Below are 41,256 nucleotides of genomic sequence, written 5' to 3'. Positions count from 1 at the left end.
GGCTGCCGGAGCCGGCGTCGGGGCGGGGGCCGGCGCGGCGGCTGCGGGAGCCGGCGCGGCTGCGGCCGGGGCGGGCGCGGTGGCAGCCTGGCCGGCGGGCTCCAGCATCACCAGCACGGTGCCTTCGGCGACGTTGTCGCCAATCTTGATCCTGACTTCCTTGACAGTGCCGCCCTGGGGCGAAGGCACGTCCATCGTGGCCTTGTCCGATTCCAGCGTCACCAGCGCGTCTTCCGCGTTGATGGTGTCGCCCGGTTTCACGTGCACTTCGATGACGGGAACGGCGTCGTAATCGCCGATATCCGGCACCTTGATTTCAATCGCTTGACTCATTCAGTGTCTCCTGGGCAGGCCGGCGCGCACGACAAACACGAGCGTGTGAGGTTACCCTCACCGCCGCGATCTGTCACGCCGCCGCGCCGCAAGGCGCCGGACATCAGCCCGGCGCCCGCGCACGCGGCATTGCCGCTCCTGCGGGGGTTCGTGCAGCCGGTCTGCTTAGACCGACATCGGGTTCGGCTTGTTGGGGTCGAGGTTGTACTTCTTGATGGCTTCGGCCACCTTGTCACGACCGATGGCACCTTCGTCGGCCAGCGCCTTCAGTGCAGCCAACGTCACCCAGTGACGATCGACCTCAAAGAAATGACGCAGTTTTTCGCGGGTGTCCGAGCGGCCGAAACCGTCGGTGCCCAGCACCACGAAGCGACGCGGCACGAAGGGACGGATCTGGTCGGCGAAGGCGCGCACGTAGTCGGTCGAGGCGATCACCGGGCCACGCACGGACTTGAGGCTCTTGGTCACGTGCGATTCGCGTTGCGTCTCGGTCGGGTGCAGCAGGTTCCAGCGCTCCACGTCGTGGCCTTCGCGGGCCAGTTCGGTAAAGCTCGGGCAGCCCCACAGGTCCGACTCCACGCCCCAGTCCTTCTTGAGCAGGTCGGCGGCGGCGATCACCTCACGGAAGATCGTGCCCGAACCCAGCAGCTGCACGCGCGGCGCATTGCTGTTTTCCACGCCCTTCTTGAACTGGTACATGCCCTTGACGATGTCGCCCTCTACGCCAGCCGGCATTTCCGGATGTTCGTAGTTCTCGTTCATCACCGTCAGGTAGTAGTACACGTCTTCCTGCTCGGCGTACATGCGGCGCAGGCCGTCCTGCATGACCACCGCCAGCTCGTACTGGAAGGTCGGGTCATACGAGATGCAGTTCGGGATCGCGGCGTGGAACACGTGCGAGTGGCCGTCTTCGTGCTGCAGGCCTTCGCCGTTGAGCGTGGTGCGGCCCGAGGTGCCGCCCAGCAGGAAACCGCGCGAGCGCATGTCGGCAGCCGCCCAGCACAGATCGCCGATACGCTGGATGCCGAACATCGAGTAATAGATGTAGAACGGGATCATCTGGATGCCATGCGTCGAGTACGACGTGGCGGCGGCGATCCAGTCGCACATGGCGCCGGCTTCATTGATGCCTTCCTGCAGCACCTGGCCAGTCTGCGATTCCTTGTAGAACATCAGCTGGTCGTGGTCTTCCGGCACGTACTTCTGGCCTTGCTGGTTCCAGATGCCGATCTGGCGGAACAGGCCTTCCATGCCGAAGGTGCGCGACTCGTCGGGCACGATGGGCACCACGTGCTTGCCGATCTGCTTGTCCTTGAGCAGCGTGTTCAGGATCCGTACGAAGGCCATGGTGGTGGACACTTCACGGCCTTCGCTGGTGGCCTTGAGCAGCGCGTCGAAGGCGGACAGCTCAGGCACCTTCAGGGCTTCCGCCTTCTGGCGGCGGGCCGGCAGGTAGCCGCCCAGGTCCATGCGGCGGGCGCGCATGTATTCGAGTTCCTTCGAGCCTTCCTCGAAGGTGATGTACGGCACTTCCTCGATCTTGTCGTCGGTGACCGGGATGTTGAACTGGTCGCGGAAGCGGCGGATCGCGTCCACCGGCATCTTCTTTTGCTGGTGGCTGATGTTCATGGCCTGGCCGGCGTCGCCCATGCCATAGCCCTTGATGGTCTTGGCCAGGATCAGCGTGGGCTGGCCCTTGTGCTCGTTGGCGGCGCTGTAGGCGGCATAGATCTTGTGCGGATCATGGCCGCCACGGTTCAGGCGCCAGATGTCCTCGTCGGACCAGTCGGCCACCATCGCCTTGAGCTCAGGGCTATTGAAGAAATGCTCGCGCACGTAGGCGCCATCCTTGGCCTTGAAGGTCTGGTACTCGCCGTCCACGCAATCCATCATGCGCTTCATCAGCAAGCCCTTGTGGTCGCGTGCCAGCAGCTGATCCCAGCGGCTGCCCCACACCACCTTGATCACGTTCCAGCCGGCGCCGCGGAACTCGGATTCGAGTTCCTGGATGATCTTGCCGTTGCCGCGCACCGGGCCATCCAGGCGCTGCAGGTTGCAGTTGATCACGAACACCAGGTTGTCCAGCTTCTCGCGCCCGGCCATGCCGATCGCGCCAAGCGATTCCGGCTCGTCGGTCTCGCCGTCGCCCAGGAACGCCCAGACCTTGCGGCCTTCGGTCTGCACCAGGCCGCGGCTGTGCAGGTACTTCATGAAGCGGGCCTGGTAGATGGCCATGATCGGGCCCAGGCCCATCGACACCGTCGGGAATTGCCAGAAGTCCGGCATCAGCCACGGGTGCGGGTAGGACGAGATGCCCTTGCCGTCGACTTCCTGGCGGAAGCTGTCGAGCTGTTCCGTGCTCAGGCGGCCGAGCAGGAAGGCGCGCGAATACACGCCAGGGGCCGAGTGGCCCTGCACGAATACCAGGTCGCCGCCGTGTTTCTCGGACGGGGCGTGCCAGAAGTGGTTATAGCCGACGTCATACAGCGTGGCCGCCGAGGCAAACGAGGAAATATGGCCGCCAACGTTGGTGTGCTTGTTGGCGCGCAGCACCATCGCCATGGCGTTCCAGCGGGTGTACGAGCGGATGCGGTGCTCGATGTCCTGGTCGCCGGGAATGCGGGCCTGCCGCTCCACCGGGATGGTGTTGATGTACTGCGTTTCAGCGTGGAACGGCTGGGTGACGCCGTTCACGCGTGCGTATTCGATCTGCTTTTCGATCAGGAAGGCGGCCCTGTCGGTGCCTTCGGCGGCGATCACGCCCTGCAGGGCATCAAGCCACTCGTGGGTTTCCTGGGGATCGGCGTCGTTGGCGCTGCTTGCGCCGAGGATCTGCTCTGGTACAGCTGACATGACTGTCTCCTGGTGAATTCCTGCCTCGGTGCCCCCCCGACTCTTGTGGTGGGAGCCCCGGCCTGACGGTGTGACTACGGTACGGCGCGCGGGCCGCGAGTGTCTTCGCACGGTCCTTCGCTAGCGCTTCGCCGGACTTGCCAGCAAGGCTGGCAGGACCGGACGCAGCACTGCCGTCCGCACTTTTCGGTCGGACCGATTCTATGGAAGCACATTGGGCAAGACAAGCCTAATTTTCAAATTGCGATATGGTTTCTTACAATATGAAATATTGCGGCAGCGCACCACAAAACTGCGCCAGCCCTTGCCGCCAAACGGCATTCACCCGTCGCGCCTTCGGCAGGAATGCCGCAGCGCCGCATTGGCGCTTACCCCAAGCGACGGGGCGCCGCAATCCCGCTACACTGGTCGGTCAGTCGTCAATCCCACCATGCCGTCCCTCAAAGATTTCTTTTCCCACCTGCGCGCCGCAGTCGTCCCTCCCTCCGCTTCCGGCTCCGCCAAGGCGAGCGGCAGCGACCCTACGCTGACCGCCCCGCCCAACCCGCTGACGTCCCTCGATACGCTTGGCCACGTGGACGAGCCCGCTGCCGTCAACGGGCCGCCGCGCGGATTGTGGTGGCTGCGCTGGCGCAACCTGGTGGCGACCAGCTGGTTCATGTTCATCCCGCTGGTGGCGATCGTGCTGTTCACGGTGGCGATGGGCGTGATCCTGTGGTCGCTCCATGAAACCGAGCGCCAGCAGCAACGCGACGCGCTTTATCGCGACGCGGCCTGGGCGCAGCAGCGCGTGCGCCTGTCCCTGCTGAGCAACCAGGACCAGCTAGCCTCGCTGGCGCGCGACATCGCCGCCGCCCAGCTGGACCAGGGCGCCTACCGCACCGCCGCGCAGGAAATCCTGCGCGAGAACCCGGAAATCGTCTTCGTCAACTGGCTGGACGCGACCCGGCGCGGGCGCTGGTCGCTGCCGTCCACCTCCGAATTCGCCAGCCGGCTGCGCGAAACCCAGGACCAGCCGCTGGAGCCCGAGGTGCTCGATACCTTCGACGCCGCCCGCGAAACCCAGCGCGTGGTGTACTCACGCCCGCTGGTCAACGACCGCGGCGACAGCTTCATGCTGATGGAGGTGCCGATCGTGCGGGACAACGAGTTCCTCGGCACCCTCGGCGCGCTTTACTCCGTCAACGGCATCCTGACCCACCTGCTGCCGCCGGAGCTGACCGAGCGCTACCGCTTCTCGCTGATCGACAAGAACAACCAGATCCGCGCCAGCACTTCGTTGCGGCCGGTGCCAGGCAACGCGCTGTCCTACGAGGTGCTGCTGGACCCGCCGGGGCACTCGCTGTCGCTGCGGGCCGACGCCTACCCGCCCGCCTCCAACCTGCCCAACAACATGCTGCTGTGGCTGGTGGTGGGGCTGTCGTGCTTCCTGCTGTGGAGCCTGTGGAGCATGTGGCGCCACACCAGCCGGCGCTCCGAGGCGCAGCGCGCCTTGCTGGCCGAGACGTCGTTTCGCCGCGCGATGGAAAACTCGATGCTGATCGGGTTGCGCGCACTCGACCTGAACGGCCGCATCACCTACGTCAATCCCGCCTTCTGCCGCATGACGGGCTGGCAGGACAGCGATCTGGTCGGCCGCGTGCCGCCCTTCCCCTATTGGCCGCCCAACGACCATCAGGAGATGCAAAAGCAGATCGACCTGACGCTGCAGGGCAAGTCCCCGGCCAGCGGCTATGAGATGCGCGCCATGCGGCGCGACGGCAGCAGCTTCTACGCCCGCATGTATGTCTCGCCGCTGGTGGACAGCCGCGGCAGGCACACCGGCTGGATGGCCTCGATGACAGACATCACCGAGCCCAAGCGCGCCCGCGAGGAACTCGCCGCCGCCCACGACCGCTTCACCACGGTGCTGGAAAGCCTGGACGCCGCGGTGTCCGTACTGGCGACCGACAAGCCTGAGTTGCTGTTCGCCAACCGCTATTACCGTCAGCTGTTCGGCTGGGAAGCCGAGGGCCACCTGAAGCTGGCCGGCGGCGAGGTCGACAAGGAGCAGGTCTCCAGCGACGCCACCGACTTCGTCGACGCCTACGCCGGCCTGCCGGCCTCGGAACTGATGCCCTACTCCTCGGACGCGCGGGAAGTCTTCGTGCCCGACATGCAGAAATGGTTCGAAGTGCGCCGCCGCTACATTCAGTGGGTCGACGGCCATCTGGCGCAGATGCAGATCGCCACCGATATCACGGTGCGCAAGGCCGCCGAGGAAATGGCGCGCCAGCATGAGGAACGGCTGCAGTTCACCAGCCGCCTGACCACCATGGGCGAGATGGCGTCGTCGCTCGCGCACGAGCTGAACCAGCCGCTGGCGGCAATCAACAACTACTGCATGGGCGCGGTGGCCCGGCTGCGCTCCGGGCGCAGCACCGCCGAGGACCTGATCCCGATCCTGGAAAAGACCTCGGCGCAGGCCGTGCGCGCCGGCACCATCATCAGCCGCATCCGGGGCTTCGTGAAGCGCAGCCAGCCCCAGCGCCGCGAAGCCGCGCTGCACGACATCGTGGCCGACGCGGTCGGGCTGGCCGACCTGGAGGCCACCCGCCGCCGCGTCACCATCCTGACCCGGCTGCCGCCGCCGCCAGTGGTGCTGTTCGTCGATCCGGTGCTGATCGAGCAAGTGCTGGTCAACCTGCTCAAGAACGCCGTCGAGGCCATGGCCGGGCTGCCGGCGCTGCGCGCCACCGGCGTGGTGCGCCTGCACGCACGCATCGAGCCGGGCGAGATCGGCCCGAACATGCGCATCGACGTGATCGACCAGGGCCCTGGCGTCGACGAGGCCACGAAGGAGCGCCTGTTTGAACCGTTCTTCAGCACCAAGTCCGACGGCATGGGCATGGGCCTGAATATCTGCCGCTCCATCATCGAGTCCCACCAGGGACGCCTGTGGGTGGAGAACAATGCCGACGGCATTGGCTGCACGTTCAAGATCATGCTGCCGCTGCAGCCGGCACTGATCGACCAATAATCGGCCCACACGACGCCGGGCGGGCCGCCCGGCATTGACAAGACAAGATAAGGCGCGCCAAGGCCGCCCCTGTCGCTTGCCGCCCGGCCCGGTTACACTTGGCGGCAAATGACTTTGATGTCCCAGGAGACTTCATGACCGTAACGCCAAACCCCACCTCCCACCGCGGCGAGACCGTCTTCATCGTCGACGACGATGAAGCCATGCGCGACTCGCTGACCTGGCTGCTGGAGGGCAATGGCTACCAGGTTCGCAGCTTTACCAGCGCCGAACAGTTCCTTTCCGCCTACGACTCGGGCCAGGTCTCCTGCCTGATCCTGGACGTGCGGATGCCGGGCATGAGCGGGCCCGAGCTGCAGGAACGCATGATCGCGGAAAACATCAATATCCCGATCGTCTTCATCACCGGCCACGGCGACGTGCCGATGGCAGTCTCCACCATGAAGAAGGGCGCCATCGACTTCATCGAAAAGCCGTTCGATGAGTCCGAACTGCGATCGCTGGTGGAGCGCATGCTGCAAAAGGCCCGCACCGACCATTCCGCCGCGCGCGAGCAGCGCGCCGCCAAGGACCTGCTGGGCAAGCTCACCACGCGCGAGCAGCAGGTGCTGGAGCGCATCGTGGCCGGCCGGCTGAACAAGCAGATTGCCGACGACCTGGGCATTTCGATCAAGACCGTGGAGGCGCACCGCGCCAACATCATGGAAAAGCTCAACGTCAACACCGTGGCCGACCTGCTGCGCCTGGCCCTGTCCAAGAACAGCTGAAGCACAGCCGCAACAGCCGAGAGCCGAGCCAGCGCCGAAGCCACCCCCGCCGAGCTTGCGGGGGCTGCCGGCTCAACGCCCGAGGTACTCCTCGTCGCGAAAGGTCACGACCCATTGCGGCTTGTAGACCACGAACACCGCCACCAGCATGCCCGTGAGAAAGGCTTCGCCAAACGCCAGGATCAGCACGGCGGTCAGCGTATCGGGCAGCGACAGCACGCCATCGCCCACGCTGTAGCTACGCCAGACCGCGCGCGCCGCCCCCGCCCCCAGGGCGGCGAGCCCGGCGGCAAAGTAGCCATGGCCGAGGATGAACACAAAGGGATGGCGCGGCAGCAGCCGGCGCATGCCCCCCTGCAGCGCGGCCGACAACAAGGCCGGCAACAACCCCATCCAGACATAGCGCGGCCACAGCACCGCCCAGCCCAGTTCGGCCCAGGTGCCGCCAGCCAGGTAGCCCAACCCCAGGAACGACACCAGATCCACCAGGAACAGCGACAGCAGGGCCAGCGGCAGCCCGAACAGGGTCACCATCAGGGTGGCGCCGAACAACTGGATCACCAGCCCGCCCGGCAACGTCGCGCGGACCGTCCATAGCAGCGCCAGCAACACCAGCGCGCCCAGCCAGCCATGCTGCAAATCGTCGCGCCGCAGCAGCTGCCAAGGCCGACGGCTCAGCGCCCAGGCCATGGCGGCCAGGCTGAGCACGATGAGCACGGCATGTTCGGCCGCCGCGGCCGTGGTAAAAGGGTTCAGGGCATCCATACGGCCATGCTACCAGTGCCCTACTCTCCTGCGCCCCGGGTTGCGTCAACCTTTATAATTCCGCTTTGACCACCTCCAGCTCTCCAGCGCCCATCCCCATGCCAGCCCAACTCATCGACGGCAACGCCCTTGCCAAGCAACTCCGCACCGAAGCCGCCCAGCGCGCCGCCCGCCTGACCGAACGCGGCCACCGGCCCGGCCTGGCCGTGGTCCTGGTGGGCGAAGACCAGGCTAGCCAGGTTTATGTGCGCAACAAGGTCAAGGCCTGCGACGACAATGGCTTTCATTCCTCGCTCGACCGCTACCCCGCCGACCTGTCCGAGGCCGACCTGCTGGCCCGCATCGACGCCCTGAACCGCGACCCGCATATCCACGGCATCCTGGTGCAGTTGCCGCTGCCCAAGCATATCGACAGCCACAAAGTGCTCGAAGCGATCGCCCCGGAAAAAGACGTGGACGGCTTCCACGTGGCCAATGCGGGTGCCCTGATGACCGGCGCCCCGCTGTTCCGCCCGTGCACGCCCTATGGCTGCATGAAAATGCTGGAATCGGTCGATTTCCCGCTGCGCGGCGCCCGCGCGGTGGTGGTCGGCGCCTCCAACATCGTCGGCAAGCCGATGGCGATGCTGCTGCTGCAGGCCGGCGCCACCGTCACCATCTGCAACAGCAAGACGCGCGACCTGGGCGCCCATACCCGCGACGCGGACGTGATCGTGGCCGCCGTGGGCCGGCGCAACATCATCACCGCTGACATGGTCAAGCCCGGCGCAGCCGTGATCGACGTGGGCATGAACCGCGACGACAATGGCAAGCTGTGCGGCGATGTCGACTTCAACGGCGTCAAGGAAGTCGCCGGCTACATCACCCCTGTGCCGGGCGGCGTTGGCCCGATGACCATTACGATGCTGCTGATTAATACGTTGGAAGCCGCCGAGCGCACGGCCGGCTGAACGTCGTATCGGCCTGCCGCGGACAGCGCCGGCGCCTTGCGCGCCGGGTGCTGCCCGGCACTGGAAATCCTGCCGCCCCGCCCCAATGTGCGGGGCATTGCCCTTACGGGCCCTGCCAAGAGAGACGTCATGGATCAAGCCGCCAACCAAGCCAACACTGCAAGTCACGCAAACGGCGACAATCCGCTGCTGGATTTCACCGACCTGCCGCGTTTCTCCGAGATCCGCCCCGAGCACATCGGCCCGGCGCTGGACGTGCTGCTGGCGACCGCGCAAGCCGCGGTCGACCGTGCAGAGGACCCGGCCACCGAAGCCACCTGGGCCAATGCCGTGGAAGCGCTGGAAGCCGCCACCGAGCCGCTGGGACGCGCCTGGGGCGTGGTGGGCCACCTGAGCGCGGTGGCGGATACGCCGCCCTTGCGCCAGGCGCATAGCGACAACCTGCCGCGCATGACCGAGTTCTGGTCGTCGCTGGGCCAGAGCCTGGCGCTCTATGACAAGTACAAGGCAATCGCCGCGAGCCCCGAATTCGCCACCATGAGCACGGCTCGGCGCCAACTGATGGAAAACGAGTTGCGCGGTTTCCGCCTGGGCGGCGCCGAACTGCCCGAAGACAAGAAGCCCCGCTTTGCCGCGATCCAGGAGCAGCAGGCCCAGTTGTCCAAAGCCTTCTCCGACCACGTGCTCGATGCCACCAATGCCTACGCGCTGCTGATCGAAGATGAAAGCCGCCTGAGCGGCATCCCGGAAGACGCGCTGGAAGCCGCGCGCCATGCCGCTGAGAAAGACGGCAAGCCGGGCTGGAAATTCACCCTGCACTTCCCCTCCTACTTCCCGGTGCTGCAATACGCGGACGACCGCGCGCTGCGCCAGACCATGTACGAGGCCAGCGTCACCCGCGCCTCGGAACTGGCCGAACAGTACGGCCAGGGCAAGGCCGAGTGGGACAACACGGCCAATATGCGCGAGCAGCTCGCGCTGCGCCGCGAAGAAGCGCAGTTGCTCGGCTACGCCTCCTTCGGCGAGGTCTCGCTGGTGCCCAAGATGGCGGAATCCCCGGCCGAAGTGCTGCGCTTCCTGGACGAACTGGCCGCCAAGGCGCGGCCGTACGCCGAGAAGGACTGGGACGAGCTCAAGGCATTCGCCGCAGGCGAGCTGGGCCTGAGCGACCTCTCGCCCTGGGACGTGGCCTACGCGTCGGAAAAGCTGCGCGAGCAGCGCTACGCCTTCTCCGAGCAGGAGGTAAAGCAATACTTCCCCGAGCCGCAGGTGCTCAAGGGCCTGTTCAGCGTGGTGGAGAAGCTGTTCTCGGTGCGCATCGAAGCCGACCAGGCCCAGACGTGGCACGAAGACGCGCGCTTGTTCCGCGTGGTATCGCCCGAGGGCGCGCTGCTGGCGCAGTTCTACATCGACCTTTACGCCCGCGAAGGCAAGCGCGGCGGCGCGTGGATGGATGACGCCCGCGGCCGCAAGCTGCTGGACGGCGGCCGCGTGCAAACCCCGGTGGCCTACCTGACCTGCAACTTCACGGCGCCGGTGGGCGGCAAGCCAGCGGTCTTCACCCACGACGAAGTGATCACGCTGTTCCACGAGTTCGGACACGGCCTGCACCATATGCTCACCCAGGTGGGCGAGCTGGGCGTGTCCGGCATCAATGGCGTGGAATGGGATGCCGTTGAGCTGCCCTCGCAGTTCATGGAGAACTTCTGCTGGGAGTACGAGGTGCTGGCCGACATGACCGCGCACGTCGACACCGGCGAGCCGCTGCCGCGCGAGCTGTTCGAGCGCATGCTGGCCGCGAAGAACTTCCAGAACGGCATGATGACGCTGCGCCAGATCGTGTTCTCGTCGTTCGACATGCACCTGCACACCAGCTTCGACCCAGCGGGCGAGAAATCCGTGCTGGCGCTGTCCAGGGAGATCAACGATCGCGCCCACGTGGTGCCGCAGCACCCGCTGTCGCGCTGGCCGAACACCTTCAGCCATATCTTTGCCGGTGGCTATGCGGCGGGCTACTACAGCTACAAGTGGGCCGAAGTGCTGTCCGCCGACGTCTATGCCGCCTTCGAGGAAGCTGCGAAGCTCTCCGGCACCGTGCTGGACGCCGAGACCGGCGCGCGCTACCGCAGGGAAATCCTCTCGGTGGGCGGCAGCCGACCGGCCATGGAATCGTTCACCGCGTTCCGTGGCCGCGCGCCGCAGATCGACGCACTGCTGCGGCACGGCGGCATGGCGGTGGCGTAAGCCAGCACGCCGTCAATAGTCCAGGTCAAGCGGCTCAGTCTGAGCCGCTTTTTTCATGGCGGCGCGCGCGTGCAATGCAGGCCGTCGACAGCAACGCGCAGCCTGCGCTCACCGCAATCGCCACCGAGTAACTGCCGTAGGCATCGAAGAGCCAGCCCGCCAGGCTGCCGCCCGCCATCGCGGCAATCCCCACCGCCACATACAGTGCGCCCAGGATCGCCCCGAGGTTGACCGTGCCGAACCATGTCGCGGCCAGCGCCGGGTACAAGGAAATGCAACCGCCGTTAGCCGCGCCGAACAGGACGGCAAACAGCGCCAGCGCCGGGAAGCTCGTGGCCCCAAGCCACACGCCGTTGAGCAGCGCGAGCATCAGCGTCAGGCACATGAGCAGCCGCCCCGGGCCCAGCCTGTCGCCAAGCCCGCCGAGCAACAGGCGCCCCAGGATATTGCCGGCGCCCACCAGCCCGATCAGCAGATTCCCGGCCGTGGAAGACAAGCCATGCTGCCGCGCGTACGGATGGATATGGACCAGCGCTGCGAACAGGCCGACCGAGCCCAGCAGGATGGCGCCGAAGTACCACCAGAATCGCCCGCCGCGCGCGGCCTGCGCCAGGCTGAGCCCGGATGGCGGGGGCGAGTGGGCTGCGCCAGGCGCCGCAGGCGCGCCATCGGGATACAGGCCGGCCTCTTCCGGGCGCCCCTTTAGCAGCATTGCCATTGCCAGCCCGACTACGGCGATGGCCAGCGCGAAGCAACGCATTGTCGCCTGCCAGCTCATATGCTCCATCAGCAGGCCCGCCACCACCGGCCCGATGAACGTGCCGAGCCCGGTGCCCGCCAGCGCAAGGCCCGACGCCCGGCTGCGATGCCTGACGAACCAGCGCTGCACCGCCGTCACCGCCGGCACGTAGACCAGGCCTACACCCAGGCCCACCAGCGAACAAAAGGCAACCAGAAACCCCGCCAGCGAATCCGTGACGACGCTGGCGATGGCGAATCCCAGCGCCAGCGAGACAATGCCCATCGCAATGACCCGGCGGGTGGAGATCCGGTCGGCCAGGGACCCGGAGAATACGCCCACCACGTAGTAAATCAGCGCGGTGAACGAGAACACGGAAGCCGCTGACGAACTCCCCACCCCGAAGCCTTCCTGGATACTCGCGAAAAATGCGCCAAACGAGTACGCGGCGCCAAATATCAGCGCCAGCAGCACGTGCGTCGCGCCAACCACATACCAGCCCGGGAATATGTTCATCCCCGCCCCCCCACTTGCGCTCACCTTTGCCATGTTGTCTCCGGTCACCCTCTCGCCTGTCCGCCCGCGACTCCAGCATCCCGGAATCATCGATTGCGACACATATTCCTGTATATACAAGATAAGACAACAAATCAACGAGCCGGGATTACCCTGATCGGCGCCAAACCCGGAGCCAAAACCCGCCTCCTTTCTCCTGGCGGATGCCGGCCTTGATTTGGAAGATCGCTGCCAATGGAAATTGGCTAGACAAGCGCGGTCAAGTAAACTGCGTGCCATGACCTACCTGCCACCCGCCGCCGCCTACGCGCACATCAAGAACTACCTGAAGGACGGACTCAGTGCCGGACGCTGGCCGCCCGGCACGCTGATGCCATCGGAATCCGAACTGGTGACCCAGTTCCGCGTCAGCCGCATGACCGCCAACCGGGCGGTACGGGAACTGCAGGCCGAAGGCCTGGTGGAGCGCGTGCAGGGCGTCGGCACGTTCGCCACCCAGCCCTATCGCGCGTCGTCCACGCTGACCATCCGCGACCTGCACGACGAGATCACGGAGCGGGGCCACCGCCACCGCTCCGACGTGCACATGGCGCGCGCCGAAGTCGTCACCGAGGCATTGGCGCAGCGCATCGGGTTGCCCGTCGGCAGCAAGGTCTTCCACACCTTGATCGTGCATAGCGAGAACGGCGTGCCGCTGCTGTGCGAGGACCGCTACGTCAACCCCGCCCGCGCGCCTGACTATCTCGACGTGGACTTCACCAAGACCACGCCCACCAATTACCTGCTGACCGTGGCACCGCTTTGGGAAGCGCAATACTCCATCGAGGCGCAGTTGCCCACCGAGCAGGAGGCCGAACTGCTTGGCGTCAAGCCAAGCGAGCCCTGCCTGATCGTGATCCGCCGCACCGAAAGCCAAGGCTCGCCGATCACGCTGGCACGGCTGGTGCATCCGGGATCGCGCTATACCATCGAGGGCTCGTTCAAGCCTTAGGGCAGCGCCGCGACGCCGCAGCCGGCCGGCCCAGACGATGCAACGCCTTTACCGCGTTCACGAGGTGATGGACCCGCTCAGCCTCTCGAAGGCAACGGTCTATCGCATGGTGGCCGCTGGTACACTGCGCCTCGTGAAGATCGGCCCACGCTCAAGCGGCATTAAAGAGATAGAGAAATAATGAGAATTGCGACTTGGAACGTCAACTCGCTCAAGGTCCGGCTACCGCAGGTACTGGACTGGTTGAGCGAGCAGGAAAAGGCCGATACGCCGATCGATGCCCTGTGCCTGCAGGAGCTGAAGATGCCGGACGACAAGTACCCGCTGGCCGAACTGGAAAGCGCGGGCTGGCATAGCGTGTTCACCGGCCAGAAGACGTACAACGGCGTGGCGATCCTGGCGCGCAATGCCACCATGGCGACACCCACCGACGTGGTGCGCAATATCCCTGGCTTCGACGACCCCCAGCAGCGCGTGGTGGCGGCGACCTATGGCGACGTGCGCCTGGTGTGCGCGTACTTCCCCAACGGGCAGGCACCGGACTCCGACAAGTTCACCTACAAGCTCGGCTGGCTGCAGGCGATCACCGCGTGGCTGCGGGAGGAAATGGTGAAGTACCCGAAGCTCGCGCTGCTGGGCGACTTCAATATCGCGCCCGAGGACCGGGATGTGCACGACCCCAAGAAATGGGAGGGGCAGAACCTGGTGTCGCCACCGGAGCGCGATGCGTTCCGGGCGCTGGAGGCACTTGGGCTGACCGACGCGTACCGCATGTTCGAGCAGCCGGAGAAGAGCTTCTCCTGGTGGGACTACCGCATGTTTGCGTTCCGCCGCAACGCCGGCCTGCGCATCGACCACATCCTGCTGTCGCCGGCCCTGCGCGAGGCGTGCAGCGCCTGCGTGATCGATCGCGTGCCGCGCACCTGGGAGCAGCCCTCGGACCACACGCCGGTGGTGGCCACGCTCGACCTGGGCTGAGGCGTTGCGCCAAGGCGCCGGCCACCAGGCTGGCGTTCGGCATATCCGGGTAGCCACCGGCTCGCGTCCGGGCGCCTGCACGGCTACACTTGCGGGCATGAAACCGGCTACCTTCCGCCACCGCAACCTCCCCCACCTGCTGCTGCAAGCCCGCGAAACGCTGATGGCGGGCTTCCGGCCCATCCTGCGCCAGCACGGCATGACCGAGCAGCAATGGCGCGTGGTGCGCACCCTCAACGAGCAAGGCGAGATGGAGCCTAACCAGCTCGCCGATGCCTGCCTGATCCTGAGTCCGAGCCTTACCCGCATGCTGTCGAGCATGGAGGAAGCTGGCCTGATCCTGCGCTCGCGCTCCACCACGGACCAGCGCCGCCAGTTGATCTCGCTGACCGACAAATGCCGTGCCCTGATCGCCGAGATGGAGCCGCTGATCGACCGCCGCTATGCGCAGCTCGAGCAGATGATCGGCGCCGAGCGGCTGGGCAAGGTCTATGGCGCGATCGACGAATTGCTGGTGAGCCTCAGCGAACGAGACCCGCGAGCATGACCGCTCCGGCTGCGCAGGGCACGACCGGCCGGATGCTCGAGCGCCTGTTGCCGGCATGGCGTCACCGCGTGAGCCGCGCCTCCTTGCGTGCGGACCTGGTTGCGGGCCTGCTTGGCGCGGTGCTGGTGCTGCCGCAGGGCGTGGCCTTTGCCACGCTTGCCGGCCTGCCGCCGCAATACGGCATCTACGCGGCCGTGATTCCCTGCATCGTGGCGGCCTTGTTCGGCTCAAGCTGGCATGTGATGTCCGGCCCGACCAACGCCAACTCGCTGGCGCTGTTCGCCATGCTGAGCCCGGTGGCATTTGCCGGCAGTCCCGAGTACATCAACCTGGCGCTCGCCGTCACCATCATGGTTGGCTTGCTGCAGCTTGCCGTGGGCACCCTGCGCCTTGGCACGCTGGCCAACTTCATCTCGCCCTCGGTGCTGCTTGGCTTCACCTGCGGCGCGGCGACGCTGATCGGCCTCTATGCGCTCAAGGACCTGTTCGGGCTGGCCGTGCCGACGGGTACGAGCGCCTTCGGCGTGGTGCGCTTCCTGCTGGACAATGCCGACGGCATCAACTGGAGCGCGTTCACGGTAGCGGCGATTACTCTCGCGGTGACCATCGCGGTGAAGCGCGTCTCGCGCCGCCTGCCCTTCATGCTGATCGGCCTGCTGGCGGGTTACGGCGTCGCCCTGCTGCTCAACGCGCCGGGCTGGAGCGCGGGCGCACACCACGTTAATGTGGTCGGGCCGATTCCCTCGGCCATCCCGCCCTTCGGCCTGCCGGATATTTCCTGGCGGGCAATCCCCGACCTGCTTGGCGTCGCCGCCGCGCTGACCATCGTGGCACTCGGCCAGTCGATCTCGATCGCCAAGGCGGTGGCGCTGCGCTCGGGCCAGCACATCGATGCCAACCGCGAATTCATCGGGCAGGGCCTGTCGAATATCGCAGGCGGCTTGTTCTCCGCCTATATCTCCTGCGGCTCGCTGAACCGCTCCATGCCTAACTACGAGGCCGGCGCGCAGACGCCGCTGGCCAGCATTTTCTCGGCCTTGCTGCTAGTGGTGCTGGTCACGGCCAGCGCCTCGCTGCTGGCGCAGATCCCGCTGGCCTCCATCGCCGCGATGTTGCTGCTGGTGGCCTGGGGCCTGTTCGATTTCGGCCGGCTGCGCCGCATCGCCAGCCTGAGCCGCACGGAATTCGCCATCGCCGTCAGCACCTTTGTCGCCATGCTGGCCATCCGCCTGGAGATGGCGGTCTTGCTCGGCACCATCCTGTCACTGGTGGCCTATCTCTATCGCACCTCGCGCCCGGCGGTGCGCAGCCTGGTGCCAGACGCCGACGACCCCGACCGGCGCTTTACACCGCTCGACGAACTGCACCGCCCGCAACCGGAATGCCCCCAACTCAAGCTGCTGCGCATGGAAGGCGCGATCTACTTCGGCGCGGTCCAGTACGTGACGGACCGCTTGCACGCAGCACGCAACGCCCATCCTGGCCAGATCCATCTGCTGGCCATGACCAAGAGCATGAACTTCATCGACCTGGCCGGCGCCGAGATGTGGGAAAGCGAACTGAGCGAGCGGCGCGCTGCCGGCGGCGACCTGTATTTCCATCGTCCGCGCACGCAGGTATTGCAGACGTGGGACCAGACCGGCTTCGCGCCGAAGCTGGGCGAGGGGCACATCTTCTCCACCAAGCGGCAGGCGCTGCACACCATCATTGCGCGCCTCGATCCCGCAGGCTGTGCGCAATGCCAGGCACGCATCTTCGAAGAATGCGCTAGCCGCCCTGGCGCGGCGGGCTACCCAGCAAAACCGGCTTGAGCGCGATCAACGTGATCGGCACAATCGGCGCGATCGGGAAGATCAATGATGAGCGCGGGGAATGAAAAAGAGAAACGCCGGCGGGAGACCGGCGTCAGGCGGCGAGAAGCCGCAATGACCTGAAGCGGTAGCCCGGGATCGGACCGATGACCGGCCCGGACTGGAATCCGCTTCAGAGCGGCGCCACATGGGCGCGCTTGACTACAACTGGCTGGGCAGCGCCCTGCTCGATCAGCACCACCGCAGCACGCTCGATGGTTTCACGTCCGGCGCGGAATGCCTCTTCCAGCGACAACACCTGGTCGGCACTGAAGCCTTCCCACAGCGCTTCACGGGTCACCACGCAAGTGACTGTTTGGCCGTCGACAACGGCGTGAAATAGCAAGCCTTCATTGTTGATATCGTAACGCTCTTGCTCTTGGAACTTGATATCCATCGGTACAGCCCTCCATTGCAAGTGAATAATCATCCTAACATGGGTCGGCCCGACTCGTCCGCAAAGGCCTACGCCCCGCTCACCCCAAGCAAGACTGCCGAAGCCCCGGGCGAGTTCCCACGGCGTGAGTGCCTGAGTTCGGTGCAAGGAGAAGTAACAAGGCTGCCCGGGCATTGCGCGTACGACGGCGAAATCGCACACGGCATTTCCAGAGCACCCTCATGCAGGAAAAATTACGCAGGGGTTTGACAAGCTCCAAAACCATGATACAATCTTTTTCTTCGTTGGGGCGTTAGCTCAGTTGGTAGAGCAGCGGACTCTTAATCCGTAGGTCGAGTGTTCGAGTCACTCACGCCCCACCAGCGAATTCTAAAAGCCGGAAGCAGCAATGCTTCCGGCTTTTTCCATTGGCGCTCCACGTCTGTCACCGCCCGCCCTACGGCCCCGGCGATTCATCGTCGAAAAACACGCAAAAAAAAGCCCGCGATCGATGGCGGGCTGGGGAAGGGTCAGGGGCGTTCAGGGAACGACCCGATGCCTAGTGTGAATACATTGAAGACATGCCGCGACCCCTCTGCAGAGGGGTCGCACGCGCGGCACATTCCATTGTTGCCTCAACCCTGCCTGGCGCGCTCGAACAGCTCACGCGCGAGCCCGCGATGCTGCGCAAGAACGCGCGGCAACTCCACCGTCTGCAACTCGCCATCGCGCACCACCACCTTGCCGTTGATCACGCTGGCGGCGACATTGCCCGGCGTGCAGAACACCAGCGCCGCCACCGGGTCGTGGCCTGCGCCGGCGTAGCCCACCTGCGCCATGTCGAAGGACACGAAATCAGCCGACATGCCAGGCGCCAGCGCGCCGATATCGTCGCGGCCCAGCACGCGCGCGCCGCCCAGCGTTGCGATCTCCAGCGCCTCGCGCGCGCTCATGGCGGCGGGCCCGTAGCCCACGCGCTGCAGCAGCATGGCCTGGCGCACCTCCCCCAGCATATGCGCGCCATCGTTCGACGCGCTGCCATCCACACCCAGCCCGACCGGCACGCCGGCATCGCGCATCGTGCGCACCGGTGCAATGCCTGACGCCAGGCGCATGTTCGAGCAAGGGCAATGGGCAACGCCCGTGCCCGTGCGGGCAAACAGCGCAATACCTTCATCATCGAGCTTGACGCAGTGCGCGTGCCACACATCGGGACCGACCCAGCCGAGCTCCTCGGCATACTGGGCCGGCGTGAGGCCGAACTTCTCGCGCGAGTAGGCGATGTCGTTGTCGTTCTCGGCCAGGTGGGTGTGCATCGACACGCCATAGTTGCGCGCGAGCAGCGCCGACTCGCGCATCAGGTCGCGCGAGACGGAGAACGGCGAACACGGCGCCACCACCACCCGCAGCATCGCGTGGCGCGAAGCGTCGTGGTACCGCTCGATCAACCGCTGGCTGTCCTCCAGGATGGCGTGCTCCTCCTCCACCACCGAATCGGGCGGCAGGCCACCCTTGCTGCGGCCCACGCTCATCGATCCGCGCGCGGCATGGAACCGCATGCCCATTGCCGCCGCAGCCTCAATGGAATCGTCCAGGCGCGAGCCATTGGGATACAGGTACAGGTGATCGCTGGTGGTAGTGCAGCCGGACAGCATCAACTCGGCCATCGCGGTACGGGTCGACACGCCGATCATTTCCGGCGTCAGGTGCGACCACAACATATAGAGATTGGTAAGCCAGGTGAACAGCTCTGCGTCCTGCGCCGCCGGCACGGCGCGGGTCAGGCTCTGGTACATGTGGTGGTGCGTGTTGACCAGCCCGGGGATCACCACTTTGCCACGCATATCGATCACCTCGGCGCCACCCTCGTCGATCAGCCGGCGGTATTGCGGCGGCAGCTCGGCGGTGGCGCCCACCCATTCGATCACCGGGCCTTGCGCCACCAGTGCCCCACCCGGGATCTCGCGGCGTTGCGCATCCATGGTCACCAGGATGTCGGCATTGATAAGGATGAGGGGCATGGCAGGATCTTCAGGTTAGTGGCGAAAATACCTGGCGCATCATGCGCCCGGGCCCACACAGTCTAAGACGCCCGCAGGCCTTGGCAAAGCATCGATTTCCACCGACGGTGTGCGCAAAAACAGCACAGCCAAGCGCTGCGCCGCTAGCGCACGCCAGCAAACAACGCCACCAGGCTCTCGCCAATCCGCTCGGCCATCAGTTCCGCCGCGGCGCTTAGCGGATTGCGCGCGCGCGCGACCAGCCGCAGCGTCTGGCACGGCAGCTGGCCGTCGCGCAGCGGCACCCAGGCCAGCGCCCCGCGCTCCCGCTCCTCCAGCACGTCAAGCGGATTCAGGAAGGCGATGCCGGTGCCAAGCATGACCAGGCGGCGCATCAGCGCGGTCGAAGTGGTCTCGGTGACCGGCGACACCACGACCGCGGCGCGCGCGAAGGCCTCATCGAGGATGGCGCGAATCGACATCGACGGCGCGGGCAGGATCAGCGGGCAGGCCAGGCACTCGCTGAGCAATGTCGACGGCTGCGCGGCCAGCACATGCCCGGGCGCCACCACTGCGCCGATATGCCAGTCGTTGCTGGCCAGAATGCGGAAGGCGGCGATATCGGGCAGATCGTAGGCAAGACCGAGATCGACATCGCCGCGCTCGACAGCGCTGACAATATCGGCCACGGGCAGATCCAGCAGGCGCACCAGGATGCCCGGGTACTGCTGGCGAAAGGCATGCACCAGCGACGGCATCAGCGAGCCGGCGAGGCCGGCCGTGGTCGCCACGGTGACCTCCCCCTGGCGCACGCCTTTCACGGCTTCGATACGGCTGCGCAGCAACTCGTGCTCGCGCAGCGTCTGGCGCACGTGCGCCAGCACCATCTCGCCTAGTGGGGTCAGGCGCAGGCGTTTGTTGATGCGCTCGAACAAGGGCGCGCCCAGTTCCGCCTCCAGGTCCAGGATCTGCCGGTTGATCGCGCTCGGCGCCACGTGCAGATGCAGCGCGGCCTGGCGGATCGACCCGCGGCTCACCACCTCATCGAGGTAGCGCAGGACTCTGGCATGCATGAAGGCCTCCGGATTCGGGCGTTGGATTCAGCGCGGCGGCGGCATTCCGCGCCTGGCAGGACGAGCGCATTGTAGCCGCTGGCAAGGCGCACGAAATCCGTGTTGCGCCGGCAGTCTCTACAGCCACGTCGCGAGGTACCTGGGTGAGGCGATCGGCAACGCCCACGCGCGCCAGATGGACCTGGCCACCCAGCGCAGCTGGCTGGGCGAGCTGGCACGCAATCGCTCCAAGCAACTGGATGCGCCATCCTGGCTATGGACCAGCGTGCTGGACCTGATCGCCAGCCATGAGGTCGGCTACCTCGAACACTGCCGCAAATTCGCGCTCGGGCCGGAGGCACATATCTAAAAGCAAAACAGCTATTGCAAAGTCAAAAATCGTACTCTATAATCTTGGACTTCGTTGGGGCGTTAGCTCAGTTGGTAGAGCAGCGGACTCTTAATCCGTAGGTCGAGTGTTCGAGTCACTCACGCCCCACCAGCGAATTCCAAAAGCCGGAAGCAGCAATGCTTCCGGCTTTTTCCATTGGCCCGTCCACCCTGCCGGATTTCTCCCGGTGGGTAAGGCAACCCTGGGCCAATCCCCTCCCACGCAGCGACACATACGCGGGTTGATACCAATTCCGCCGGCTGCGCTTTCACGGTTGAATTGCGCCTGGAGCACAATGCGGAACAAGGTTCCGCATCACGGAACCCATCCGACATCTCCGGCGTCCCGCGGCAAGCAGGAACCAGGGCAACCGCGCGACGCAGATCGCCGTGCCCCAACCCCGCGCCCGCCCGGGCCGTCATTAGACCTAGAACCCTCGGGAGCCTCTCTTGAAAGCAGTATTGAATGTCGGCAGCGCAGCTTGCCTGGCCCTACTTGGCCTGTGCCACAGCGCCTTTGCACAAACCTACCCGACCAAGCCAATCCGCCTGATCGTGCCGTTCGCCGCGGGTGGCACCACGGACATCGTGGGCCGCTCGGTGGCCGACGGCATCGGCCGTGAGCTTGGCCAGGTCGTGGTGGTGGAGAACCGCGGCGGCGGCGGCGGCGCGATCGGCGCTGACGCGCTGGCCAAATCCGCGCCCGATGGTTACACGCTGGGCATTGCGACGGTCAGCACCATGGCGACCAACCCCGCCACCAACGCCCGCAACCCCTACGATCCGATCAAGGACTTCGCGCCCATTACCAACCTGGTCAATGTGCCGAACGTACTGACGATCAACCCCAAGGTGCCAGCCAAGAACCTGCAGGAGTTCATCGCGCTGGTCAAGGCCAACCCCGGCAAGTACAGCTATGCGTCGGCAGGCAAAGGCAGCATCTCCCACCTCGACGGCGAACTGTTCAAGTTCCTGACCAAGACCGACATGGTCCACATTCCCTACCGTGGATCGGGTCCCGCCCTGAACGACACGCTGGCGGGCCAGGTCAGCAGCCAGTTCGACAATCTGCCCTCGTCCATGCCGCACATCCAGGCCGGCAAGCTGCGCGCCCTCGCCGTGGCCGCGCCCAAGCGCGTGGATGGCTTGCCCGATGTGCCGACCTTTGCCGAAGCCGGCATGAAGGACATGAACAACATGGCCTGGTACGGCCTGGTGGCACCCGCCGGCACGCCTGCCGCGATCATCGCCAAGGTGCATGACGCTGCCGTGAAGACCTTGCAGGACCCGAACGTGAAACGCCGCCTGGCGGAAAGCGGCGCCTACCCTGACGGCAACACGCCGCAGCAATACGCCGCGCAGATCAAGCGCGAGCTGGAAATGCGCAAGAAGATCGCGCGCGACCAGAACATTACACTCGAGTAACCGGTGACCAGTCACGAGTAGCGTCGCAATGGCCCGGCTGCCTGCAGCCGGGCCTTGCCAGGGCTCGCGCCTTCGGCAAACCCGCCTCACCCCTTCCTTCCGTAGATCCCCTCCCCCAAGAACAACGCTTGCCTTGATCTGGCGCATAGCCGGCGAGGCCAATAAGCGGTTCAATACAGTGGGAAGAAAGATTAACTTCGCAGGGTCATCCCAAGTCGGTAGAGTCACCCTGGTCTGACGACCATTTTGCGGCCATGCCCCCTGCCCGTGGCCATTGCTCTCGAACTACCCAAGCTTTACTCACGAGGATGAAAATGCGCAACAAGACCGTACCCGCCCTGATCATCGCCGCCCTCACCGCCTTTGGCGGCGTGCAACTGGCGCACGCCCAGAAGAACTACACCGATGGCGGCGACCTTTATGGCGGCGCCCATACCAACAAGACGGACCCGAACAAGAGCGCCGCCAAGTCCGGCAAGTTCGATCCGTACACGGATGGCGCAAAGAAATCGACCAAGTCGAACCTGAACGCTTCCGGCAGCAAGAAAAAGGCCGACCCCTATACGGACGGGGCCAAGGCTGGCAAGCCCGATCCATACACGGACGGCGCAAAAGCCGGCAAGTTCGATCCGTACACGGACGGCGCCAAGGCCGGCAAGTTCGACCCCTATACCGACGGCGCGAAGGCCAAGCAGTAAGCAGCCCGTCTCGCCGGATGGTGCGCCAGCGCACCATCCGGGCCGCGGGGAACAGGCAAGATCAGCCAGCGGGATCGCCACGGCAATGCCCAACGCCCGCTTGAAACGCCATCTGAGCCAGATGGCGCCGCATGTGGAAATGTGAGAAGTATCCGAAAATGAATGCGCAAGGCTGCCGACAGCATGAACCGTAGCGCAGCCTTACCCTTTCACGATCCCGGACCTCTCCCTTTCGGAGACCATCATGCTAGCCCTGCTGATCCTAATGGCGTCCTCCCTGGTACTGGCCGTGCTCATTTTCAAGGGATAGAGATACCGAAAAAGGGATCAGGCCGGAAGACAACAAGGAAGGTACAAGCGCAAGCCATTTCAGGCTGCGGCCAGGGCCACCTTCGTGCCGCCCATCGTGCCTTGCTCGCGCAAGCGCACGTGCCAGGCCAGCGCCTCTTCAATGAGGTGCGGCGTATGGCCACCACGGCGCGTGGCGCGCGTCACGTAATCACGCAGCAACTCCCGATACAACGGATCCGCGCAGTTGGCGATGACCTGCTGCGCGCGCTCGCGCGGCGCCAGGCCGCGCAGATCAGCCAGGCCGTGCTCGGTCACAATGACGTCGACATCATGCTCGGTGTGATCCACGTGGGACACCATCGGCACGATGCTGGAGATGGCGCCGGCCTTTGCCATCGACTTGGTGACGAACACCGACAAATGCGCATTGCGCGCAAAATCTCCCGACCCGCCGATGCCGTTCATCATGTGCGTGCCGCCCACGTGCGTGGAGTTCACGTTGCCGTAGATATCGCACTCCAGCGCCGTGTTGATGGTGATCAGCCCGAGCCGGCGCAGCAGCTCCGGATGGTTGCTGATCTCCTGCGGGCGCAGGATCACGCGCGCTTTGTACCTTTCCAGGTCTGCCAGGAAGCGCGCGTAGACGGCGCTGGTCAAGGTCACCGATGACGCAGAGGCAAAGCGCAGCCGCCCGGCGTCCAGCAACTCGATCGTGCTGTCCTGCAGCACTTCCGAATACATCGTGAGATCGCGGAACGGGGAATCGATCAGGCCATGCAGCACGGCGTTGGCGATCGTGCCGATGCCGGCCTGCAGCGGCTGCAGCGAAGGCGCCAGCCGGCCTGAGCGCACTTCATGCGACAGGAAATCGTTCAGGTGCCCAGCGATCTGGCGCGTTTCCTGGTCGGGCGGCAGCGCATTGGACGGGCTATCGTCCTTTTGCGTGATCACGATGGCGGCGATCTTCGCGGGGTCCACGGGAATAAAGGGCAAGCCGATGCGCTGGTCCACCGAGACCAGCGGAATAGGCTGGCGATGTGGCCGCGCCGTCGGCAGGTAGATGTCGTGCAGGCCTTCAAGGCCGGCCGGCATACTGAGGTTGATCTCGACGATCACCTTCTGCGCCAGCATCGCGAAGCTCGCGGAGTTGCCGACCGAAGTCGATGGCACGATGCCGCCGGATTCGGTGATCGCGACCGCTTCCACCACCGCCACGTCTACCGGCGCGATCTGGCGCCCGCGCAGTTGCTCCACGGTTTCGGACAGGTGCTGGTCGATGAACATCACCTCGCCCGCGTTGATCTTGCGCCGCAAGGTGGCATCCACCTGGAACGGCAGGCGCCGCGCCAGCACATTGGCCTCGGCCAGCATTTTGTCGGTGTCGTTGCCCAGCGAGGCGCCAGTCATCAGCGTGATGCGCAGCGGCTCGTGCGCCGCGCGCCTGGCCAGCGCTTGCGGCACCGCTTTGCAGTCGCCAGCGCGGGTGAAGCCGCTCATGCCCACGGTCATGCCGTCCCGGATCATCGCCGCCGCAGCCTCGGCCGGCATGACCTTGTCGAGCAGGCTGGCCAGCCGGATACGTTCCTTGTACATCTTATGTCTCCATGATGCCCGTCCCGGCCAGTGAGGCCTTGCCGCGCGCCGCGGCAAGGCCAGGCGCCCAGTTCGGCTCGCGCTGCCTACCGGCGGGTAAGGCGCAGACAGGCAGTGTAGCCACGGCAGGCACATTCCTGCGGCGATATAAAATCATGAAAACCAGTCGTAAATCTCATACATCCCAACGCCCGCGCCAGCCCGCGCACATTGTGCGCAGTGTTGCCCTTTATGCTCTACAGTAGTTAGCACGGTCATGCTGCCAGGACGCAGGAAACACACGACGCGTGTCGCGCGGTGCCTGTGCCGGCAACGGACTGCCAAGACAGCCGTCTGGGGGAGACACCATGCTGGCGGAAAGCGAAGCGCGACAGGCCCAGTTGCTGGCCGACCTGATGCAGTTCGCCCAGGGCCGTCTGCCCGGCGACATGTTCGTCCAGGCCGAGCCATTCCTGCGGCACTACTACGACCTGGCCGACGCCGAAGACCTGCTCAAGCGCAACGTGGCCGATCTCTATGGCGCGGTCATGGCGCACTGGCAGACCGCCCAGCGCTTTGTCCCGGGCAATGCGCGGCTGCGCGTCTACAACCCCAACCTCGAGCAGCACGGCTGGCACTCCGACCACTCCGTGGTGGAGATCGTCAACGACGACATGCCGTTCCTGGTCGACTCCGTCACCATGGAGATCAACCGGCTGGGGTTGGCCCTGCATTCCGCGATCCACCCGGTCTTCCGGGTCTGGCGCAACGCGGACGGCACCATCGCCAAGGTGGGCCTGGGTGGCGAGGGCGACACCGCCACGAGCGAACCCGCCGGTGGTCCCCGGCTCGAATCCTTCATCCATTTCGAAGTGGACCGCTGTGGCGACACCGCCACGCAGGAGGCCTTGCGCAACGGCATCGCCCGCGTGCTGGGCGACGTGCGCGCCGCGGTGCAAGACTGGCCGGCGATGACCGCCATCACCCGCGCCACCATCGACATGCTGGCGCAGGGCCCGGATGGCAACCAGCCCGATACGCAAGAAGCCTGCGCCTTCCTGCAGTGGATGCTGGACGAGCATTTCACCTTCCTCGGCCAGCGCGACTATGAACTGGTCGCCCGGGACGACCGCTTCTACCTGCGCGGCGTGCCCGGCTCCGGCACCGGCATCCTGAGCGAAATCCTGCACCCGCCCGAGGAGGACACGCTGACCGAGCTGCCCGCGGCGGCCACCTCGGTCATCGAAGACACGTCACCGATCTTCGTGACCAAAGCCAATTCGCGCTCCACCGTGCACCGGCCCGGCTACCTGGACTACGTCGGCATCAAGCTGAAGGACGCTAATGGCAAGCTCTTTGGCGAGCGGCGCTTCGTGGGCCTCTACACTTCCACCACCTACATGATGTCGTGCGAGGACATCCCGCTGGTGCGGCGCAAGTTCGGCAACATCCTGACGCGCGCGGGCTTCCTGACCAAGGGTCATCTCTACAAGTCGCTGGTGACCATCATCGAGCAATACCCGCGCGACGAACTGTTCCAGGCCGAGGAAGACGAACTGTTCCACATCACGCTGGGCATCCTGCGCCTGCAGGAGCATCAGCGCATCCGCCTGTTCGTGCGGCGCGACCGCTTCGACCGCTTCGTCTCCTGCCTGGTGTTCGTGCCGCGCGACAAGTACAACACGGATCTGCGCCAGCGCATCCAGAAGCTGCTGATGGCCGCCTTTTGCGGCAACACCTGCGAGTTCACGCCGCAACTCTCCGAGTCGCCGCTCGCGCGCATCCAGCTGATCGTGCGCGGCGAGCCTGGCACCATGCCCGAGGTCAACCCGGACGAGCTGGAAGAGCGCATCGTGCAAGCCGCCCGCCGCTGGCAGGACGACCTTGCCGCCGCCCTGCTCGACAGCACCGGCGAGGAGCAAGGCAACCGCCTGCTACGGCGCTACGGCGACTCCTTCCCGGCCGGCTACCGCGAGGACTACCCGGCCCGCATCGCCGTGCGCGACATCGAGCTGATGGAGGCGGCGCAGGCCACCGGCGGCATCGCCATGAACCTGTACCGGCCCATCGAAGCCGCGCCCGGCGCATTCCGCTTCAAGGTCTACCGCGCCCGCGAGCCGATCGCGCTGTCGCTCAGCCTGCCGATGCTGGAGCACCTCGGCGTGCGCGTGGACGAAGAGCGTCCCTACCTGATCGAGCCCAACGGCGCGGCACCGGTGTGGATCCACGATTTCGGACTGGAAATGGCCGATGGGGTCGCGGCCGGCATCGACCTTGGCGCCGATATCGCGCGCATCAAGGCACTGTTCGAGGACGCCTTCGCACGCGCCTGGAACGGCGAGATCGAGAACGACGACTTCAACCGCCTGGTGCTGCGCGCCGAGCTCGCCGCACGCGACGTGACCATCCTGCGCGCCTATGCCCGCTACCTTCGCCAGGTCGGGTCGACCTTCAGCGATGCCTATATCGAGCGGGCGCTGACCGGCAACCCGGCTATCGCCTCGCGCTTCGTGGAACTGTTCGTCGCGCGCTTCGATCCCGCCACGGAAAACGCCCGCGCCGCGCGCTGCGAGCGCCTGCAGCAAGCCATCGGCACGGAGCTGGACCAGGTGCCCAACCTCGACGAAGATCGCATCCTGCGCCTGTTCCTGGGCGTGATCAACGCCACGGTGCGCACCAACTATTTCCGCCACGGCCCCGACGGCGGGCCGCGCCCTTACCTGTCGTTCAAGTTCAACCCTGCGCTGGTGCCCGGCCTGCCCGAGCCGCGCCCGATGTTCGAGATCTGGGTCTACTCCCCGCGCGTGGAAGGCGTGCACTTGCGCGGCGGCCCGGTGGCGCGTGGCGGCCTGCGCTGGTCTGACCGGCGCGAGGATTTCCGCACCGAGGTACTGGGGTTGATGAAGGCGCAGATGGTGAAGAACACGGTGATCGTGCCGGTGGGCAGCAAGGGCGGGTTCGTGGTCAAGCGCCCGCCGCCAGCGAACGACCGCGACGCCTTCCTGCAAGAAGGCATTGCGTGCTACCAGACCTTTCTGCGCGGCCTGCTCGATGTCACCGACAATCGCGTCGCCGGCACCTTGGTGCCGCCGCCGGAAGTGGTGCGTGAAGATGGCGACGACCCCTATCTGGTGGTTGCCGCCGACAAGGGCACGGCCAGCTTCTCCGACTACGCCAACGCGATCTCCGCCGAGTACGGCTTCTGGCTCAGCGACGCGTTTGCCTCGGGCGGCTCGGTCGGCTATGACCACAAGAAAATGGCTATCACCGCGCGCGGCGCCTGGGAATCGGTCAAGCGCCATTTCCGCGAGATGGGCGTCGACATCCAGTCCACTGACTTCACCGTCGCCGGCATCGGCGACATGTCGGGCGATGTGTTCGGCAACGGCATGCTGCTGTCGCCCCATATCAAGCTGGTGGCCGCGTTCGACCATCGCCATATCTTCCTGGACCCCAACCCCGACCCCGCCGCCAGCTTGCGCGAGCGCCAGCGCATGTTCGAGTTGCCGCGCTCGAGCTGGGCGGACTACGACATGAGCCTGGTCTCCGCCGGCGGCGGGCTGTTTCCGCGCACCGCCAAGACCATTGCGATCACGCCGCAGGTGCAGGCGAGCCTTGGCATCAGCGCGAGCGTGCTCTCGCCCGCCGAGCTGGTCCACGCGATCCTGTTGGCACCGGTCGACCTGCTCTATAACGGCGGCATCGGCACCTATGTCAAATCCAGCCGCGAGAGCCATCTGCAAGTGGGCGATCGCGCCAACGACGCGGTGCGCGTCAACGGCGCCGAGCTGCGCTGCAAGGTGGTGGGCGAAGGCGGCAACCTTGGCTTCACGCAGCTTGGCCGAATCGAGTTCGCGCTCAATGGCGGACGCATCAACACCGATGCGATCGACAACTCTGCCGGCGTCGATTGCTCCGACCATGAGGTCAATATCAAGATCCTCCTGGGGCTGGTGGTGGCGGACGGCGAGATGACCGAGAAGCAACGCAACAAGCTGCTCGCGCAGATGACTGACGAAGTCGGCTTGCTGGTGCTAGAGGACAACTACTACCAAAGCCAGGCGCTGTCGGTTGCCGGGCGCAATGCCCCCGCGCTGCTCGACGCCGAGGGCCGGCTGATCCGCTGGCTGGAGCGCGCCGGCCGCCTCAAGCGCGCGTTGGAATTCCTCCCGACCGAGGACGAGCTGGGCGAGCGCAAGGCCGCCGGGCTGGGCCTCACCTCGCCCGAACGCGCGGTGCTGCTGGCCTACAGCAAGATGTGGCTGTACGACGAGTTGCTCACATCGGCGCTGCCGGAGGACCCGCTGGTCGCCGGCCTCTTGCCCGCCTATTTCCCGCAGCCGCTGCGCGAGCGGCACGCCGACACCATGCTGCGCCATCCGTTGCGCCGGGAGATCCTGGCCACGCACCTCACCAACACGCTGGTCAATCGCATCGGCGCCACCTTTGTCCACCGCATGCAGGAAGAAACCGATGCGCGGCCCGCGGACATCGTGCGCGCCTGCCTGATTGCGCGCGACGTGTTCGGCCTGGACCCGCTCTGGCTGCGCATCGACGCGCTGGACAACCAGGTCGACGATGACGTGCAGGCGCGCATGTTCTCCGCCGTGGGACGGCTGCTGGACCACGCCAGCCTGTGGTTCCTGCGGCATCCGCACGCGGGCGGCCCCACCGATGGCGACAGCGCGCGCTACGCCGAAGCCGCAGCCTGGCTCACACCGCAGCTACCGGCGCTGCTGGCCGGGGCAGAGGCCACCACGCTGATGCAATGGCGGCAGGACCTGACCCAGTCCGGCGTAGACGATGAACTGGCCCTGCGCGTGGCTGCGGGGGAGATCTGCGCGGCGGCACTGGATATCGCCGACGTGGCGGCCGCCACGCAGCGCAGCCTGGCGCTGGTGGCGGGCGTCTATTTCGCGCTCGATACCGAATTCAGTTTTAGCTGGCTGCGCGAACGCGCCCTCGCTTTGCCAGCCGACAGCCATTGGGACCTGCTGGCGCGCACCACGACGCTTGAAGACCTCGGCCGCCTCAAGCGCGCGCTCACGGTCAGCGTGCTGGCGCAGCCACAGGAACTGGATACGCCGGCACAACTGATCGAGGCATGGCGCGGCGAGCGCCAGGCACAGATCGAGCGCTTCTCGCGCATGCTGGCGGATCAGCGTGCATCGGGCGCGGCCGGCTTGTCGATGCTGTCGGTGGCGGTACGGGAAATCGGCTTGCTGGAAAGCCGCCAAGGACGCGCTTGAATACAGCTTGTCCTATCGGGCGCCGAACACCGTGGCAGCCTCGGCCACCAGGGACAATGGCGAGCGCATTCTCATTGGCCTGACGCGCCGGGGCATATGGACATGGAAATGGAGCAGCGTCGTCTTGCCGGCGCCCTCCAAGCCTTAGGCTTTGATGGCAGGATTCACCGGCCCCATTTCGCCTCGAGCAGCACCGCCGCCTTGATGGCTTCAATGGTCTGCTCTTCGGTCTTGAAATCGCCCAGCAGCCGCTTGGACTTGCCGCTGAGCACTGCCGCCTGGAGTGCCTTGCCGGATGCCTCCGACGTACCCGGACTCCAGCAATAACGCGCCGTCCACGTGCCATCCTGCAAACGCTCGGCTACCCAGATGACGCGAAAATCCTCGAACACTTCCCCGAAAGGCTCGTCTTCGTTCATTGCAACCTCCACAACACGCGATCGCTCCCCTCGAACACCACGGCCGTGCGCGCGTGCCGTGTCAGCATCATCATCCCGGCCGGGATCGGCGTCGGGCCGGATGATACGTCGCCGTCGGTGCGGCGATCTGGTTGATCGCGAGATGCTAGCACGCTAGCCGAGCCGCCGTGTCCGCCGTAGCGCACTACTGCTCCGATCGTGGGGTATCTAATCGGCAGGGATCTCGTGGCTGCCGTGCGCCAGGAGGCTGCCCGGGCTGTCGCCAAGCATGCGCGGCCTGCGCGGCTGCAACTCCAGACCCAGGCGGATGAGCAATTCGAATGCATCCGCCAGCAGGTGCCGCTGGCGCGGCAACAAGCTGGCATAGGGCATGTCGTAGATGGACTGGTGCGAGCCACGCGCGCCTTTGAGGCCGCGATCGCGGGCCATGTCGGACAACAGCGCGGCAAAACCGCTCAGGTCCTCGGCGGCCAAGGCGGTATTGAGCACCGCGGCCAGCACATGGGGCGATGACGAACCCCACCCCATGGCATCGGCATTTGCAGCGCATTCTTCGGAAGCATCGAATGAGTTCATACCCGGATTAACGACAGCGATTCCGCGCCATGTAGGCTGACCGGCGAAACTTCTGCCCAAGCCAGTGCTGGCCGTACAGGCCACCCGGATCAATCACTCAACTCGCGGCATAGGCAACATGGTCCACCGTCGCGTCGATCAGCCTGCAAGCGCGAGCCTGGGCCCGGTCGGCGATTTCCATCAGTTCGCCCTGCTCATGCCCCACCCATGACTGCAGCGGCGACGGATTGCGCACCGCGCCTTTGGCCTCCTGGACGATTGAGGCACTCACCAGACATCCGCGCTCATGCTGCTGTACCGAGATCAAGATCACGTAGCCTCGGTAATGCTGTGTTCTGGATTCATTCATTGCGTCTCCCTTTGCCGGCCATCGTAGCATGCCGCAGCGCAGCGGCCGGCCGGCCGGGGCAAGGCGCTGCCGGGCCTAGGTCCGTTCCTGCGGGCGATCCTGGGGGCGGCGCCCCATGCGCCAGACATTGGGCGGCTCACCGTGGGCGGCATTCTGGAACATCCAGGCGCCGCAAACCGTGCAGCGCCAGGGCCGGTCCACCCAGCGCGAGTTGATGTCCATGCCAAGTGCGCCCGCACCCGATGCGGCCAGGTTCTCGTGCGGCTCCACTGTGGTCGGGGCACCAACGAGAAGATGGCAGAGATCGCAAGCGTGCATGCCTTACTCCAATGAAACGCTCACTCCAGCGAGGGCGGAGTGCCAAAGGGATCAGCACTCTGCTGGCCCGGCACCTCGGTCAGGTCGAACTCGTCGCGCGCCTTGTCCACCACGGCCCGGATACTCCGCTCATAACCCGCGGCATTGGCGAAGGTCTTCATATCCCAGTTGCGCCCGCGCGCATCGCGCGCATGCGCTTGCGGTGCCGGCACCCGGATCTTCGCGCCGTCCTCCACAATGTCATCAAGATGCTGGATGCGCCGGCTCACCTCGTCCTGCAAGGCCCTGGCGGCGCGCTCGCGTTTGGCCATCCCTTACTCCTATCGTATGCGTTGCACGCGGTAAACGGCATCCGGCCAAACCAGTGCCTCGGGACCCTGCGCACAGCAAACGTCTGCCTGGAAAGACATGCGCGCCACACGGTCCATGGCTTGATTGTAGAGTCCGCTGACCCTTCGCGACAGACCTGATTGGCCTGATGGATCGGCAAAGGGCTTCGCTAGCCCACCACCTCATTGGTCACCGCGACCGCGACGGGCGGGTGCACCTCACCGAACACGGACAGGCGGATAGGCATGCCGGCAAGGATGTTCGCAATATCCTGCTCCGTGGGCTGCCAGAAAGAGTGCATCACGCCACGCGCCGCATCAAGGTGCACCGGCAGCCCTGAGAATTCCCCGTCCCTGGCGGCATCCCAGTCCAGGGGCTCGCCGACCACGAGGTTGGTGTGCTTGGTTTTCACGGGTGGCATCATGGCGCTCTCCACTGTGGAGCAAACTCCGTGATGCAGGGAGCTGCCCAGACCCCGGTGGGATCGCCAACGGCGGCCATCCTCCAATGGTGAAGCATTTCGCCGGCAACCGCATCGGACAGATGCATTAGTCCCTTAGCGCTACCCGCGCGCCACCACCGGCGCGGAAAGGCAGGCGAGGAGGATCAGGCCGGACGCCAAGAGCCCTTGGCGGCGTCGGCATCGGTGGCGGCGTCGATTCGAAAAGATTAAGGAGAATTCGATGATGCTTGTTGCCGCGTGTTTTTGTCGGGCCAAATGCTGGCGTTTTGAACAGGCAACAAAAAACCCGCACAACAATCGCTGTGCGGGTTTTTCTTAATACTGGTCGGGGCGAGAGGATTTGAACCTCCGACCACCTGCACCCCATGCAGGTACGCTACCAGGCTGCGCTACGCCCCGAAAGAAAAAGATTATATCAGAAGCTTTTTAAAAATGGCTAGTCATTAGTGCACTTTTTATTCGTGCTTCGCGATCTGTTGAAGCTGCGCGAGCAGGTGCTGCACTTCCACCAGTTCGTTGCGCAGGTTGTTGAGGTCGAGCGAGAAAACCGGCGCTTCACCGGCGGCTTGCGCAGCCAACGCTTGCACGTCTTCGGCGGCGGCCTGGCTGTGCTGCCGCCCTTCGTCAAGGCGATTGCGGGCGCCATTGATCGTGAAGCCCTGTTCGTACAGCAGGTCGCGGATACGCCGGATCAGCAGGACCTCATGATGCTGGTAGTAACGCCGGTTACCACGTCGCTTGACGGGCTTGAGTTGCGTGAACTCCTGCTCCCAGTAGCGCAGCACATGCGGCTTGACGGCGCAAAGCTCGCTGACTTCTCCAATGGTGAAGTAGCGTTTGGCGGGAATCGGCGGCAACAAGATGCGTTCGCTGGATCGTTCCGACATACGGTGAATGGGCGGGCTTCAGGCCGTGCCGGGAGAGGTTGTGGTGCTCGCGCGGGCTAGCGCGCAAACAAGCGTGATACACGGATTCAGCAGGATAACGAGTCGTCGTGCTGCTGGCAAACGATCAGCCGGGCACCGCCACCAGGCCGGCACGCTCTTCCACCAGGCCCTTGAGCTTCTGGCTGGCATGGAACGTCACCACGCGTCGCGCCGTGATGGGAATGATCTCGCCCGTCTTGGGATTGCGGCCGGGACGTTGCGGCTTGTCGCGCAGCTGGAAATTGCCGAAGCCAGAGAGCTTGACGCTGTCGCCCTGTTCCAGCGCTTCGCGAATCACGTCGAAGAATGCTTCGACCATGTCCTTGGACTCACGCTTGTTGAGGCCGACCTGGTCGAACAGCATTTCAGCGAGCTCGGCCTTGGTAAGGGTCGGCACTTCGGCAACGCGGGCGTCGGAAGTATCGTCGTCGAGCGAGGCTGCCTGGCGGTCGCCTGCTTCACCCATTGCAGAGGCCATGAGATACGCGTGTCGATCGTTCATTGTCATTCGGTGTGGCGATCCGCCCGGATGCGGAAGTCCGGGCGCTCCATTGTCATGTCAGCTGGTGGATCAGCCGCGCATCCGCGCCTGGAATGCAGCGCCGGCGGCTTCGACCATGCAACGCACCGCGCTGTCGACGGTTTCGTCCTGGAGGGTCGCCCCAGTATCTTGCAAGGTCAAGCGGAACGCAAGGCTTTTCTCGTCCGCGCCAATGGCCGCCGAAGCCGCCTTCGGACGGAACTCGTCGAACAGCACCAGGCTCTGGCAATAGCGGGCAGAACCCTGTTTTTCCAGGGCTTCGCGCATGGCGTCGAGCAGGTCCTGCACGCGCACCGACTGCTTTACCACCAGTGCCAGGTCGCGTACGGCGGCCGGGAATTTGGAGATTTCGGTGTAGCCGGGCAAGCCCACTTCACGCAGTGCCTGCAGGTCCAGTTCGAACACGACCGGTGCTTGCGTCAGTTCGTACTCCTGCAGCCAGCGCGGATGCAGTTCGCCGATCACCCCGGCGACCTTGCCGTCGATCACCACTTGCGCGGCGCGGCCTGGATGCAGCGCGGGATGCGATACCGGCTCGAAGCGCGCGACGCGCGGGAACAGCAACGCCTCGACATCGCCCTTGACGTCGAAGAAGTCCACCGGGCGGGTGGCGATGCCCCACTGCTCGTCGAAGGCCGGGCCGTAGGCAATGCCGCCGGCAACCATCGGCTGGCGATAGCCGGCCACCGTCAGGCCGCCATCGGCAACCGAGGCGTCGCGATGGAACACGCGGCCCACTTCAAACATCCGCACACGCGATGCCTTGCGATTGAGGTTGTAGCGCACCTTGTCGAGCAGGCCACCGATCAGCGTGGAACGCATCACCGCCAGTTGGCTGGCGATCGGGTTCAGCAGTCGGATCGGGTTGTCGTTGCTGGCGAAGTCGCGCTCCCACTTCTCTTCGACGAAGGCGAAGTTGATCACCTCCTGGTAGTCGCGCGCGGCAATCGCGTGGCGTACCGCATGGGTCGAGCGGCGGGCTTCGTCGGTCGGGCGCATCTCGCTTTCGGCGATCGGCGGGCGCGCCGGAATACGCTCGAAGCCGTAGATGCGGGCTACTTCCTCGATCAGGTCTTCCTCGATCTCGATATCGAAGCGATAGCTCGGCGGCGTGACCACGAACACCTCACCGTCCTCGCCTTGCTCGCGGGCGAACGGCAACTGCAGGCGCTGGAACACGTCGGCGATGACCGCAGGCGACAGCTCGATGCCAAGCACGCGCTCGGCACGCGCCACGCGCAGTCGCACCGGCTTGCGTTGCGGCAGGTTGACAATCTGGTCGTCGACCGGGCCGGCCTGGCCACCGCAGATCTCGAGGATCAGCGCGCTGATGCGCTCGATATGCTCAAGCGTGGTGGCGTAGTCCACGCCACGTTCGAAGCGATGTCCGGCGTCGGTCGAGAAGTTGAAGCGGCGCGAGCGGCCCTGGATCGCTTGCGGCCACCAGAAGGCGGCTTCGAGGTAGATGTTGGTGGTGTCGAGCGTCACGGCGGTGCTGTCGCCGCCCATGATGCCGGCCAGGCTCTCGATCTCCTTGTCGTCGGCGATCACGCCGACCTGCTCGTCGAGCTCCACGGTATTGCCGTTGAGCAGCTTGAGCTGCTCGCCCTTGCGGCCCCAGCGCACATCCAGCCCGCCGTGGATCTTGTCCAGGTCGAAGACGTGCGAGGGGCGGCCGAGTTCGAGCATCACGTAGTTGGAGATGTCGACCAGCGCGGAGATGCTGCGCTGCCCTGCCCGCTCCAGGCGTTGCACCATCCATGCCGGCGTGGCCGCGTGCGCGTTCACGCCGCGGATCACACGGCCCGAGAAACGGCCGCACAGGTCGGGGGCGGAAATCTTCACCGGCAGCTTGTCGGCCAGTGTCACCGCAACCGGCTTCATCTCCGGCAGGCGCAGCGCGGCACCGGTCAGCGCGGCGACTTCGCGCGCCACGCCGTGGATCGACAGGCAGTCGGCCTTGTTGGGGGTGAGCTTGATGACGAAGACCTGGTCATCCAGGTCCAGGTACTCGCGAATGTCCATGCCGATCCTGGCATCTTCGGGCAGGAGCATCAGGCCGCCGTGGTCCTCCGACAGCTTGAGCTCGCGCGCCGAGCAGAGCATGCCGAAGCTGTCCACACCGCGCAGCTTGCCTACCTTGATCTCGAACGGCTTGCCGCCCGCCTCGGACGGCGGCAGCACCGCGCCGACCAGCGCGCAAGGCACCAGGACGCCGGGCGCGACATTGGGTGCGCCGCAAACGATCTGCAGGGTCTCACCGGTGCCGGCATCGACCTGGCAAACGTTGAGACGGTCCGCATTGGGATGACGCTCGGTGGAAAGCACGCGCGCCACCACCACCTTGTTGAAAGGCGGCGCGACCGGGCCGACCTCTTCCACTTCCAGCCCGGCCATGGTCAGGCTGTGCGAGAGCGCATCGGTGGAAATCTTGTCGGGATTGACGAAACTGCGAAGCCAGGATTCCGAGAATTGCATGGCGCTTCTGATCCGGTAAGTATTCTGTTCTGGGGTGTCGGTGACGATGTGCTCTGGCGCGGATACGCGCCTCAGGCGAACTGGCGCAGGAAACGCGCGTCGCCTTCGAAGAACAGGCGCAGATCGTTGATGCCGTAGCGGAGCATGGTCAGGCGTTCAAGGCCGGAACCGAAGGCAAAGCCGATATAGCGCTCGGGGTCCAGGCCCATATTGCGCAGCACATTGGGGTGCACCTGGCCCGAGCCGGAAATCTCCAGCCACTTGCCGTTGCCGAAAGCCATGTCGATTTCCGCCGACGGCTCGGTGAACGGGAAGTACGAGGGGCGGAAACGCACCTGGATGTCATCGCGCTCGAAGAACTTGCGCAGGAAATCGGTGTACACGCCCTTGAGGTCAGCAAAGCTCACGTCATCGCCAATCCACAGGCCTTCGACCTGGTTGAACATCGGCGAGTGCGTGGCGTCGCTGTCGACGCGGTAAGTTCGGCCGGGACAGATCACCTTGATCGGCGGCATCTCGCGGCCCTTGTACTTCTCCACATGCATGCGCGCGTAGCGCACCTGCATCGGGCTGGTGTGGGTACGCAGCAGCAGCAACTTGCCGTCGCTGTCGCGGCCGTCCACATAGAAGGTGTCCTGCATCGAACGGGCCGGATGGTTGTCCGGGTTGTTCAACGCGGTGAAGTTCATCCAGTCCGTTTCGATTTCGGGGCCATCCGCCACATCGAAGCCCACCGAGCCGAAGATCTGCTCGACGCGCTCCCAGGTGCGCATCACCGGGTGCAGGCTGCCACGGGCAACCGCGCGGCCCGGCAGCGTGACGTCGATGGCTTCGGCAGCCAGCCGCGCGTTCATCAGCGCGTCGGCCAGCGCCTGGCGGCGTGCCTGCAGCGCGGCTTCGACCTGTTGCTTGGCCTGGTTGATGCGCGCGCCTTCGCTCTTGCGCGTTTCCGGGTCGAGCTTGCCGAGGCTCTTGAGCAACTCGGTGAGCGCACCGGTCTTGCCGAGAAAGCGGGCTTTTTCGTTTTCCAGCGTGGCGTTGTCGTTGGCTGCAGCGAAGGCGGCCTGGGCGTCGGCGACGATTTGATCCGGATCCAGAGACATGGCGGCGGTCGGCGATAAATTTGGCGTCCGGGTCACGCTGGGCCCGGGCGTGGGTTGGCACTAAGTGCGATGTGGGTGCAGAGCCCGCGCGGCACCGGGGGCGGCGCGGGCTTCGTTTCGGATGTCGTCTTGCATCGAGCCGGGAACGGCGCGCGAAACGGTATCCGGAATGAAAACGGGGCTCGGTGAGGAGCCCCGTTTCTGCAGGTCCGGCCGAATCGCCATCGCGGCGACAGGCGCTGCTCAGGCAAATTCGGCGGAAATGCTGTCGACCTTGCGGTCGGTGCTTGCCCGGGAAACCACGCCAGACACTAGCGTGGCACCCCGGAGCCGGCATCAGGCAACGGTGGCTTTCACCTGGTTGACGATGGCGGCAAAGGCAGGCTTGTCATGAATAGCCATGTCCGACAGCACCTTGCGGTCCAGTTCAATCGAAGCCCGCTTCAGGCCGTTCATGAACACGCTGTAGGTCATGCCATGCTCACGCGAAGCAGCATTGATACGCGCAATCCAGAGTGCGCGGAACACGCGCTTCTTGTTGCGGCGATCGCGGTATGCGTACTGGCCAGCACGCATGACCGCCTGCTTGGCGATACGGTAGACGTTATTGCGGCGGCCGCGGAAACCCTTGGCGGCGACGATGACTTTCTTATGGCGGGCCCGTGCAGTGACCCCACGTTTTACTCGAGGCATGTAATGCTCCTTTCGTTTTCGTTAGGGTTATGCGTAAGGCATCATTGCGCGAACGGACTTCAGGTTCGTCTCATGGACGTCCTGGGTGCCGCGCAACTGGCGCTTATTCTTGGTGGTCTTCTTGGTCAAGATGTGACGCTTGAAGGCCTGGCCACGCTTGAACGAACCATTCGGACGCGCAGTAAAGCGCTTGGAGGCGCTTTTCTTGGTCTTCATCTTCGGCATGAAATACTCCAGCTTCTATGACATGCATGCAGGTGGCCAGCTAGCGCCGACACTTGCAAAACCCGCATCCACTTATTGTTGCGCTAAAGCCGCGTGCGGCCTCTGCGCTGCTTTCGCACGACACCGCGCCCGGAGGGATTCCCCTCCGGGCCGCGGCGACGCGCAAAATCTTACTTCTTCTTCTTGGGAGACAGCACCATCACCATCTGGCGGCCTTCCATCTTCGGCATCTGCTCGACCTGGCCAACTTCTTCCAGATCCGCCTTCAGGCGTTCGAGCACACGCGCGCCGATTTCCTGGTGCGCCATCTCGCGGCCGCGGAAACGCAGCGTGATCTTGGTCTTGTCGCCGTCTTCGAGGAAGCGCTTCAGGTTACGCAGCTTGACGTTGTAGTCGCCATCATCCGTACCCGGCCGGAACTTGACTTCCTTGACCTGGATGATCTTCTGCTTCAGCTTGGCGTCGTGCGCGCGCTTGGCTTCCTCGTACTTGAACTTGCCGTAATCCATGATACGGGCAACCGGCGGCACCGCTGTAGGAGCGATTTCCACCAAGTCCAAGTCCTTATCCTCAGCCAGGCGGAGCGCGTCCATGAACTTGACGATGCCGAGCTGCTCGTTATCAACCCCGACCAAGCGCAATTCGGGTGCGCTGATTTCGCGATTGATGCGATGACCTTTGTCTGTAGCGATGTTGCGTTACCTCAAGAAGACAAAAAACAAGCCGTGCTCATCCCATCAGGCTTTGCTGGCAACGTCCTGTTGCAGACGCTCCACAAACGCGGAGACGGACATCACGCCCAGATCCACGTTGCCACGGGCACGCACGGCCACTTGACTGGCATCCCGTTCTTTGTCGCCCACTACCAGGAGGTAGGGAATCTTCTGAAGGGAATGCTCGCGGATTTTATACGTAATTTTCTCGTTACGCAAATCCGCCTTAGCCCTAAATCCTTGTTTTTGCAGCAGTTGCACGACGTTTTCGGCATATTCCGCCTGCGAGTCCGCAATATTCAGCACCAGAACCTGCTCCGGCGCCAGCCAGGCGGGCAGCGCGCCGGCGTGGTTTTCCAGCAAGATGCCCAGGAAGCGCTCGAAAGAGCCCAGGATGGCCCGGTGCAGCATGACCGGGCGCTTGCGCGAGTTGTCTTCGGAGACGTACTCGGCATCCAGGCGCTCCGGCAGCACCAGGTCCAGCTGCAGCGTGCCGCATTGCCAAGACCGGCCGATGGCATCCTTGATATGGTATTCGACCTTGGGGCCGTAGAAGGCGCCCTCGCCCGGCAGCTCCTCCCACTCCACGCCGCAGGCGCGCAGCGCCAGGCGCAGGCCTTCCTCGGCGTGATCCCAGACTTCGTCCGAACCGGCACGCTGATCCGGGCGCAGCGACAACTTGACCGCAATGTCCTTGAAGCCGAAATCGTCGTACACGGAGAACGCCAGCTCGTTGAAGGCCTTGGCCTCCGCTACGATCTGCTCTTCCGTGCAGAAGATGTGCGCATCATCCTGCACAAAGCCACGCACGCGCATCAGCCCGTGCAGCGCGCCGGAGGGCTCGTTGCGATGGCAGGCACCGAACTCGGCAAGGCGCAGCGGCAGATCGCGGTAGGAGCGCAGGCCGTGATTGAAAATCTGCACATGGCCAGGACAGTTCATCGGCTTGATCGCGTAGTCGCGCTTCTCCGACTCCGTGACGAACATGTTTTCCTTGTAGTTCTGCCAGTGACCCGACTTCTCCCACAGCGAACGATCCATCACTTGCGGCGTGCGCACTTCTTCATAGCCGGCCTGCGTCAGGCGGCCGCGCATATACTGCTCCACCGCTTGCCACACCTGCCAGCCCTTCGGGTGCCAGAACACCATGCCCGGCGCCTCTTCCTGCAGGTGGAACAGGTCGAGCAGCTTGCCCAGCTTGCGGTGGTCGCGTTTCTCGGCCTCTTCCAGCATGTGCAGGTAGGCTTCCTGGTCTTCCTTCTTGGCCCATGCCGTGCCGTAGATGCGCTGGAGCATCTCGTTCTTGGCGTCGCCGCGCCAGTAGGCACCCGCCACCTTCATCAGCTTGAAGACCTTGAGCTTGCCCGTGGACGGCACGTGCGGGCCACGGCAGAGATCGACGAACTCGCCTTCGCGATACAGGCCGATCTCCTGGTCCTGCGGGATCGAGGCGATGATCTCGGCCTTGTACTTCTCGCCCATCGACTCGAACAGCTTCACGGCTTCGTCGCGGCTCCAGACTTCACGCGTTACCTTCTCATCCTTCTTGGCGAGCTCGGCCATCTTCTTCTCGATGGCGACCAGGTCCTCGGGCGTGAAGGGGCGCTTATAGGCGAAGTCATAGTAGAAGCCGTTCTCGATCACCGGGCCGATCGTCACCTGCGCCTCGGGATACAACGCCTTGACAGCGTAGGCCAGCAAGTGCGCCGTCGAGTGACGGATCACATCGACACCATCGGCATCCTTGTCCGTGACGATGGCGAGAGCAGCATCGCGCTCGATGAGGAAGCTGGTATCGACCATCTGCCCATCGACCTTGCCCGCCAGGGCAGCCTTGGCCAGGCCCGAGCCAATGCTCTGCGCCACTTCGGCTACCGTCACCGGGCCGGGGAATTCGCGTCGGGAACCATCCGGCAGCGTGATTGCGATCATCTTGCACCTCATCAGAAATCCACCCGCCGGGGCCCAAGCCGCCGGCAAGCGAATGAAAAGCATCTTGTAGCGCCCGGCTCATGCATTTCGTGAAACCAGCATGGGCCTGGCAGCGGGGACTTCGCCCGGATCCACCCACGGGCGACCGAGCAGGATAGCAGGGAGCCAATAAGCGACAGACGAAAAAAAACGCAGCCAAGGCTGCGTTGTTTTTCGATTTAACCCCAATCCACCGGGTCCGAAGGCGCACCTCGACTACTGTCGCTAATTAGCGGTAGTAGTTCGCTGTGTCTTGAACATGGCGCCTTTTCCGTTCCAGGTTATCGGGATCAACCGGACTGCTTCGGTACTTCTTACTGCTATGCGTTGGTAGGCTCGATTGGACTCGAACCAACGACCCCCACCATGTCAAGGTGGTGCTCTAACCAGCTGAGCTACGAGCCTATGGTACTGCTTGAAACTAACCGCTGTATGCGCTTGCTGCTGCGCCTACGTTTTACTGCTTGTTCGTTGGTAGGCTCGATTGGACTCGAACCAACGACCCCCACCATGTCAAGGTGGTGCTCTAACCAGCTGAGCTACGAG

The 41,256-nt window shown here is 64.9% G+C and carries 34 protein-coding genes and 4 tRNA genes; 14 read left to right on the top strand and 24 right to left on the bottom strand.

Features of this window, described 5'->3' with window-relative positions; all coding sequences use genetic code 11:
- Positions 1 to 333: biotin/lipoyl-containing protein (locus AC1RWI_RS24300; protein WP_492869257.1), on the bottom strand; the 333-nt coding region annotated here is incomplete at its 3' end.
- 165 nt (positions 334 to 498) lie between these two features.
- Positions 499 to 3,186, bottom strand: a complete 2,688-nt coding sequence (aceE, locus tag AC1RWI_RS24295) for a pyruvate dehydrogenase (acetyl-transferring), homodimeric type (RefSeq protein WP_043345226.1) — start codon at positions 3,184 to 3,186, stop codon at positions 499 to 501.
- A gap of 430 nt (positions 3,187 to 3,616) precedes the next feature.
- On the opposite strand from aceE, the gene AC1RWI_RS24290 reads away from it, so the two are divergent.
- Both AC1RWI_RS24290 and AC1RWI_RS24285 read left to right on the top strand, forming a co-directional pair.
- Positions 3,617 to 6,205 (top strand): PAS domain S-box protein, encoded by a 2,589-nt coding sequence (locus AC1RWI_RS24290; RefSeq protein ID WP_043345225.1) that lies wholly within the window; start codon positions 3,617 to 3,619, stop codon positions 6,203 to 6,205.
- Between the two features lie 134 nt (positions 6,206 to 6,339).
- Entirely contained in the window at positions 6,340 to 6,972 is a 633-nt protein-coding gene (locus AC1RWI_RS24285) for a response regulator transcription factor (RefSeq protein WP_006155997.1), read from the top strand.
- Positions 6,973 to 7,044: 72 nt separating this feature from the next.
- Here AC1RWI_RS24285 and AC1RWI_RS24280 read toward each other — a convergent pair whose 3' ends face one another.
- Complete coding sequence (locus AC1RWI_RS24280) at positions 7,045 to 7,737, bottom strand: energy-coupling factor ABC transporter permease (RefSeq protein WP_052494505.1); 693 nt, start codon at positions 7,735 to 7,737, stop codon at positions 7,045 to 7,047.
- Between the two features lie 98 nt (positions 7,738 to 7,835).
- On the opposite strand from AC1RWI_RS24280, the gene folD reads away from it, so the two are divergent.
- Positions 7,836 to 8,687: a bifunctional methylenetetrahydrofolate dehydrogenase/methenyltetrahydrofolate cyclohydrolase FolD gene (gene folD, locus AC1RWI_RS24275; protein WP_492869254.1), complete on the top strand. Its 852-nt coding sequence runs from the start codon at positions 7,836 to 7,838 to the stop codon at positions 8,685 to 8,687.
- A gap of 129 nt (positions 8,688 to 8,816) precedes the next feature.
- Positions 8,817 to 10,931: a M3 family metallopeptidase gene (locus AC1RWI_RS24270; protein ID WP_492869252.1), complete on the top strand. Its 2,115-nt coding sequence runs from the start codon at positions 8,817 to 8,819 to the stop codon at positions 10,929 to 10,931.
- Positions 10,932 to 10,965: 34 nt separating this feature from the next.
- Here the strand turns inward: AC1RWI_RS24270 and AC1RWI_RS24265 are convergent, their stop codons facing one another.
- Positions 10,966 to 12,219, bottom strand: coding sequence for an MFS transporter (locus AC1RWI_RS24265; RefSeq protein WP_492869250.1), 1,254 nt, complete (start codon positions 12,217 to 12,219; stop codon positions 10,966 to 10,968).
- A 244-nt stretch (positions 12,220 to 12,463) separates the two neighbouring features.
- On the opposite strand from AC1RWI_RS24265, the gene hutC reads away from it, so the two are divergent.
- The 4 genes from hutC to AC1RWI_RS24245 all read left to right on the top strand — a co-directional run bounded on the left by hutC (position 12,464) and on the right by AC1RWI_RS24245 (position 16,513).
- Entirely contained in the window at positions 12,464 to 13,177 is a 714-nt protein-coding gene (hutC, locus tag AC1RWI_RS24260; RefSeq protein WP_043345213.1) for a histidine utilization transcriptional repressor HutC, read from the top strand.
- A 180-nt stretch (positions 13,178 to 13,357) separates the two neighbouring features.
- Positions 13,358 to 14,155, top strand: coding sequence for an exodeoxyribonuclease III (gene xth / locus AC1RWI_RS24255; protein WP_043345210.1), 798 nt, complete (start codon positions 13,358 to 13,360; stop codon positions 14,153 to 14,155).
- A 97-nt stretch (positions 14,156 to 14,252) separates the two neighbouring features.
- Positions 14,253 to 14,702, top strand: coding sequence for a homoprotocatechuate degradation operon regulator HpaR (gene hpaR / locus AC1RWI_RS24250; protein WP_043345209.1), 450 nt, complete (start codon positions 14,253 to 14,255; stop codon positions 14,700 to 14,702).
- Positions 14,699 to 16,513 (top strand): SulP family inorganic anion transporter, encoded by a 1,815-nt coding sequence (locus AC1RWI_RS24245; protein ID WP_052494504.1) that lies wholly within the window; start codon positions 14,699 to 14,701, stop codon positions 16,511 to 16,513. Before hpaR ends, AC1RWI_RS24245 begins: the two co-directional genes overlap by 4 nt.
- Before the next feature lie 172 nt (positions 16,514 to 16,685).
- On the opposite strand, the gene AC1RWI_RS24240 is transcribed toward AC1RWI_RS24245, so the two are convergent.
- Positions 16,686 to 16,949, bottom strand: a complete 264-nt coding sequence (locus AC1RWI_RS24240) for a DUF1488 family protein (protein WP_043345207.1) — start codon at positions 16,947 to 16,949, stop codon at positions 16,686 to 16,688.
- 286 nt (positions 16,950 to 17,235) lie between these two features.
- On the opposite strand from AC1RWI_RS24240, the gene AC1RWI_RS24235 reads away from it, so the two are divergent.
- Positions 17,236 to 17,311, top strand: a tRNA-Lys gene (locus tag AC1RWI_RS24235).
- Between the two features lie 252 nt (positions 17,312 to 17,563).
- On the opposite strand, the gene AC1RWI_RS24230 is transcribed toward AC1RWI_RS24235, so the two are convergent.
- Positions 17,564 to 18,949: an 8-oxoguanine deaminase gene (locus tag AC1RWI_RS24230; protein ID WP_492869247.1), complete on the bottom strand. Its 1,386-nt coding sequence runs from the start codon at positions 18,947 to 18,949 to the stop codon at positions 17,564 to 17,566.
- A 143-nt stretch (positions 18,950 to 19,092) separates the two neighbouring features.
- Complete coding sequence (locus AC1RWI_RS24225; RefSeq protein WP_492869245.1) at positions 19,093 to 20,001, bottom strand: LysR substrate-binding domain-containing protein; 909 nt, start codon at positions 19,999 to 20,001, stop codon at positions 19,093 to 19,095.
- On the opposite strand from AC1RWI_RS24225, the gene AC1RWI_RS24220 reads away from it, so the two are divergent.
- The 4 genes from AC1RWI_RS24220 to AC1RWI_RS24205 all read left to right on the top strand — a co-directional run bounded on the left by AC1RWI_RS24220 (position 20,000) and on the right by AC1RWI_RS24205 (position 22,493).
- Positions 20,000 to 20,350 carry a DUF2252 family protein gene (locus tag AC1RWI_RS24220; RefSeq protein WP_201777355.1) on the top strand — a complete coding sequence of 117 codons (351 nt, stop codon included), beginning with the start codon at positions 20,000 to 20,002 and terminating at the stop codon, positions 20,348 to 20,350. The two genes, AC1RWI_RS24225 and AC1RWI_RS24220, sit on opposite strands and share 2 nt — an antisense overlap.
- 56 nt (positions 20,351 to 20,406) lie before the next feature.
- Positions 20,407 to 20,482, top strand: a tRNA-Lys gene (locus AC1RWI_RS24215).
- Positions 20,483 to 20,820: 338 nt separating this feature from the next.
- The gene (locus AC1RWI_RS24210) at positions 20,821 to 21,795 is read left to right on the top strand and encodes a tripartite tricarboxylate transporter substrate binding protein BugE (protein WP_043345200.1); all 975 of its coding nucleotides are present in this window, start codon (positions 20,821 to 20,823) and stop codon (positions 21,793 to 21,795) included.
- Positions 21,796 to 22,109: 314 nt separating this feature from the next.
- Positions 22,110 to 22,493: a hypothetical protein gene (locus AC1RWI_RS24205; protein ID WP_043345199.1), complete on the top strand. Its 384-nt coding sequence runs from the start codon at positions 22,110 to 22,112 to the stop codon at positions 22,491 to 22,493.
- Between the two features lie 369 nt (positions 22,494 to 22,862).
- On the opposite strand, the gene scpC is transcribed toward AC1RWI_RS24205, so the two are convergent.
- Positions 22,863 to 24,377, bottom strand: a complete 1,515-nt coding sequence (scpC, locus tag AC1RWI_RS24200; RefSeq protein WP_043345197.1) for a succinyl-CoA:acetate CoA-transferase ScpC — start codon at positions 24,375 to 24,377, stop codon at positions 22,863 to 22,865.
- Between the two features lie 347 nt (positions 24,378 to 24,724).
- Between scpC and AC1RWI_RS24195 the strand changes: the two genes are divergently transcribed.
- Complete coding sequence (locus tag AC1RWI_RS24195) at positions 24,725 to 29,605, top strand: NAD-glutamate dehydrogenase (RefSeq protein WP_492869241.1); 4,881 nt, start codon at positions 24,725 to 24,727, stop codon at positions 29,603 to 29,605.
- Positions 29,606 to 29,769: 164 nt separating this feature from the next.
- On the opposite strand, the gene AC1RWI_RS24190 is transcribed toward AC1RWI_RS24195, so the two are convergent.
- The 16 genes from AC1RWI_RS24190 to AC1RWI_RS24115 all read right to left on the bottom strand — a co-directional run bounded on the left by AC1RWI_RS24190 (position 29,770) and on the right by AC1RWI_RS24115 (position 41,115).
- Complete coding sequence (locus AC1RWI_RS24190; protein WP_043345195.1) at positions 29,770 to 30,024, bottom strand: hypothetical protein; 255 nt, start codon at positions 30,022 to 30,024, stop codon at positions 29,770 to 29,772.
- Between the two features lie 207 nt (positions 30,025 to 30,231).
- A complete protein-coding gene (locus AC1RWI_RS24185) occupies positions 30,232 to 30,600 on the bottom strand; it encodes a hypothetical protein (protein ID WP_043345192.1) in 369 nt (122 codons plus the stop codon).
- A 97-nt stretch (positions 30,601 to 30,697) separates the two neighbouring features.
- Entirely contained in the window at positions 30,698 to 30,949 is a 252-nt protein-coding gene (locus AC1RWI_RS24180; RefSeq protein WP_492869239.1) for a hypothetical protein, read from the bottom strand.
- 75 nt (positions 30,950 to 31,024) lie between these two features.
- A complete protein-coding gene (locus AC1RWI_RS24175) occupies positions 31,025 to 31,267 on the bottom strand; it encodes a hypothetical protein (protein WP_006163223.1) in 243 nt (80 codons plus the stop codon).
- A gap of 20 nt (positions 31,268 to 31,287) precedes the next feature.
- A complete protein-coding gene (locus AC1RWI_RS24170) occupies positions 31,288 to 31,578 on the bottom strand; it encodes a hypothetical protein (protein ID WP_043345189.1) in 291 nt (96 codons plus the stop codon).
- Between the two features lie 188 nt (positions 31,579 to 31,766).
- A complete protein-coding gene (locus AC1RWI_RS24165; RefSeq protein WP_043345187.1) occupies positions 31,767 to 32,021 on the bottom strand; it encodes a hypothetical protein in 255 nt (84 codons plus the stop codon).
- A gap of 361 nt (positions 32,022 to 32,382) precedes the next feature.
- Positions 32,383 to 32,459 (bottom strand) — tRNA-Pro (locus tag AC1RWI_RS24160).
- A gap of 56 nt (positions 32,460 to 32,515) precedes the next feature.
- Positions 32,516 to 32,947 (bottom strand): MerR family transcriptional regulator, encoded by a 432-nt coding sequence (locus AC1RWI_RS24155; protein ID WP_043345039.1) that lies wholly within the window; start codon positions 32,945 to 32,947, stop codon positions 32,516 to 32,518.
- 124 nt (positions 32,948 to 33,071) lie between these two features.
- Positions 33,072 to 33,488, bottom strand: a complete 417-nt coding sequence (locus tag AC1RWI_RS24150) for an integration host factor subunit alpha (protein WP_043345037.1) — start codon at positions 33,486 to 33,488, stop codon at positions 33,072 to 33,074.
- 69 nt (positions 33,489 to 33,557) lie between these two features.
- Complete coding sequence (gene pheT / locus AC1RWI_RS24145) at positions 33,558 to 36,005, bottom strand: phenylalanine--tRNA ligase subunit beta (RefSeq protein WP_492869235.1); 2,448 nt, start codon at positions 36,003 to 36,005, stop codon at positions 33,558 to 33,560.
- A gap of 71 nt (positions 36,006 to 36,076) precedes the next feature.
- The gene (pheS, locus tag AC1RWI_RS24140) at positions 36,077 to 37,108 is read right to left on the bottom strand and encodes a phenylalanine--tRNA ligase subunit alpha (RefSeq protein ID WP_043345035.1); all 1,032 of its coding nucleotides are present in this window, start codon (positions 37,106 to 37,108) and stop codon (positions 36,077 to 36,079) included.
- 336 nt (positions 37,109 to 37,444) lie between these two features.
- Positions 37,445 to 37,801: a 50S ribosomal protein L20 gene (gene rplT / locus AC1RWI_RS24135; protein ID WP_006163216.1), complete on the bottom strand. Its 357-nt coding sequence runs from the start codon at positions 37,799 to 37,801 to the stop codon at positions 37,445 to 37,447.
- 27 nt (positions 37,802 to 37,828) lie between these two features.
- Positions 37,829 to 38,026: a 50S ribosomal protein L35 gene (gene rpmI, locus AC1RWI_RS24130; protein WP_006575466.1), complete on the bottom strand. Its 198-nt coding sequence runs from the start codon at positions 38,024 to 38,026 to the stop codon at positions 37,829 to 37,831.
- A gap of 170 nt (positions 38,027 to 38,196) precedes the next feature.
- Positions 38,197 to 38,718 (bottom strand): translation initiation factor IF-3, encoded by a 522-nt coding sequence (infC, locus tag AC1RWI_RS24125; protein ID WP_081488948.1) that lies wholly within the window; start codon positions 38,716 to 38,718, stop codon positions 38,197 to 38,199.
- 45 nt (positions 38,719 to 38,763) lie between these two features.
- Positions 38,764 to 40,671, bottom strand: coding sequence for a threonine--tRNA ligase (gene thrS, locus AC1RWI_RS24120; RefSeq protein WP_043345032.1), 1,908 nt, complete (start codon positions 40,669 to 40,671; stop codon positions 38,764 to 38,766).
- 367 nt (positions 40,672 to 41,038) lie between these two features.
- Positions 41,039 to 41,115, bottom strand: a tRNA-Val gene (locus tag AC1RWI_RS24115).
- Positions 41,116 to 41,256 lie beyond the last annotated feature (141 nt).

It is taken from the genome of Cupriavidus sp. MPR-AND1C, assembly GCF_058809705.1.
This window is presented reverse-complemented; position numbering and strand designations above follow the sequence as displayed.

What these genes read in the sequence shown, in the direction of transcription:
- AC1RWI_RS24270 (WP_492869252.1), top strand. Translation starts at nt 8,817, where the DNA reads ATGGATCAAGCCGCCAACCAAGCCAACACTGCAAGTCACGCAAACGGC.
- thrS (WP_043345032.1), bottom strand. Translation starts at nt 40,671, where the DNA reads ATGATCGCAATCACGCTGCCGGATGGTTCCCGACGCGAATTCCCCGGC.
- AC1RWI_RS24175 (WP_006163223.1), bottom strand. Translation starts at nt 31,267, where the DNA reads ATGCACGCTTGCGATCTCTGCCATCTTCTCGTTGGTGCCCCGACCACA.
- hutC (WP_043345213.1), top strand. Translation starts at nt 12,464, where the DNA reads ATGACCTACCTGCCACCCGCCGCCGCCTACGCGCACATCAAGAACTAC.
- AC1RWI_RS24155 (WP_043345039.1), bottom strand. Translation starts at nt 32,947, where the DNA reads ATGTCGGAACGATCCAGCGAACGCATCTTGTTGCCGCCGATTCCCGCC.
- AC1RWI_RS24265 (WP_492869250.1), bottom strand. Translation starts at nt 12,219, where the DNA reads ATGGCAAAGGTGAGCGCAAGTGGGGGGGCGGGGATGAACATATTCCCG.
- scpC (WP_043345197.1), bottom strand. Translation starts at nt 24,377, where the DNA reads ATGTACAAGGAACGTATCCGGCTGGCCAGCCTGCTCGACAAGGTCATG.
- AC1RWI_RS24220 (WP_201777355.1), top strand. Translation starts at nt 20,000, where the DNA reads ATGAAGGCCTCCGGATTCGGGCGTTGGATTCAGCGCGGCGGCGGCATT.
- AC1RWI_RS24285 (WP_006155997.1), top strand. Translation starts at nt 6,340, where the DNA reads ATGACCGTAACGCCAAACCCCACCTCCCACCGCGGCGAGACCGTCTTC.
- AC1RWI_RS24195 (WP_492869241.1), top strand. Translation starts at nt 24,725, where the DNA reads ATGCTGGCGGAAAGCGAAGCGCGACAGGCCCAGTTGCTGGCCGACCTG.
- AC1RWI_RS24170 (WP_043345189.1), bottom strand. Translation starts at nt 31,578, where the DNA reads ATGGCCAAACGCGAGCGCGCCGCCAGGGCCTTGCAGGACGAGGTGAGC.
- AC1RWI_RS24290 (WP_043345225.1), top strand. Translation starts at nt 3,617, where the DNA reads ATGCCGTCCCTCAAAGATTTCTTTTCCCACCTGCGCGCCGCAGTCGTC.
- folD (WP_492869254.1), top strand. Translation starts at nt 7,836, where the DNA reads ATGCCAGCCCAACTCATCGACGGCAACGCCCTTGCCAAGCAACTCCGC.
- AC1RWI_RS24150 (WP_043345037.1), bottom strand. Translation starts at nt 33,488, where the DNA reads ATGAACGATCGACACGCGTATCTCATGGCCTCTGCAATGGGTGAAGCA.
- AC1RWI_RS24205 (WP_043345199.1), top strand. Translation starts at nt 22,110, where the DNA reads ATGCGCAACAAGACCGTACCCGCCCTGATCATCGCCGCCCTCACCGCC.
- rpmI (WP_006575466.1), bottom strand. Translation starts at nt 38,026, where the DNA reads ATGCCGAAGATGAAGACCAAGAAAAGCGCCTCCAAGCGCTTTACTGCG.
- AC1RWI_RS24190 (WP_043345195.1), bottom strand. Translation starts at nt 30,024, where the DNA reads ATGAACGAAGACGAGCCTTTCGGGGAAGTGTTCGAGGATTTTCGCGTC.
- pheT (WP_492869235.1), bottom strand. Translation starts at nt 36,005, where the DNA reads ATGCAATTCTCGGAATCCTGGCTTCGCAGTTTCGTCAATCCCGACAAG.
- pheS (WP_043345035.1), bottom strand. Translation starts at nt 37,108, where the DNA reads ATGTCTCTGGATCCGGATCAAATCGTCGCCGACGCCCAGGCCGCCTTC.
- AC1RWI_RS24245 (WP_052494504.1), top strand. Translation starts at nt 14,699, where the DNA reads ATGACCGCTCCGGCTGCGCAGGGCACGACCGGCCGGATGCTCGAGCGC.
- AC1RWI_RS24230 (WP_492869247.1), bottom strand. Translation starts at nt 18,949, where the DNA reads ATGCCCCTCATCCTTATCAATGCCGACATCCTGGTGACCATGGATGCG.
- xth (WP_043345210.1), top strand. Translation starts at nt 13,358, where the DNA reads ATGAGAATTGCGACTTGGAACGTCAACTCGCTCAAGGTCCGGCTACCG.
- AC1RWI_RS24240 (WP_043345207.1), bottom strand. Translation starts at nt 16,949, where the DNA reads ATGGATATCAAGTTCCAAGAGCAAGAGCGTTACGATATCAACAATGAA.
- AC1RWI_RS24165 (WP_043345187.1), bottom strand. Translation starts at nt 32,021, where the DNA reads ATGATGCCACCCGTGAAAACCAAGCACACCAACCTCGTGGTCGGCGAG.
- aceE (WP_043345226.1), bottom strand. Translation starts at nt 3,186, where the DNA reads ATGTCAGCTGTACCAGAGCAGATCCTCGGCGCAAGCAGCGCCAACGAC.
- hpaR (WP_043345209.1), top strand. Translation starts at nt 14,253, where the DNA reads ATGAAACCGGCTACCTTCCGCCACCGCAACCTCCCCCACCTGCTGCTG.
- AC1RWI_RS24225 (WP_492869245.1), bottom strand. Translation starts at nt 20,001, where the DNA reads ATGCATGCCAGAGTCCTGCGCTACCTCGATGAGGTGGTGAGCCGCGGG.
- AC1RWI_RS24180 (WP_492869239.1), bottom strand. Translation starts at nt 30,949, where the DNA reads ATGAATGAATCCAGAACACAGCATTACCGAGGCTACGTGATCTTGATC.
- AC1RWI_RS24185 (WP_043345192.1), bottom strand. Translation starts at nt 30,600, where the DNA reads ATGAACTCATTCGATGCTTCCGAAGAATGCGCTGCAAATGCCGATGCC.
- rplT (WP_006163216.1), bottom strand. Translation starts at nt 37,801, where the DNA reads ATGCCTCGAGTAAAACGTGGGGTCACTGCACGGGCCCGCCATAAGAAA.
- AC1RWI_RS24280 (WP_052494505.1), bottom strand. Translation starts at nt 7,737, where the DNA reads ATGGATGCCCTGAACCCTTTTACCACGGCCGCGGCGGCCGAACATGCC.